General features: G+C 50.3%; 52 protein-coding genes, 1 tRNA gene and 1 pseudogene. 23 read left to right on the top strand and 31 right to left on the bottom strand.

Annotated features, from left to right (window positions below; translation table 11 throughout):
- The 3 genes from prfB to ABTW62_RS06385 all read right to left on the bottom strand — a co-directional run.
- Positions 1-1,122, bottom strand: a protein-coding gene (gene prfB, locus ABTW62_RS06395; RefSeq protein WP_430903762.1) for a peptide chain release factor 2 whose coding sequence is annotated in 2 segments (ribosomal slippage) — positions 1-1,040 and positions 1,042-1,122 — 1,121 coding nt annotated over the 2 segments. Because the reading frame shifts where the segments join, the coding sequence is not laid out codon by codon here. This gene is flagged as partial in the annotation.
- A gap of 160 nt (positions 1,123-1,282) precedes the next feature.
- Positions 1,283-2,170: a YihY/virulence factor BrkB family protein gene (locus ABTW62_RS06390; protein ID WP_430903761.1), complete on the bottom strand. Its 888-nt coding sequence runs from the start codon at positions 2,168-2,170 to the stop codon at positions 1,283-1,285.
- A gap of 133 nt (positions 2,171-2,303) precedes the next feature.
- Positions 2,304-2,756 (bottom strand): GNAT family N-acetyltransferase, encoded by a 453-nt coding sequence (locus tag ABTW62_RS06385; protein ID WP_430903760.1) that lies wholly within the window; start codon positions 2,754-2,756, stop codon positions 2,304-2,306.
- Positions 2,757-3,094: 338 nt separating this feature from the next.
- Here ABTW62_RS06385 and ABTW62_RS06380 point away from each other — a divergent pair, with 338 nt between their 5' ends.
- Entirely contained in the window at positions 3,095-4,723 is a 1,629-nt protein-coding gene (locus ABTW62_RS06380; RefSeq protein WP_430903759.1) for an alpha/beta hydrolase, read from the top strand.
- Positions 4,724-4,868: 145 nt separating this feature from the next.
- On the opposite strand, the gene ABTW62_RS06375 is transcribed toward ABTW62_RS06380, so the two are convergent.
- Both ABTW62_RS06375 and ABTW62_RS06370 read right to left on the bottom strand, forming a co-directional pair.
- Entirely contained in the window at positions 4,869-6,110 is a 1,242-nt protein-coding gene (locus ABTW62_RS06375) for an ammonia-forming cytochrome c nitrite reductase subunit c552 (protein WP_430903758.1), read from the bottom strand.
- A gap of 57 nt (positions 6,111-6,167) precedes the next feature.
- The gene (locus ABTW62_RS06370) at positions 6,168-7,547 is read right to left on the bottom strand and encodes a ferredoxin reductase family protein (protein ID WP_430903757.1); all 1,380 of its coding nucleotides are present in this window, start codon (positions 7,545-7,547) and stop codon (positions 6,168-6,170) included.
- A 1-nt stretch (position 7,548) separates the two neighbouring features.
- Between ABTW62_RS06370 and ABTW62_RS06365 the strand changes: the two genes are divergently transcribed.
- Together ABTW62_RS06365 and ABTW62_RS06360 are read left to right on the top strand one after the other, a co-directional pair.
- A complete protein-coding gene (locus ABTW62_RS06365; RefSeq protein ID WP_430903756.1) occupies positions 7,549-7,740 on the top strand; it encodes a hypothetical protein in 192 nt (63 codons plus the stop codon).
- A 216-nt stretch (positions 7,741-7,956) separates the two neighbouring features.
- Entirely contained in the window at positions 7,957-9,783 is a 1,827-nt protein-coding gene (locus ABTW62_RS06360) for a tetratricopeptide repeat protein (protein ID WP_430903755.1), read from the top strand.
- A gap of 337 nt (positions 9,784-10,120) precedes the next feature.
- On the opposite strand, the pseudogene ABTW62_RS06355 reads toward ABTW62_RS06360, so the two are convergent.
- Positions 10,121-10,602, bottom strand: a pseudogene (locus tag ABTW62_RS06355) (ISAs1 family transposase); the annotation flags it as partial.
- A 229-nt stretch (positions 10,603-10,831) separates the two neighbouring features.
- On the opposite strand from ABTW62_RS06355, the gene ABTW62_RS06350 reads away from it, so the two are divergent.
- Both ABTW62_RS06350 and ABTW62_RS06345 read left to right on the top strand, forming a co-directional pair.
- Positions 10,832-12,703 carry a hypothetical protein gene (locus tag ABTW62_RS06350; protein ID WP_430903754.1) on the top strand — a complete coding sequence of 624 codons (1,872 nt, stop codon included), beginning with the start codon at positions 10,832-10,834 and terminating at the stop codon, positions 12,701-12,703.
- A 190-nt stretch (positions 12,704-12,893) separates the two neighbouring features.
- The gene (locus tag ABTW62_RS06345; protein WP_430903753.1) at positions 12,894-14,570 is read left to right on the top strand and encodes a DNA repair helicase XPB; all 1,677 of its coding nucleotides are present in this window, start codon (positions 12,894-12,896) and stop codon (positions 14,568-14,570) included.
- A gap of 471 nt (positions 14,571-15,041) precedes the next feature.
- Here ABTW62_RS06345 and ABTW62_RS06340 read toward each other — a convergent pair.
- The 7 genes from ABTW62_RS06340 to secA all read right to left on the bottom strand — a co-directional run bounded on the left by ABTW62_RS06340 (position 15,042) and on the right by secA (position 21,815).
- A tRNA-Thr gene (locus ABTW62_RS06340) sits at positions 15,042-15,117 on the bottom strand.
- A 64-nt stretch (positions 15,118-15,181) separates the two neighbouring features.
- Complete coding sequence (locus ABTW62_RS06335; protein WP_430903752.1) at positions 15,182-15,628, bottom strand: ClpXP protease specificity-enhancing factor; 447 nt, start codon at positions 15,626-15,628, stop codon at positions 15,182-15,184.
- A complete protein-coding gene (locus ABTW62_RS06330) occupies positions 15,625-16,224 on the bottom strand; it encodes a glutathione S-transferase N-terminal domain-containing protein (protein ID WP_430903751.1) in 600 nt (199 codons plus the stop codon). The genes ABTW62_RS06335 and ABTW62_RS06330 overlap by 4 nt, the downstream gene beginning before the upstream one ends.
- Before the next feature lie 55 nt (positions 16,225-16,279).
- Positions 16,280-17,011, bottom strand: a complete 732-nt coding sequence (locus ABTW62_RS06325) for a cytochrome c1 (protein WP_430903750.1) — start codon at positions 17,009-17,011, stop codon at positions 16,280-16,282.
- Positions 17,008-18,255, bottom strand: coding sequence for a cytochrome b (locus ABTW62_RS06320; RefSeq protein WP_430903749.1), 1,248 nt, complete (start codon positions 18,253-18,255; stop codon positions 17,008-17,010). The genes ABTW62_RS06325 and ABTW62_RS06320 overlap by 4 nt, the downstream gene beginning before the upstream one ends.
- 1 nt (position 18,256) lies before the next feature.
- Positions 18,257-18,862 (bottom strand): ubiquinol-cytochrome c reductase iron-sulfur subunit, encoded by a 606-nt coding sequence (gene petA, locus ABTW62_RS06315; protein WP_430903748.1) that lies wholly within the window; start codon positions 18,860-18,862, stop codon positions 18,257-18,259.
- Positions 18,863-19,082: 220 nt separating this feature from the next.
- Positions 19,083-21,815, bottom strand: a complete 2,733-nt coding sequence (gene secA / locus ABTW62_RS06310) for a preprotein translocase subunit SecA (protein WP_430903747.1) — start codon at positions 21,813-21,815, stop codon at positions 19,083-19,085.
- 43 nt (positions 21,816-21,858) lie between these two features.
- On the opposite strand from secA, the gene ABTW62_RS06305 reads away from it, so the two are divergent.
- Positions 21,859-21,993, top strand: a complete 135-nt coding sequence (locus ABTW62_RS06305; RefSeq protein WP_430903746.1) for a hypothetical protein — start codon at positions 21,859-21,861, stop codon at positions 21,991-21,993.
- On the opposite strand, the gene ABTW62_RS06300 is transcribed toward ABTW62_RS06305, so the two are convergent.
- Positions 21,967-22,884: a M23 family metallopeptidase gene (locus ABTW62_RS06300; protein ID WP_430903745.1), complete on the bottom strand. Its 918-nt coding sequence runs from the start codon at positions 22,882-22,884 to the stop codon at positions 21,967-21,969. The genes ABTW62_RS06305 and ABTW62_RS06300 overlap by 27 nt on opposite strands.
- A gap of 25 nt (positions 22,885-22,909) precedes the next feature.
- Here ABTW62_RS06300 and ABTW62_RS06295 point away from each other — a divergent pair, with 25 nt between their 5' ends.
- Positions 22,910-23,362 (top strand): DciA family protein, encoded by a 453-nt coding sequence (locus ABTW62_RS06295; protein ID WP_430903744.1) that lies wholly within the window; start codon positions 22,910-22,912, stop codon positions 23,360-23,362.
- A gap of 26 nt (positions 23,363-23,388) precedes the next feature.
- Here the strand turns inward: ABTW62_RS06295 and ABTW62_RS06290 are convergent, their stop codons facing one another.
- From ABTW62_RS06290 to ABTW62_RS06250, 9 genes are all read right to left on the bottom strand, one after another.
- Positions 23,389-24,036 (bottom strand): DUF2959 domain-containing protein, encoded by a 648-nt coding sequence (locus tag ABTW62_RS06290; protein ID WP_430903743.1) that lies wholly within the window; start codon positions 24,034-24,036, stop codon positions 23,389-23,391.
- A gap of 56 nt (positions 24,037-24,092) precedes the next feature.
- Positions 24,093-25,061, bottom strand: a complete 969-nt coding sequence (locus tag ABTW62_RS06285) for a hypothetical protein (RefSeq protein WP_430903742.1) — start codon at positions 25,059-25,061, stop codon at positions 24,093-24,095.
- 16 nt (positions 25,062-25,077) lie between these two features.
- Positions 25,078-26,028, bottom strand: a complete 951-nt coding sequence (locus ABTW62_RS06280) for a diacylglycerol/lipid kinase family protein (protein WP_430903741.1) — start codon at positions 26,026-26,028, stop codon at positions 25,078-25,080.
- 16 nt (positions 26,029-26,044) lie between these two features.
- Positions 26,045-27,268 (bottom strand): CDP-alcohol phosphatidyltransferase family protein, encoded by a 1,224-nt coding sequence (locus ABTW62_RS06275; RefSeq protein WP_430903740.1) that lies wholly within the window; start codon positions 27,266-27,268, stop codon positions 26,045-26,047.
- Positions 27,269-27,336: 68 nt separating this feature from the next.
- Complete coding sequence (gene lptG, locus ABTW62_RS06270; protein WP_430903739.1) at positions 27,337-28,404, bottom strand: LPS export ABC transporter permease LptG; 1,068 nt, start codon at positions 28,402-28,404, stop codon at positions 27,337-27,339.
- Positions 28,401-29,477, bottom strand: a complete 1,077-nt coding sequence (gene lptF, locus ABTW62_RS06265; protein WP_430903738.1) for an LPS export ABC transporter permease LptF — start codon at positions 29,475-29,477, stop codon at positions 28,401-28,403. Before lptF ends, lptG begins: the two co-directional genes overlap by 4 nt.
- 17 nt (positions 29,478-29,494) lie before the next feature.
- Complete coding sequence (locus ABTW62_RS06260) at positions 29,495-30,313, bottom strand: nucleotidyltransferase family protein (protein WP_430903737.1); 819 nt, start codon at positions 30,311-30,313, stop codon at positions 29,495-29,497.
- Between the two features lie 51 nt (positions 30,314-30,364).
- Entirely contained in the window at positions 30,365-31,522 is a 1,158-nt protein-coding gene (locus tag ABTW62_RS06255; protein WP_430903736.1) for an N-acetyltransferase, read from the bottom strand.
- 131 nt (positions 31,523-31,653) lie between these two features.
- Entirely contained in the window at positions 31,654-32,151 is a 498-nt protein-coding gene (locus ABTW62_RS06250; protein WP_430903735.1) for a hypothetical protein, read from the bottom strand.
- Between the two features lie 335 nt (positions 32,152-32,486).
- Between ABTW62_RS06250 and ABTW62_RS06245 the strand changes: the two genes are divergently transcribed.
- Positions 32,487-33,185: an SDR family oxidoreductase gene (locus tag ABTW62_RS06245; protein WP_430903734.1), complete on the top strand. Its 699-nt coding sequence runs from the start codon at positions 32,487-32,489 to the stop codon at positions 33,183-33,185.
- Here ABTW62_RS06245 and queG read toward each other — a convergent pair.
- Positions 33,172-34,269, bottom strand: a complete 1,098-nt coding sequence (queG, locus tag ABTW62_RS06240; protein WP_430903733.1) for a tRNA epoxyqueuosine(34) reductase QueG — start codon at positions 34,267-34,269, stop codon at positions 33,172-33,174. The genes ABTW62_RS06245 and queG overlap by 14 nt on opposite strands.
- Here queG and tsaE point away from each other — a divergent pair.
- Complete coding sequence (gene tsaE, locus ABTW62_RS06235; protein ID WP_430903732.1) at positions 34,264-34,770, top strand: tRNA (adenosine(37)-N6)-threonylcarbamoyltransferase complex ATPase subunit type 1 TsaE; 507 nt, start codon at positions 34,264-34,266, stop codon at positions 34,768-34,770. The genes queG and tsaE overlap by 6 nt on opposite strands.
- The gene (locus ABTW62_RS06230) at positions 34,734-36,071 is read left to right on the top strand and encodes an N-acetylmuramoyl-L-alanine amidase (RefSeq protein ID WP_430903731.1); all 1,338 of its coding nucleotides are present in this window, start codon (positions 34,734-34,736) and stop codon (positions 36,069-36,071) included. Before tsaE ends, ABTW62_RS06230 begins: the two co-directional genes overlap by 37 nt.
- Before the next feature lie 38 nt (positions 36,072-36,109).
- Here the strand turns inward: ABTW62_RS06230 and ABTW62_RS06225 are convergent, their stop codons facing one another.
- The 5 genes from ABTW62_RS06225 to aroQ form a co-directional block, all read right to left on the bottom strand.
- Entirely contained in the window at positions 36,110-36,838 is a 729-nt protein-coding gene (locus ABTW62_RS06225; RefSeq protein ID WP_430903730.1) for a DUF3426 domain-containing protein, read from the bottom strand.
- Positions 36,835-37,773, bottom strand: coding sequence for a 50S ribosomal protein L11 methyltransferase (gene prmA / locus ABTW62_RS06220; RefSeq protein ID WP_430903729.1), 939 nt, complete (start codon positions 37,771-37,773; stop codon positions 36,835-36,837). Before prmA ends, ABTW62_RS06225 begins: the two co-directional genes overlap by 4 nt.
- Before the next feature lie 53 nt (positions 37,774-37,826).
- Positions 37,827-39,182, bottom strand: coding sequence for an acetyl-CoA carboxylase biotin carboxylase subunit (gene accC, locus ABTW62_RS06215; RefSeq protein ID WP_430903728.1), 1,356 nt, complete (start codon positions 39,180-39,182; stop codon positions 37,827-37,829).
- 66 nt (positions 39,183-39,248) lie between these two features.
- Positions 39,249-39,707, bottom strand: a complete 459-nt coding sequence (gene accB, locus ABTW62_RS06210; protein WP_430903727.1) for an acetyl-CoA carboxylase biotin carboxyl carrier protein — start codon at positions 39,705-39,707, stop codon at positions 39,249-39,251.
- A gap of 371 nt (positions 39,708-40,078) precedes the next feature.
- Positions 40,079-40,516, bottom strand: coding sequence for a type II 3-dehydroquinate dehydratase (gene aroQ, locus ABTW62_RS06205; protein WP_430903726.1), 438 nt, complete (start codon positions 40,514-40,516; stop codon positions 40,079-40,081).
- Positions 40,517-40,688: 172 nt separating this feature from the next.
- On the opposite strand from aroQ, the gene thiO reads away from it, so the two are divergent.
- Positions 40,689-41,783 carry a glycine oxidase ThiO gene (gene thiO / locus ABTW62_RS06200; RefSeq protein ID WP_430903725.1) on the top strand — a complete coding sequence of 365 codons (1,095 nt, stop codon included), beginning with the start codon at positions 40,689-40,691 and terminating at the stop codon, positions 41,781-41,783.
- Positions 41,784-41,989: 206 nt separating this feature from the next.
- Here thiO and ispH read toward each other — a convergent pair whose 3' ends face one another.
- Positions 41,990-42,964 (bottom strand): 4-hydroxy-3-methylbut-2-enyl diphosphate reductase, encoded by a 975-nt coding sequence (ispH, locus tag ABTW62_RS06195; protein ID WP_430903723.1) that lies wholly within the window; start codon positions 42,962-42,964, stop codon positions 41,990-41,992.
- Positions 42,965-43,142: 178 nt separating this feature from the next.
- Entirely contained in the window at positions 43,143-44,264 is a 1,122-nt protein-coding gene (locus ABTW62_RS06190; protein WP_430903722.1) for a 3-deoxy-7-phosphoheptulonate synthase, read from the bottom strand.
- Positions 44,265-44,534: 270 nt separating this feature from the next.
- Here ABTW62_RS06190 and ABTW62_RS06185 point away from each other — a divergent pair, with 270 nt between their 5' ends.
- The 12 genes from ABTW62_RS06185 to tatC all read left to right on the top strand — a co-directional run bounded on the left by ABTW62_RS06185 (position 44,535) and on the right by tatC (position 51,995).
- Positions 44,535-44,933 (top strand): hypothetical protein, encoded by a 399-nt coding sequence (locus tag ABTW62_RS06185; RefSeq protein WP_430903721.1) that lies wholly within the window; start codon positions 44,535-44,537, stop codon positions 44,931-44,933.
- Positions 44,934-44,974: 41 nt separating this feature from the next.
- Positions 44,975-46,051 carry a histidinol-phosphate transaminase gene (hisC, locus tag ABTW62_RS06180; RefSeq protein WP_430903720.1) on the top strand — a complete coding sequence of 359 codons (1,077 nt, stop codon included), beginning with the start codon at positions 44,975-44,977 and terminating at the stop codon, positions 46,049-46,051.
- A gap of 37 nt (positions 46,052-46,088) precedes the next feature.
- Complete coding sequence (gene hisB / locus ABTW62_RS06175; protein WP_430903719.1) at positions 46,089-46,676, top strand: imidazoleglycerol-phosphate dehydratase HisB; 588 nt, start codon at positions 46,089-46,091, stop codon at positions 46,674-46,676.
- 26 nt (positions 46,677-46,702) lie between these two features.
- Entirely contained in the window at positions 46,703-47,341 is a 639-nt protein-coding gene (gene hisH, locus ABTW62_RS06170) for an imidazole glycerol phosphate synthase subunit HisH (protein ID WP_430903718.1), read from the top strand.
- 88 nt (positions 47,342-47,429) lie between these two features.
- Positions 47,430-48,188 carry a 1-(5-phosphoribosyl)-5-[(5-phosphoribosylamino)methylideneamino]imidazole-4-carboxamide isomerase gene (hisA, locus tag ABTW62_RS06165; protein WP_430903717.1) on the top strand — a complete coding sequence of 253 codons (759 nt, stop codon included), beginning with the start codon at positions 47,430-47,432 and terminating at the stop codon, positions 48,186-48,188.
- Positions 48,189-48,433: 245 nt separating this feature from the next.
- The gene (gene hisF, locus ABTW62_RS06160) at positions 48,434-49,216 is read left to right on the top strand and encodes an imidazole glycerol phosphate synthase subunit HisF (RefSeq protein WP_430903716.1); all 783 of its coding nucleotides are present in this window, start codon (positions 48,434-48,436) and stop codon (positions 49,214-49,216) included.
- A gap of 45 nt (positions 49,217-49,261) precedes the next feature.
- The gene (hisI, locus tag ABTW62_RS06155) at positions 49,262-49,651 is read left to right on the top strand and encodes a phosphoribosyl-AMP cyclohydrolase (RefSeq protein WP_430903715.1); all 390 of its coding nucleotides are present in this window, start codon (positions 49,262-49,264) and stop codon (positions 49,649-49,651) included.
- A complete protein-coding gene (locus ABTW62_RS06150) occupies positions 49,648-49,974 on the top strand; it encodes a phosphoribosyl-ATP diphosphatase (protein WP_430903714.1) in 327 nt (108 codons plus the stop codon). Before hisI ends, ABTW62_RS06150 begins: the two co-directional genes overlap by 4 nt.
- Positions 49,975-49,994: 20 nt before the next feature.
- Positions 49,995-50,345, top strand: a complete 351-nt coding sequence (locus ABTW62_RS06145; RefSeq protein ID WP_430903713.1) for a histidine triad nucleotide-binding protein — start codon at positions 49,995-49,997, stop codon at positions 50,343-50,345.
- A gap of 21 nt (positions 50,346-50,366) precedes the next feature.
- On the top strand, positions 50,367-50,606 hold the full coding sequence (gene tatA / locus ABTW62_RS06140) for a Sec-independent protein translocase subunit TatA (RefSeq protein WP_430903763.1): 240 nt from the start codon (positions 50,367-50,369) through the stop codon (positions 50,604-50,606).
- 126 nt (positions 50,607-50,732) lie between these two features.
- On the top strand, positions 50,733-51,152 hold the full coding sequence (gene tatB, locus ABTW62_RS06135) for a Sec-independent protein translocase protein TatB (RefSeq protein WP_430903712.1): 420 nt from the start codon (positions 50,733-50,735) through the stop codon (positions 51,150-51,152).
- 66 nt (positions 51,153-51,218) lie between these two features.
- Positions 51,219-51,995, top strand: a complete 777-nt coding sequence (gene tatC / locus ABTW62_RS06130; RefSeq protein ID WP_430903711.1) for a twin-arginine translocase subunit TatC — start codon at positions 51,219-51,221, stop codon at positions 51,993-51,995.
- Positions 51,996-52,006 lie beyond the last annotated feature (11 nt).

The following is a 52,006-nucleotide window of genomic DNA, read 5'->3' as shown; positions in this document are numbered from 1 at the left end:
CTAGCCTGTTGCGGACTCTGGACACCCTGCTTCAGGCTGGCTTCAATGAAAGTATCAAGATCCCCGTCCAATACCGATTGGGTATTGCCAATTTCGATATTGGTCCGCAAATCCTTGATCCGTGACTGATCCAGCACATAGGAACGAATCTGATGCCCCCATCCAATATCCGTTTTGGAATCTTCCATGGCCTGCTTGGATTCATTCCGTTTCCGCAATTCCGCTTCATAGAGGCGTGATTTCAGCATCGCCATGGCATCGGCGCGATTACGGTGCTGAGAACGGCCACTCTGACATTGCACGACAATTCCCGATGGCAAATGGGTAATCCGGACGGCCGAGTCAGTTTTATTGATATGCTGCCCGCCTGCTCCAGAAGCACGAAAGGTATCCACCCGCAAATCAGCAGGATTGACGTCGATTTCGATACTATCATCCACTTCCGGATAGACGAACACGCTGGCAAAGGAAGTATGGCGGCGATTACCGGAATCGAATGGGGATTTGCGCACCAGCCGATGCACCCCACTTTCGGTGCGCAGGTAGCCGTAGGCATATTCACCACTGACCTTCAGGGTTGCGCTTTTGAGACCGGCAATATCGCCGGGAGATTCCTCGAGCACTTCCACCGCCAGGCCACGCCGCTCGCAATAGCGCAAATACATGCGTTCCAGCATCGAGGCCCAGTCTTGTGCTTCAGTCCCGCCAGAGCCGGACTGAATATTGACAAAGCAATTATTGGGATCCATCGGGTCTGAAAACATGCGGCGGAACTCCATGTCCACCACCGTCTTCTCAAGCTGCGCGACATCTTGTGCGATGCTCTGCAGCGTGTCTTCGTCATGCTCTTCCTCAGCGATCAGCAGCAGCTCGTGGGCATCCTGCAGCTGACTATCGATTGACTGCAGCGTATGCACGACATTCTCAAGTGACTTTTTCTCACGCCCCAGCTCCTGGGCGCGGTCATGATCGCTCCAGATGGATGGATCCTCAGCCAGCCGGTTGAGTTCTACCAAACGAGTTTGCTTGGCATCGAAGTCAAAGATACCCCCGTAAGGTTTGACTTCTTTGCTTTAGATCCTCCAGTTTCGAGGCTAACGCGTTGATTTGTTCAGCTTCCATGGCGATTAGGTTCCAAAACGTTTAATTATACCAGCAGAGAGCAAGTGAACCCAGCCGGGCTGGAAACTTGGCAATGACCAGATTTGAATGAATTTGAATGGGAAATTTTCTCAGGAGATGAAACTTGCGCAACGAAACGGATGGCCAGGCTAAATAGTCACTATTCCTGTTGCGCCCGCCGGCGCTGACGCTTCTTGAGGGTATAGTTGAGTTCCCCCCCCAACAAAAGCGCTAATCCGCTGACATATAGCCACATCATCAAAATAATCATACCCGTAATGGACCCATAGACAGGGTTGTAATCGACAAAATTTTCTACATAATATTTCATACCCAGGGAGAGAATGACCCAGAGGCATACCGCTAGGATGGAGCCAGGCTTGATCCACTGCCACTCATGATCGGTGTTGGGTGCAAAATAATAGATCAGGTTGAGTGCCACCAGCATGATCAGTACGATCATCGGCCATTGCAGCAAAGACCAGTAGAACGCTACGCCTACTTCTTCCTTTCCCACGAAATCTCCGGTCCACCGTATCACCTGCTCACCGGCAAGTATCAGGATTAACGAAGTGATCACAAAGATAGTGGCGCCAAGCGTAAGCAACACCGCTATGCCGCCGACTTTCCAGAGGGGCCGTGTTTCCTTCACCCCATACACTACATTCAGGCTATTAATGATCGCCATCATGCCCCAGGATGCTGCCCAGAGCGAGCCCAGCAGACTCAGATAGAAAACTCTGTCCCCACCGCCCTGGATCACCTGATCCACATAGCGTTCGACAAGAATCAAAGATTCTTCCGGCAACACTTTCTCCGCGTAGAACATGAGAGTGGGCAATAACACCTGCTCGGGCAGCATCCCGACAAGGGCCTTCACCCCCAGCAGCGCGGGAAACAAAGCCAACATAAAATAAAACCCAAGCTGCGCCGAGCGCCCCAGCACTTCATCCTTATTGCAAGCCACCCAGGCTTCCCCGATCACCTCCCACATGTCCCTGAGTCGCTGCCACCAGAACTGCCGATTAAATATTTCTTGTAAAGGCATCACTTTTCCATCATACCGAGATTTTCTGCCAGATGAGAATAATCATGGCAAATCATGCGTTAACCAATACTGAAGTGAGCATGCGCATTAATCCCAACTGCTGTGCTTCACGACCCGCAGCATCGTTCACGGACTATAGTGCCAGCTCCATGACGATATTGCAGCGAGCATAAACAGGATGCACGCCCTCGCTCAGGGTGCGGAAGCCATGCTTGCGATAGAGCGCAAGCGCTGTGCCCAGCGCAGTATTGGAAAGCAAATAGAGCGACGTGGCCCCGCGTATCTTGGCCTTTTCAATCGCTGCCTGAAGCAGGATTTTACCGTACCCCTTGCCTCTTTCGTTTGGCGCCACGGTCATTCGAGCCAGCTGAAACCGTGCCGGGGATTCCTTGAAAAGCGCACATACACCAATAACCTTGCCGGACTCGACAAGACTCAGGATATGCCCCCCCTCTCGAACGATCCCGTAGGGATCTGCGGCCAACTTCCTGTCTCCCTCCTCGAGTACAAAACACTCCTTGATCCAAAGTTCATTCAAGCGAATGAAGTCACTGCAATGATTTTCGTTGTCTGTTTCGATGTGCATAGACCAGGTCACCGTCTATATTGAGTCAACCAATACATATCCAATTTAATGAGCAAAATCGTCCAGGTTCCATGATGCGCGCTATCGCTTCTCATCTCAATTCCGGTACATGATACCCCGGGGGGTCAAGATTTCATGCACCTTGAGAGAAATTCTGATTGTTGTGTAATATTCTGAACAATCGAAGCGATTTATGGCCACCCTGGTGGGTGAGGTGCTTAGATTATTGGGCTACTGCCGCCATCACAACACATTCAATGTCTGGTGAGGAAAAGTATGCAATGTTATGCTTTCAATCCATATCTTTCTACCTCCGGCCTCAATCAAGCGAAACGACAATGCGCATTGAAAATCATTTATCGACTGTTGGATTATTGTTTGGCACGCTGTTCTTTGCACTCTCGCTGTCACCCAGCCTGCTGCCTCGAGGTGACGCTGTTCAGGGGATAATTTCGGGCATCTCCCTGGCGGCGGGTTACGGGCTGGGCGTCATCAGCGTCTGGCTTTGGCGTTACCTGGAGTTACCCCGTCCCCGTGAACGGATACAGCACTTTATTTATCTGGGATCAGCGGCGCTCTGCGGCCTGCTGGTGGTCAGTTTTCTGTGGCAGGCCAGTCATTGGCAGAACAGGGTCCGGGTGCTGATGGGAATGGAAATGGTAGATGACATTCGGGCCCTGCTGGTGGGGAGCATCGCGCTGCTGATTTTTCTTGCTGCACTGCTGATCGGCAAACTTTTTCATCAGCTGCAGCTGATACTGTCGCGCAAGCTCAGACTCATTGTGCCCCGCCGGATCTCGCATGCAGCCGGCCTGCTGATGGCATTTGCCGTATTCTGGGCAGTGATTGATGGTGTGCTGATTTCATTTGCGCTTCATACGGCCGATATTTCCCATCAGCAAATCGATGCGCGCATCGATCCAGAACTGGAACCCCCCACTGCCCCGGTGAAAACGGGCAGTGCAGCCTCTCTGATCGCCTGGAAAGATATGGGCCGCCAGGGCCGCCGTTTTATTTCAGAGGGCCCATTGGCAAAGGATATCGAACGCTTGTCTGGCGCACCTGCACTGGACCCAATCCGTGTCTATGTGGGTTTGAATGCAGCAGAAACACCCCGGGAAAGAGCTGAACTGGCTCTGGAAGAGCTCAAACGGGTCGGTGGTTTCGAACGCTCGATGCTGGTGCTGATCGCCCCCACCGGAACAGGCTGGATAGATCCTGCCGGCATTGAAGCGCTGGAGTATCTGTATCGTGGTGATGTGGCCAGTGTTGCTGCACAATACTCCTATCTTCCCAGCGCGCTATCCTTAATGGCTAAAGGTGCCTATGGTGTAGAGACAACCAGAGCGCTCTTTCAGGCTGTCTATGGACACTGGACACAGTTGCCGCGGGAAAACCGGCCTGCCCTGTACATCTTCGGGCTCAGCCTGGGCGCACTGCATTCTGATCGCTCCTTCGATTTCTACGATATCATCAACGATCCTTTCAATGGTGCGCTCTGGAGTGGTCCTCCCTTTCGCACGGGCACCTGGCGCACGGCCACTGATCGGCGTCACCCCGAATCACCCGAATGGCTGCCTCATTTCCGGAATGGCTCAGTCATTCGCTTTGCCAATCAACAAGGGGGACTTGAGGTGGGTAATTCACCCTGGGGCGACTTCCGCATCGTTTTTTTGCAATACGCCAGCGATCCCATCACGTTCTTCTCGCCCGCAACCTTCTACAGGGAACCAGACTGGATGAAGCCACCCCGTGGGCCCGATGTCTCTGAGGATCTGCGCTGGTTTCCCGTCGTGACCATGCTGCAGCTTATTGCCGATATGATTGCCGGCACTGCGCCGGCCGGATATGGTCACGAATATGCCGTGGAACATTATCTTGATGCCTGGTTCGCACTGACCGAACCCGAAGGGTGGAATGAACATGAATTTGACAGGCTCAGAAAAAGCTTGGCAAACAAAAGATAACGAACAGCGCGGACAGCGCTGCCATAAGGCAGATAGGGTCACACTGGGCTGGGTCACTTCAACGTGCTTCGCCTTGCAAAAATGATAGCGAAAAATACCTACCGTTCAGAGCGCCATCGCACCGGAAGGCAAGCATTCATCGCGTTTACTGCGTAATAGGTTCGTCCAGAGCCTGATACAGCTGTTCAGCAGCCTCCCGGGCTATCGCTATCGCATCGATCAGTATGCGGATGGCTTCAGCAGAAGCATGAAAGCCTTTGGATGCATCGGCATCGATAAAGTCCCAGCGTAATTGTGCCTGGCGGTGTGCCAACAGTGCAGACTCCAATGGCGCACCTGTATACGCGCGCTTCTGCGCAAATAGAATGGCGTCCATCAAGGCCGTCAGCGCGCTTTCTGTTAGCGCGAGCAGGCCAAGTGTGTTGCTTTGCAGTCGCAGACTGCGTTCGGCCAAGCGTTCGGGACTGCCGTCATGACAGCTCAAGCAGGCTGCTTCAAGCTGCGTCAAGGGGCTGCGGATCCAGTGCTCGGTAACATGCATGCCACCGTCCTGAATCACTGGCATATGGCAATCGGCACAGGAGGTGTCGTTTGCAGCATGCACACCCTGGGTATGCAGTTCAAAATTTGGATGCTGAATCTTAATCAGGCCTGCACCGGTCTCAGCATGCTGCCAGTCACTGAAGTCAATCGCGTCGTAATAGTTGCTGATGGCCTCAATGGTCATTCCCTGAGCCCAGGGAAAAATCAATTCCTGTGTGCCATCCCGGAAATAATATTCGACGTGGCACTGTGCACAGACATAACTGCGCATGTCATGCCGGCTGGCAGCGCTCAGATCAATGCCTTGTTGTTCCAGCGCATTGCGCAGCGCCGGACGGCTGATTTGCAAGGCCATGGTATCGGCGGCGTGACAGTCGGTGCAAGTGCTGCCGTGATGCACCTGGCCACGGATCTCATTAAAGCTCATGGCATTGAGCGCATCCCAACCGTATGCGCGAACCAGCAAAGGCGCTTCTGCGGCATGACAATGAATACAGCCGGCAGGCTGGTTGCGCGCCAGGGTGCGCTGGCTGTTACGCTGGTCGATCTGGGCGTAATAGTGTGCGCGGGATGCATTGTATTCGAGCGCAAACGCATTGCCGGCCCAGGCGCGCTGACGAAACGGATTGGCAGCGAGTTTGTCCTCGGGAGCATCTGCGCCATGTTCGGCGCCGCGCATAAAGGCGGCAACATGGAGGGGATACAAGACCGACCAGCTGAGCGGGTCGATTTCATCTTGTAGCTGCTGCATGCGGGACTGCTGATGCCAGGCAAACAGTACAGCAATCAGGGACACCAGCATCAGTGTGCCCAGCGCGGTAAGTTTCGCCAGTGTTTCGCGCATGCTAACGATTCCTTGTACGAAGTCTTTGAACAGGACTGGGCTGATGCCGCATCAGGATCAGACCATATTGAACAGCTCGCTGTGAATTTGTGCTGCCGGCATTTGCAACTGCCGCAGGGATTTACGGGCGGCATCAAGCATAGCCTGTGGGCCGCACATGAAAACTTCGTAATCCCGGAAGTTTTCCGGCAGATATTTTTTCAGCATTTCCAGGTCCAGATAGCCCTGCTCACCCTGCCAGTCTGGTGGCGTATGTTCCAATATGGGCACGATGGTGAGTGGCAATTTTTCAGTAAGCGCAAAAATCTCCTCGCGCCGCGGGATACGATCCCACTCGCTGTGGGCCGTAAACAGGATATGTGGCCGAGTGTCACTTTTCTGTGCCAGTGCCTGCAACATGCCAAGTATGGGAGCAAGGCCAATGCCCCCGCTGATAAAAATGTAACCGGCCGCATCAGCATGGCGTTCACAGGCAAAGGCGCCATAAGGGCCATCCACAAATACGGTGCTGCCTACCGGAGTATCGCCTATGGTCTTGGTGAAATCACCCAGTGCTTTGATTGTAAACTGCAGCGAGCCGTTGTCTTGTGGTGCCGAAGCGATGGAAAATGGATGTTCCTGCATACTAAAAGGTGAGTGATTGATACTGAGCCAGCAGAACTGTCCAGCCTGAAACGCAATTCCCTGATGTCCCTGTGGTTGCAGGGTCAGTGTCCAGCAGTCCCCTCGCTCTTTTCTGATAGCAGTCAGTTGCCATGGGCAGCGGCTAACCAGCAGCGGCCGCAACAAGCGCACATGCAGCACAATCAATGCCAGCGAGACGGCAATGGTGATCCACAAACTTTTTATCGAAGGCAACGCGCTGTAATAAAGGATACCCCACATATGTATAAAGGCCAGTATCACCACTGCCAGGGCCAGCAGCAAATGCAAGACACGCCACTGGTCGTAGGCAATGTTTAACTGCCGCCGCCAGGCAGAACTGATAACAACCAGCAATAGCAGCAGCAGGGACAGCACGCCGCTCAGCAGCGGCCAGGACAAGGATTGCGGATCAAAGCGAGTCAGCATAGCCGGCTTGCTGATCAGCAATAGCAAGGGATGCGCAAGCACAACCAGCAGCATCGCATAGGCCAGATAGCGATGAAAATAATAGATGACATCGATGCCAAAAGGCGCTACCGGTTTGCGTAGTCGCGCGGTGATAAAAAATTGCAGCACCAGCATGACCAGACCGCAAAAGCCAAGACCCATCCCGCTATCCCACAGGAAACCACCTTTGGCGGGTACCGGTGCCAGAATCAGAACCAACAGCGGGGTTATGACCAGAGCAAAATACACGCTCAGCCAGAATACAGCGGTTAATTTAATGCGTGCGGCATTCGGACGCAAACCGGGCGAAGGCGGCGCATGAGAGAAATTAACGCCTGTTTTCATAATGAGCGAATGTACCGGGAAACAATTTGGCCGTCAACTTGGCAGGAAAGTCATGCGAGTTTGTGAAATTCGTCTTTTGGGTGCCTTTAAAAATTATAGTAATCACGGTTTTCTCCAGAATGGCGGCAATGATTTCCATATTGCAGATATGGCCACTATAATAAAAGCCATTGCAAAGGCAAACCTTGTCTGACGGCTAACCTGCAACAAAAGACATAAAACCAAGGATATATGCCAAAATCAAAAAGACAACGACCGTTAAAACAGCCATCGGCCAAGCTATTACGCGACGTAGCTGCTACCATGAAATTATGTGACAAAGGCGAGGCAGACGTTGCCCAGCAGCAACTGCTGGAATTGGTCACCAAGCACCCTCGTAGCAAGCCAGTGTTGTACGCTTTGGTCGATTGTGAGCTACACCGTACAGGATTGGCACAACTTTGCCTATTACAACGAGCAATTGCTACCACTGGAGCGCGGCGAGGAACGGGAATTCACCCTGAATAACCTGATGGCCGCCTTCATCCAATTATTCTACCCGAGGCTTGCCTGGTACTATGCCAGAGAGTTGGTGGCACAGTACCCAGATTCCGAATATGAAGAGCAAGCTCAATCTTTCATAAAGTCAACCGAACCTTTTTTAAAACAGGAAAATGATGAATTGATGGGCGACCTGGCGTTCGCCCAAGAGGAGAAATTTAAACTTAGGGTGCTGCACGACTGCATACGGTTCTTAACCGAGACGGGGCACCCGGCAGAAGCCATTAGCGCAGCTGAGCAACTGCTCGAGAAAATCCCCAACCTCGCACCCGTTCTCAACAACCTCAGCCTATCCCAATTCATGTTGGGAGACGTAGATCAAGCAATCAGCACGGCACGAAAAGTGATCGCGCAGGATGCAGATAACTTTCATGCCTTGGGCAACCTGGTGCGCTATCATTTTTTGACGGCGCAGTTCGATCAGGCACAAACCTATGCCCACCGCCTGCAACAAATCGACAGCGACAAGCCTGATTTCGAACTAAAGCAGGCAGAAGCATTCGCCTTTCTGGGCGATGACAAAAAAGTGTGGGCAGCATATCAGCAGGCAAAAACAAAGGGTCACGAAGCCAATCCCGTTCTGCTACACCTGGCAGCCGCAGCTTCATACCGGCTGGGTAATGAAAAAAAAGCGTGGCAATTGTGGCAACAAGCCGCGAAACTACACCCGGGATTTAGCATGGCACAAGAAAGCCTGGCTGAAAAACCGCTACCTGCCGGTAAACGCAATGTGCCCTGGTACTGGCCGTTCGAATACTGGCTTCCTCAAAATTTTTGGCAGCTATTGGAATTGGGCCAGCAGTACTCGGGGAAAAGTGTTCAACGTCTGAGTACGAAGGAAATTGAACGAGCCATGAAATTAATGCTGGCGGAACGGCCATATTTAGCCAAACTGTTTCCCCATATATTAGAACGTGGTGATCGATATGCACGTCAATTTATTCTCAACTTCATCCAGGTTGCCGCTACCCCTGAACTGCTGCAACTGCTGTATGATTTTGCCCAGAGTCCGCATGGCAGCGATAGCCTGCGCCTGGAAGCCGCCCAGTTCATCAACCAAAAGTATCCAGCCATGCTACCAGAAGATAGAACCATACCCATGTGGATCGGTGGCAAGCAAAAAGAACTGTTCATGATGGGGTTTCAAATTACCGATGAGCCTGAACGGATCAAAGGGATTTCTGAAGCCATGATGGATAAACACCTCGCTGCATACGATTTACTGATAGATGAAAAACTGGAAGCGGCCGAACGGCTGTTTAAGGAGATTATTACCGAAGCACCTGATTTCTACAGCGCCTATAATCAGTTGGCAGTAGCTTATGAAAAACAAGGACGTAACCAAGAGGCGCGGGCGTTAATAGAAGAGACCCATAAACGGTTTCCCGATTATCTCTTTGCCCGTGCTGGCCTGGCCCGGATAAAAGCACGAGACAAAGAGCTTGAAGCTGCACGAAACCTGTTGAAGCCGCTGCTAAAAAGGCCCAAATTGCATATTAGTGAATTTCGGGCCTTGGCCCGCGCCGAAATTGATATTGCCCTGGCCGATAACCAGACCGAAACAGCCCGTACCTGGCTGGAAATATGGCAGCAAGTCGAAGATGACAATCCAGAGCTTATAGAGTGGAAAATGCGCATTAATGTACCTGATAAGCTGCTGACAGGTTTGAAAAAGCTCCTGACGGACGACAGTTAAAAAGTGCCATACCGAATCAGACATATTCACATTTTTTAATGACCATTCCCGTCTACTCACCAATTCCTATAAACCCGAGGTCAGTTCTGGTTTGCTGGCCGGCAATAGTCGGAAGGCACCGACACTAAGAATCGAACGCGGGGCCTTCTGATTCCAAAGCATATCTGCGAATTATAGTTATATGTAAATCATAGACTTACAGCGCTAGACACAGCCAAATCCAATGTCGCATAGCCTAGATCAACGGCATTTCAATCACAGTCTGGCACAAATTTGACACAATCAATTTTTGGCTATTTTCTCAGCAATGCTAACTTCAAGCCAAAAATCGGATCTTAAGCCTTTTTATTGCGGTCTTTTCGTTCGATTTCGCGACCGTCGCTATCTGGCCCAGTAACCAGCCCAGCTCTGGCGGCAAAGGCGCTTACCAGATGCAGTGCCGTGGCATTGACCTTGCCCGAGCGCCGACTGGTCTTGCCGTCGATTGCTACTACTTCCTGCGGCTCCAGCGCGGGTAATACCCAACTGACCCAGCGCCGGAAGGCCGACTCGAGCTGATCCGGATTGATCAGTCCAAACAATCGTCCGAAGGTATCGTGAGACGGAATGCCGTGCTCGAGCTCGGATTAACGCCGGAACCACGCAAGTTTTTCATTCGCCCCACGCCTCAATCTCGACAAAATTGTCCGCGCCGGCCAATACGCCATTGACCGCCACCACGAGTATCTCGACCAGATCATGCCGCGTTTTGCCCGCTTGCCGCAGATCGGCAATCGACACAAACACATCCGCCAGACGCAGCCCGCTTTCTGTTTCCATGGAACACACCAAAAAGACAGAAAACTACACAAAACAAGGAGCTATGAACAGTCCTTTTAAAACTCATTGATCGTAAAAAATAATTTATGAGAATTCACGACAATGGCATTCATGCGATTGCCCTGTATCACAGTGTTTGACTAACGAGCCAGCTTTTAGTACATTCGATGCCTATGAAAAGGTGCTTTATTTTTCCTATACCCGCACACTGCCTTAATCATCCCGGCCTATGGCAACCTCCAACCTACTCTCCCTCAAAACCGCCGCAGAGGGTTTAAACATCCGCACGGTGGATGACCTCAAAAAGATACTCCAGCTACTGCCGATTCAAACGAGACCAACCCGTAAAGCTGAGCTCGTTGATACTATCGCCGGCTACCTGTTGGGGGCAGGCCTGAAGACCCTATGGCAAGAGCTGGATCAGCTGCAGCAGGCGGCTGTCGCTGAAGCGGTTTACCTGACCGGGGGGCGCCATCAGGAGGAGCAGTTCCGAGCCAAATATGGGGCCTCGCCCAAATGGCACGATCGCAGTTCCAGTTATAGCTACAATCGGCCCGCCGCCAAGCTTGACCTGTTTTTCCACCCGGTCGGCACCTATACGGCCCCAAATCTATTACCCGAGGATCTGCGGCTCAAGCTCAAGGCCTTTGTCCCTGAGCCCAAGACACTCACCTTGCCCAGCTCTGAACAACCGCCCCAGACTTTTCGGGTTGAGCACCGTTACTTCGATTACCAAAAGCGTCAGTCTATCGAGACAGAGCATGATGTGCCAGTGAAGTGCTGCCACACTGAGCAAGTAGCCCAGCAAGATCTGCTGGCTGTGCTGCGGCTGATTCACCTGGGTAAAATCAGCGTCAGCGACAAAACCCTGATGCCCAATAAGGCCACGCTGACCACCATTGCCCCTCTCCTGCAAGGCGGCGATTACTATAGTGAAGCTGATGAACCGGACAACCACCACCTAGAGCCCATTGGCGCCATCAAACCCTTTGCCTGGGTGATGCTGGTGCAGGTGGGAGGACTGGCCAGCCTAGATGGGAAAAAACTACAGCTGACCAAGGCGGGCCAAAAAGCGATGGGGGCTCCTCCGGCGACAGCCATCCAATCGATCTGGAAGAAGTGGCTCAAAACCACCTTTTTAGATGAGTTGCGTCGGGTGGAGTCGATCAAAGGTCAAACTGGAAAGGCCAAGCGCAGCTTGACGGCGGTCAGCGGCCGCCGGGCTTTAATTGTGGAGGCGTTGGGAGAGTGCCCGGCGGGAGAATGGGTGGCCTATGACGATCTCAAGCGCTACATGATTGCCAGTAACCAGACCTTCGATGTGAGTCGTAATCCCGAGTATCTATACATTAGCGAGCCGGGCTATGGCCACCTATATGAGGCGGGGGGCTCCTGGAGCATTCTGCAAGATGCCTATATGAAGTGCTTTTTGTTTGAATATGCCGCTACCCTGGGGCTATTGGATGTGGCTTACTTCACGCCCTATGATACCCCCCGAGGCGACTTCGATCACTTCTGGGGTGCCGATGACCTCTCGTTTTTGAGTCGCTACGATGGCTTGCTGGCCTTTCGGCTCAACCCCCTGGGAGCTTTTTGCTTGGGTCTGGCCGACACCTACACCGCCGCCCCGATCACCACTGAAAGCACGCTGCGGGTGTTGCCCAATCTCGATATTGTGATGACCGGAGCCCCGCTCAACCCGGCAGAAAAGTTGATGATGGAAACCTTCGCTCGGCAAACCGCTGATGCGGTCTGGAAGCTAGACCGCGAAGTGGCCCTCAAGGCGGCTGAGGCGGGGCATGCGCTGCAGGAGTTTTTCGATTTTTTAAGCCTGGCCAGTGCTGAGGCTCTGCCCAACACCGTTGAGCAGTTTTTTGCCGACTGCCGCAGCCGTTCGCAGAGTCTACAAGACCTGGGCATAGCAAAACTGATTGCCTGCGCCGACGCCACCCTGGCGGCGCAGATTGCCCACGACTCGCGCACTAAGAAGTATTGTCAGTTAGCGGGAGAGCGACATTTGGTGGTGTTATTAGACCAGGAGACTCGGTTCCGCAACGGGTTGCGCAAACTGGGGTACAGTTTTCCGATGGGTAATGGGTAGAGATGGGGCGGCGCATAGTACTTCAACCACACCGCCTCACCTACCGGATCCAGCAACTTTTTCGGTCTTTGCCGTATAGGGGGCTCAGTTGCTATCAGTACACCCTATGGCGAAAATCACATCGTAGTCTATGTACACTGAAATATGTGGAAAGTTTCTTGCGATCCGTTTAACCCCCCCTCGGAACCTTATGAGCTACTTTCCCGACAATGCCCTGATCATCCAGAGTGATCGCACCATTTTACTCGACGTCCATGCCTCTAAAGCCGAAGTGGCCCAGGTGGCCATTGCTCCCTTTGCAGAGCTGGTCAAAAGTCCCGAACACATCCACACCTACCGCCTCAGTCCTCTCAGCATTTGGAATGCCCGTGCCGCCGGAATGCCCGTTGCCGATATGGTGGCGGCACTTCAGGATCATGCCAAATACCCCATGCCCGAGTCAGTGGCCCAGGAACTGGAAGTCCTCGGACAACGGTATGGCCTGACCACTCTAAAAGCGGGAACTGGTGGAGATTTGCTGTTACAGGTGGCCGATAAACCCCTGGCAGAACTGCTGCAGCGCCATGAGCAGGTGGGGCCACTGCTGGGAGAACGATTGTCGCCCACCGCCTTTGCGATAGCCTTGGGCGATCGCGGCATTCTCAAACAGGCACTGCTAACGGCGGGCTATCCGGCAGAAGATCTGGCCGGTTATCTGGCTGGGGATGAGTTGCCCCTAGACCTCTTATCGACCACCCGTAGCGGCGAACTCTTTCACCTGCGACCCTACCAGAAAACAGCGGCCGATCTGTTCTACCAAGCTGGGCAGTCCAGGGGCGGTAGTGGGGTGATCGTTCTCCCCTGTGGTGCGGGTAAAACCATGGTGGGCATGGCGGCGATGGCGGTGATCCAGCAGAAAACCTTAATCCTCACCAGCAATCTCACCTCCGTTCACCAGTGGCAAAGGGAACTGTTGGATAAAACCACCCTAACCGCCGACCAAGTCGCCGAGTATAGCGGTCAACAAAAAGCCACTGGGCCAGTTACCCTGGCCACCTACCAAATCCTCACCTATCGAGCCAGCCAGGACGACGACTTTCTTCACCTGGGGTTGTTTGATCAGCAATCCTGGGGGTTGATTATCTACGACGAAGTTCATCTCCTGCCCGCGCCTGTCTTTCGCATCACCTCCCAACTCCAGGCCCGTCGTCGCCTGGGCCTTACGGCTACCCTGATTCGCGAAGATGGACGCGCGGGAGATGTCTTCACCCTCATCGGCCCCAAACGCTACGACGTGCCCTGGCGGGAATTGGAGGCGCAGGGTTTTATTGCCGCAGCGGACTGCACTGAAATTCGCATTCCCCAAACTGAGGAACGGCAGATGGACTATGCCACTGCGGGACGACGCTATCAGTTTCGCATCGCGGCCGAAAATCCCCTCAAACTGGAGGTGGTTCAGGACTTGTTGGAGCAAGAAGCTGGCCACCGAATCCTGATTATTGGTGAATACCTGGATCAACTCAAGGCTATTGCCCAGCGAGTGCAATTCCCCATCATTACCGGCCAGACCAGTCAGCAAAAGCGCGATCGCCTCTACGCCAGTTTTCGCAGTGGCGAGATTTCCGGCCTCATCCTCTCGCGAGTCGGCAACTTTGCTCTTGACCTACCCGATGCCGATGTCTTAATTCAGGTCTCCGGTAAGTATGGTTCTCGCCAGGAAGAGGCCCAGCGGTTAGGGCGGGTGCTGCGACCCAAGTCGGATGGCCGCAGTGCTCAGTTTTATACGTTGGTTTCACTGCGCACCTGCGAGGAGGAATTTGCTCAGCATCGCCAGTTGTTTTTAACGGAACAGGGCTACCGCTATTGCATTCAGTTTTGGGAGATTTAGCAACTTTTCACTCAGGAGGATGGTCGAAGTCAGCCGCTTGTGTGAGTTGCCCCAGTCCTGGCACCCACCGCTATTCCAGCACTGGTGAAAAGCACGCAACGCGGCAGCAATAGCTTCTGCCAATTCTTCATCTGACTGCGCCCTATATAGAGCTTGCTCAGAAAGTATAACTATTTGTTTTTAATTGTTAATATCGTAAAAATCAATATTCAAGTGCAAGGTTTCTGAACAAATAATGCAGAAACCCTTATACTTGATTTGAACGCAAGCTCACCCATGCTCAATAAATTGTATTAAACCGCATTTTGTTACTTTATAAAACGATTAGTTGTTAATTGTAAATATCAAATGATTATGAGAAATACTTTTCGAATAAGCTCTACATATTACAAATATTTTTTGCGAGTGCCCCATCAGTGTCCCACAAAACAAAAAAGGCCTAAGCGCGCTTGCTTAAGCCTCTGTTTTTAATGGTGCCGACACCAAGAATCGAACTCGGGACCTTCTGATTACAAATCAGCTGCTCTACCATCTGAGCTATGCCGGCATAAAATGGCAAATCTTAAAATATTATCTAAACAGCTTTGACTGCAAGAAACGCAAAATCAGCGCTATTTTACAACTTTAAGGAAGGATTTATCTTGTTTTTCTTTAGCAGAACCAGCAGGGTCATCTGAGGAAGCCGTCTGATCAGTGATTACCTGATCTTCGTGAGCCACAACATGGTTTTGTTCCGAATGGATTTCCGGCGTAAACGTCAAACCCTGTCCAAGTTCTTTGGCAAATATCGCCTTGATCGCTTCGATTTCGATTTCAATCTTTCTGGGTACGCCGTTGAAGCGTGTGGCAAATTTGATAATTTCGTTGTCTATCAATAAATCGCTCACCGCTGCCGGGCTGACATTGAGTATGATCTCTCCGTCTCTGCTTAATTCCAAGGGAATGTTCAGGCACCCATCAGTCACCGCAGATACATAAGGTGTCAGATCATTATCGACACACCACGCATAAACTGCCCTGACTAAATAAGGTTTGATAGAGGGAGCACTCACATTCATTTCCGCATCAATTTCTCAGAGGGCGTTAATGCATCGATAAATAAGGGTCTGCTAAACAAGCGCTCGGCATATTTAAGCAATGTCGCGGCTTGTTTAGGCAGTTTAACCCCATAATGATCTAGCCTCCATAGCAGCGGAGCAATTGCCACATCCAGCATGGAGTACTCCTCACCCAACATATATTTCTGCTTGTCGAAAATAGAGGCGATCATCGTCAATCCAGTGGCAATGTCCGCACGAGCTCGATCAGCACTTTTCTGATCATTCTGTTCGAGCGTCTCTATATGACAAAACAGCTCTTTCTCGAAGCGATGCAACAGCAATCTGGCGCGGGCGCGCATGACTGGCTCCGCGGGCATAAGTTGCGGATGCGGGAAACGGTCATCAATATACTCATTGATTATGTTTGCCTCGTACAACACGAGATCCCGTTCAACCAGAATGGGGACTTTTCCATAAGGGCTGATCACAGCAAGATCTTCAGGAATATTGTTGGGATCAACATCTATTACCTGGAAATCCATATCCTTTTCGTGTAATACGATCCGGCAACGATGACTGAATGGACAGGTCGCTGTTGAATACAACGTCATCATAGATTTGTAAATATAGAGATTAAATAATCGTTTAGTACATTAACCCATATGGAAATCAGTGGATATCCCTCCAGTACTCTTTATAAAGCAAATAGGTCAAACCTAACATGCCGATTAGAAACAGGATCACCATGGTGCCAAGTTCCTTGCGATGGGCTGCATGGGGCTCACCGAGATAAACCATATAATTAACCAGATCGACAACAAAGTTGTCATATTCTGCTTTTGTCATCAGACCCGGCACAGCAATTTCCAGATTGCTCATCGCCGAACCAGAACTTCCTGATTTTTGATCAGCCTTCAGTACTTGCTGTCCTTGCAGCTGATGCAGAACATGCGGCATGGCCACTTTATCGAAGGTTAAATTGTTCCAACCACTATAAGTGGTGCTATCTCGATAAAAAGTTCTCAGGTAAGTGTATAACCAGTCAGCTCCCCTGGCACGCGCAATGACAGACAAATCCGGAGGCACGACTCCAAACCATTCTTCTGCCTCTTTTTTCTTCATGGCGCTTTCCATCAGTCCGCCAGTCTTTTGTCCGGTGTGGATCAATTGACCGCGAATATCATCCTCGCTCATCCCAATATCGCGATGACGATTGTAGCGCATGAAACTCGCGCCATGGCAGGTAAGACAATATTCCACAAAACTCTTGGCGCCACGCTGCAACGAAGCATGGTCGCTGGTATCAATGGGAGCCTTGTCCAATACCAGATCCGAGCCGCCAGAATGCGTGGCAAATGGGACTAACAGTGCAATAAATAATAAAATTTTCATCGTTCTCATTTCGTCACATTCTTTGGTTCTGGTTTAGTTTTATCTATTTTGCTATACCACGGCATGAGGAGGAAAAAGGCAAAATAAATGACGGTAAAAATTTGTGCCAACAATGTGTACAAAGGAGTCGGCGCCTTGGTACCCAGCCACCCTAGAACAAAAAAGCTGATCACGAACATTGTCAAAGCCGTTTTGAAATAAGGTCCTTTATAGCGGATTGATTTGACGGGGCTTCGATCCAACCATGGCAGGAAACAGAAGATAACAACCGCTGCCGCCATCAAGATCACGCCCCACAATTTAGCGTCAATCCAGAGGAAATTCACGGTGACTGCGCGCAACATGGAGTAATAAGGCGTGAAATACCAGACCGGCGCGATGTGATCAGGCGTTTGCAGTGTATTGGCAGGAATGAAATTATTATCCTCCAGGAAATAGCCACCCATCTCTGGCGCGAAGAAAATTATCCCGCAGAACACAATTAAAAACCCGACGACGCCAAAAATATCCTTGACTGTATAGTATGGATGAAACGGGATACCATCGACAGGGATACCGGTTTTGGGGTCTTTGTTGGCCTTGATTTCTATACCGTCCGGATTATTGGAACCCACCTCGTGCAGTGCAATGATATGCACGAAGACCAGCACAACGATCAATACAGGCAGTGTCACCACATGGTATGCGAAGAATCGGTTGAGCGCCGCATCCGACAACATAAAGTCGCCCAGGATCCAGTTCGACAGTGTTTCACCGATAAATGGAATCGCACCGAACATGCTCACAATCACCTGCGCACCCCAGTAGGACATCTGGCCCCAAGGCAGGATATAACCGGTAAAGGCCAAGCTCATGAGCACGAAGAAAATAGCCATACCGATCAACCAAAGCAGCTCGCGTGGTTTACGATAGGAACCATACATCATGCCACGGAACATATGCAGATAAACCACCACGAAGAACATGGAAGCACCAGTTGAATGCATGTATCTGATCAACCATCCAAAGTCTACATCGCGCATGATGTATTCAACTGATGCAAAAGCCATCCCAGCATCTGGCTTATAGTTCATGGTCAGAAAAATACCCGTCAACAACTGATTGACGAGTACTAACAACGCCAATGAGCCGAAGTAGTACCAGAAGTTGAAGTTTTTAGGTGCGTAATATTCCGATAAATGCGCTTTCCAGGTTGCCGTCAAAGGAAAACGTTCATCGATCCATCCCAATATTGAATTTTGCTGTTTGCTCATTTTATGCGGACTCTTTGCTTTCAGAACCGATCAAAAGCCGGCTATCACTTAAATAAGTATGAGGAGGCACCACTAGATTGGTAGGTGCTGGCACGGCCTTGTATACGCGTCCGGCAAGATCGAATTTCGACCCATGGCAAGGACAGAAGAAACCGCCCAACCAATCAGCGCCCAAATCAGCGGGTGCTATATCTTTTCTGTATACCGGAGAACAACCAAGATGTGTACATATCCCTTCAACCACCAGCACCTCGGGCTTGATCGAGCGCGCAGGATTTTGTGCGTAGTCTGGCTGCTGCTCGCGTTTGGAATCGGGATCGGCCAACTGGGCGTTTAATTTTTCCAGGTTCTGCAGCATTTCAGGAGTACGCTTGAGCACCCATACCACTCGACCACGCCATTCAACGGTCAACAACATGCCCGGTTCCAGCTTGCCGATATCAACTTCAACGGGTGCTCCGGCAGCTTTTGCACGTTCACTCGGCATCATGCTGCGCACGAATGGAGTTGCGATACCCACGCCAGCCACTGCCCCGGCAACCGAAGTGGTCACCAGTAAAAAGCGACGCCGCCCGCTCATTTTTCTATTATCACTGCTGTCTGTCATTTTCTAACAATTCCATATCATTAATATCCCACCAACCAGCAACAAAATTTTGCAAGCCAAAAATTTAATACCTAAAACGAGCCACCAGCCTATAAATGGCCCTTCTTGAAAAAGGGGCTATTCTATCATAAGCCTACGTTACGAGGTAACATTGATCATTCATCGATTATGCAAATATCTGTATGCAGCTCCCGCAAATGCATCGCTCTCTTTTTTAACTTCAATTTAGACGGCCATGGCATTGCTTGTATTTCTTGCCCGAACCGCATGGACAAGGATCATTTCTACCGACCTTGTCACTTTTACGCACGAATGGTTGGGGTTTGTTTTCAGCTTTCTCTAGCGACGCCTGCTGTTCACTGACTGTTTCATCCGCATAAGCAGCATGCTCATACTGTAGATTCTGCGGAGAAGGCGCTTCGGCCGCCGATTCGATTTGTTCTTCGCTTCGGATCTGAACTGTCATGAGAATCCTGGTCACTTCAACCTTGATTGCCTCCAGCATACCGGTGAACAACTCAAAAGCCTCGCGCTTGTATTCCTGTTTTGGATTCTTGTGCGCATAACCCCGCAAATGAATGCCTTGCCTCAAATGATCCAGTGCCGCCAAATGCTCGCGCCAATGGGTATCGAGGTTATGCAGCATGACCATTCGTTCGTATTGATGCATCAGCTGGGCACCGACCTGCTCGACTTTATCCAGGTAATAGGTATTCACGGTCGTGATGATGCGTTCACGCAGGTTTTCTTCATGCAGCTCGGGGTCTTTCTCCAGCCATTCATGAATGGGCAATTGCATGTGAAATTCACTGGCCAGCGCCTTTTCCAATCCCGCAATATCCCACTGCTCCTCTATGCTTTGCGGTGGCATATACAGACTGATCAATTGATCGATGACACTTTCCCGGATGGCGCCAATGGTTTCAGAAATATCATGCTCTGCTTCCAACAACTCGTTACGCTGTTGATAGATAACTTTACGCTGATCATTCGCCACATCGTCGAACTCCAGCAACTGTTTACGGATATCGAAGTTTCTGGCCTCGACCTTTCTTTGCGCGTTCTCTATGGCTCGCGTCACCCATGGATGCTCAATTGCTTCCCCCTCGGGCATATTCAGGCGCGTCATGATGCTGGCCACACGGTCCGAGGAAAAAATGCGCAAGAGCGAGTCTTCAAGAGACAGATAAAACCGGCTGGAACCAGGATCCCCCTGCCGTCCGGAACGTCCGCGTAATTGATTATCGATCCGGCGCGATTCGTGCCGTTCCGTCCCGATAATGTGCAACCCTCCGAATTTGATTACCTCATCATGCCGTACCTGCCAAGCCTTCTGGATATCTGCAATCCGCTTAGTCTTGGTCGCTTCATCGAGTGAATCATCCGCGCGGATACGATGGATTTCCGGTTCAGGATTGCCGCCTAGCACAATATCGGTCCCCCGCCCCGCCATGTTGGTGGCGATAGTAATCATTTTAGGCTGCCCGGCCTGGGTGATGATATCGGCCTCACGCTCATGCTGCTTGGCATTGAGTACTTGATGAGACAGGTTTTCTTTTTTTAATAACGCTGAAAGATATTCGTTATTCTCGATGGAAGTAGTGCCAACCAGAACGGGTTGTCCGCGTTCATAGCAATCTTTGATATCCGCCAATATCGCCTGATATTTTTCTGGCGCTGTCCGGAAAACCTGGTCCATACGATCCTCGCGCACCATTGGCCGGTGTGTCGGGATCACTACGGTTTCCAGGCCATAAATTTGCTGAAACTCGAAAGCTTCCGTATCAGCCGTACCGGTCATGCCCCCGAGTTTTTCGTACATGCGGAAATAATTCTGGAAAGTAATGGAAGCCAAGGTCTGATTCTCTTTCTGGATCGGGACATTTTCCTTGGCCTCGACTGCCTGATGCAAACCCTCCGACCAGCGACGCCCCGGCATCAACCGTCCCGTGAACTCATCCACGATGATCACTTCACCGTTTTGCACAACATAATGCTGGTCACGGTTATACAATGCGTTTGCGCGTAATGCGGCATTGAGATGATGAATTAGATTGATATTGACCGGATCGTACAAACTGGTTCCCGGCGCTAGCAGACCCGCCTCACCCAGCAATTTCTCAGCATGCTCGAATCCCGATTCGCTTATCAGAACTTGTTGCGATTTCTCATCCACGCTGTAGTCACCGGGGCTTTTCTCATCTTCCTGCCGCACCAGCTTGGGGATTAATTTGTTGATTTGCACATAGATTTCGGTATCGCCTTCGGCCACCCCGGAGATAATCAGCGGTGTCCGCGCTTCGTCGATCAAAATCGAATCTACCTCATCCACAATTGCAAAATTCAGCGGGCGCTGCACCCGTTCGCCTGCATGCCCGACCATGTTGTCGCGCAGATAATCGAAACCGTATTCGTTATTTGTGCCGTAGGTAATGTCTGCCGCATAGGCGGCATGCTTGGTATCATGCGGCATTTGTGAAGCAACCACGCCCACCGTCAGGCTGAGAAAGCGGTAAATCTGCCCCATCCATTCCGCATCGCGTTTAGCCAGATAATCGTTGACCGTTACAATATGCACCCCCTTCCCTGACAGCGCATTCAAATAGGTTGGCAGGGTCGCCATCAGTGTTTTGCCCTCACCGGTGCGCATTTCAGCGATCTTTCCTTCATGCAGCACCATACCGCCTATCAACTGCACATCAAAGTGACGCATCCCCAATACACGCTTACCTGCCTCACGCACCACTGCAAATGCTTCGGGCAATAACCGATCCAGCTCTTCTCCATTGGCAATACGCTGCTTGAATTCGTCGGTCTTACCGCTCAACTCGGCATCGGTTAACGGAGCGATGACAGATTCCAATTCATTGATGGCACGAACGGTTTGGAAATATTGTTTGATTAGCCGATCATTGCGACTGCCAAAAATTTTTTTCAGTAAGTTATTCAACATAGGAAATTAATTATTCAGTTCCATTCAATGATAAAGAGCAGGGATGTCTATAGATCCGGCAGCCAAATCTATCCGGTTTCATGATCAAGTCAAGGGATTATTGACAGTTGACGATGCCGCTCGGTTTAAAGAAGCCGGCAAAGATGGCAAGCTAACCAGGCATTTGAAGGAAGCGTGAAGGATTAAGCGGTACACCATTGTGTCTGATCTCGAAATGCAGATGAGGACCCGTGGATCGGCCTGTACTTCCAATTTCGGCAATTTTTTGCCCCTTAAGCACGAGCTGGCCAACGCTCACGTCACGCTTGGAAGCATGCGCATAGCGACTCACCAAGCCGTTGCCATGATCAATCTCGACCATGTTACCATAATCAGTATGATAAGCAGAATAGACGACTACGCCGCCGGCAGCAGCCTTGATCGGGGCACCAGGTTTGGCTGGGAAATCGACTCCTTCATGGAAGGTTTTTTTCCCGGTAAAAGGATCGATACGCGTGCCAAACGCTGATGACGTCCAATGGGCATCCAGCGGCATCGCGGTTGGCAGCATTTCCTGTTCAATTCGCTCATTGAGCAGCATGCTATCCAGTATTGTTAGCTTGTCTGAATGATCGTCCAGCAACTTGGCCAGCCCAAAAAACTGCTGGCTGAGTTCCTTAAATGAGACATCCTCTTGCCCGGATTCTAGCGATAGGCCGCCCTGTCCTGGCATATGATCAAAGGAGAGCTCATGAGAATCGATGCCGTACAAATCCACCAACCGCTTACCTAAAGCATTCAAACGCAACAGCTGCACTTGCATGTGCCCCAGTCTGGTCGCCATGTAATCCAGATTTCTGTTTACATAACTTTGCACACGCTGATTTTTCTCGAATTCTGGGTGCTGCAGAACGGCACGAAGCAGAGGATGATCGACTTTATCCGCCAGATTACCGACAAAACGATTGAGCCCAACCGCCAAAAGCACTACCATCATCAGGATTAAAATAGCACCCAATATTAAATGTATACGCGTTAGGGTCAGAGTTTTTGCCTGCCCCAACCGATCAGAAATGAGAATGATATTCATCTGTTTCTCCTTGGATTAATAGGCCATGTCTGCTCATAACTTAAGCAATTATCTCACTCTTCTCAGCAAGACTCCTGATTATGAACATATATTCATCAAGGCAAAGCAACTAATTGAGATACAAAAAGCCTTATTGAAGGCCATCCCCGCCCAGTTGCAAGAGCACTGTGCCGTAGGACGATACGCGGATGGATTGCTGCTGATTTATGTGAATAGCGGCGCGGTTGCAGCCAGGCTTCGAAACGCCCTGCCGTCAATTCACCAGCAAATGAACAAAGATGGATTTGACATTCATCATATCAAAATTTCCCTACAGCCAAGCATTCATCCCGGGAGCACAAGAAACCCGTCAAGAAAGCCACGTCTCAGTCGGGCAGCGGCCGACCATCTCAATCAATTCACGGCAAATTTACCGCCCCAATCACCACTCAAATCTTCCCTGGAGCTGTTACTGGCACCGAGCAAAAGTACCACATAACCCGCCCTACCGATCACGCTGCCATTTCAATTTTTTTCCATATTTCTGATGAAGGTATTGGCCTCCTCAATCGATTTTTCCATCGAAGCGATCAGTGATGAAACATCCGACTGCAACACGCCCAGTTCATTTTTCAGGGAAGTGATCGCCTGCGCGTTGAGATTATGCTTGAGATACATGACTTGATCATTAAAAACGGTCAGAACTGGCTGTATCCTGGCTTCTGCATTTTTCATGGCGGAAATGAGTTGCTTATAATGCGTTCTGGTTGCATCGAGTTTGCTCTGACTGCTTTGTTTGAGCGTCGCGCTTGAATACTGCGCAATCTCCTGCTCCCATTCCTTGAACAACGCTGCAGAGACATCCTCTATGTCCACAATTCGGGTTCTGACCTCTCTGGCCTTGCTTGCACTGGCTTCATATTCACGATTCAATTTCTTGTAAAGGCTTTCGAGATCGCCCCCTTTGTAGTTCGTGACCACCGTGAATTGCTCAAGAGCAGATTTAAACTGTTCCTTGGTCGCTTCCTGCGTATCGCGCGCTTTCTCGACCCGATAAACCAATACATCGCGCTTGGGTATGCCGATTTTCTCAAGCCCGCTGTAATACATGCTAGAGCAGGCTGCCAGTAGAATCACCAGAAAAAGTATACCAATGTGTTTCAAATTATTCATGGTTGTCATCACTTGATTAATACCCTATTGAAGAAACCGCTTGATACCGGCTATGCTTACCGCACTACCCCACGTCGCAGCAGCTGCCATAAAACCTTATATCCCCACAGCACCGGATGACGTCTCAACATGGGTGTAATTTCCACCTTAACACCCGTATGACGCTCTATTTTCCAGGCGGCGTAATCCAGACAATCCCGGAATGTGAGGGTTGCTTTACTCAAACGCAGGATCGACAGGAGTCTTCCTTGCCAGCGTCTGAGGCGCCAATGAATACGGGCACGCCTTCTCTGATAAGCCGTCGATTGGATCCGATAATACCCATCGTCCTGCTGCACGATCAAAGACTGATCCAAGGCAGGCAAGGCAGCCACCGTCAGGCGCTGATAAACTGGCAGGTTGAGCGTGACCAGATGATGTGCCCGCGTCCCACTCTCTGCGCGCAACTCTGCAGCATAAGTCAGCATCAATCCGGAAACCCAGATTTTTTCAACATCGGCACGCCCTGGCTCAAGTCCTACCATTGTCGATTCGAGAAACTTAAGCACAGCCCTTGCTTCGGCCATGTAAATACGCTGGCGTATCTGCTCGTTGCGCACATCGAGCAACCTTGTCGGCTGGGCAAACCGCGCCCAAATATAAGGATGAAACCAAGACTGTGCACCCCGTTCAAAATCCGCAGTTGAAATGACAGCATATTTGGCACGGAGTGTAGCGGCCTGATTCGGTGCTTCCAGATAAAACACATTGGGTGGCAACCAGCGATTCAAGTAACGCAGGTAATTTTGCGGATAGGCATGACGGTAATCATCCACCAGCACATAAAAATCGGCAACGCCTTCACCCGGGTTGGTTGCATGCAGGCAGGATCCATACATGATAATCGCATCCAGCGCCTCGCCAAAATGCTGCCTGAGTGCAGCCACCAGAATTGTGAATTCTGGTGGCGTCGACTGAATACTCTGGGTGGCGATGACCCGTGTCAGTTGTTCTGGTACTTCCTGGGATTTGTGAGTATCTGGCATGACCGGCTCCAAACTCTTATAAAACGCGAAACAGGAGCGGACCGTCGGCAGAAATCCGCAAGGGGCCCTGCTGACTTGAGGCATGGAATAATTCGCCATCGACGATATATTCATCGTCCAGCCATATTTCCAGACTGTGCGTGTTATAGCTTTCGTAGCCGTCTGCTTTTTTTAAACCGTGGCCACGTCCTACTATGAGCAACCAGATACGGGTCCAGAAGTTCTTGCTGTTTTGTCTGACGAAAGTCGTATGCAGCGGCGCGGATTCACGGCCCCAGTATGGGCGAATGCCAAGCAACAAGCGCTCAAGTGCGCTCACCAATGCAAATGTATAAGTTTCCACCTGCATGGTCCCCTTCCCATTTGCCCTGGAAATTTGAACCGGTGCCCATTCGGCTTGTGGGCGCCCGAGAAAAGTGCCAATCACTGAGCGCAATACGATGATGATGGTAAAAATATTGCCAGTCATCCCCAGTTGCTTGACTTGGCTCTGCGAGAATCTGACACCACGCGCAATCAGGCCAAGACCGAATAGCATGCCATACACGTTTTTCACACCCGCCTGCTCGATCCGGAGCACTGGCCGGCTGACCAATGTCGGCTGGCTGGATTGGTGCAAGCTTTGCTTGACCTGGGTTAACACTTGTTCAGGTTTACCATGCATGCCCAAATCGAGCGCAATCATGTTGGTGGTGCCACCGGGCACGATTGTCAGCAGTGGCCACTTCTCAACTGACCGTTGGGCAAATAGGCAATTAATCACACCTTGCAGCGTTCCATCTCCGCCAATAATGATCAACCATTCGATATCCTCTGCCAGCAGCTGGCTGACAGCCTGATCAAATTCAGACAGATCTTTTGCTTCGATCTGCGTGATTCCGGTCATCTCTGCCAGCACACGCCGAATATCAGGGTCGCGTTTACGAAATTGGCCGCCCAGCGGATTATAAATCAAGCCTGCTCGCATGCTGGCTGGCTGATGGCTAGTTACTGATTGTGGGTTTGTCATATTGTTGGGCAAGCGGGATACGCGTGAAGACCTTGACTGCCAATTGCTGTCTGTCTCGAACAGGGTCGATATATTCCATCCATGAGTGCAGGATCCCATGCTGAGAACGGTGATAACAAGCAATACTCAAACGGAACAAGAGGAATGCGGTAGACAAAAGATGCCAGCCTACTACCAGCACAAATCCGGTTTCCGGTTGGCCAATCGCCCAACTGGCAGTCAACAAGATTAAATTTGGATTGCGCCTGGCCGTGATCAACCGGTGAAAGGAATCTAATTTACGCCAAATAAAAATATCGAAAGGTGCCAGCCACAATTGGAAGGCGCCCTCGCATAAGCGCCCACCAATATAGCCGAGGAACATCAGCCATACCAGCAACTCAAGATTGGGCAGAGGGGTAGCCGTCCCACCCAGCCCGATTCCCCATGCGAGATACCACAACGGCGGGTGAATGATATCCAGACCATGATCGAGCACATCGCCGATTTTGCTCGAAGTTAATGTCACGCGCGCAAGCTTGCCATCGACAGTATCCAGGAAGGTCATGCCCCAACCCATAATCAGACCGATGGCAAAATACCCATACCAGAATGCTACGCCGGCCCACAATGCCAGTAACAGGCTGAGCAATGTCACGTGATTGGGCTTCAGGCCCAGGCGCACGCAAAGCTGTGTCACCCAGAATGCTGGCGTTGGCCACAGCCATTTGGTCACTAAATCAGTAACCCCCTTATAGGAAGCAGCGAATAGTTCGGATTCCAGCGCTTTACGATTGGAACGGTCAATCGGCAATACATAAGGCGAATCTTTCTTTTTCAGGTTCTGCTGCACGCCGATTTGCAGGCTCTCTAGCGTGTAGCGTTTAAGATGGACAGGCAGGGAAAGGCTTTCATTCAATACTTCACGCATCGCTTGCGCATGCTTGCCTGTCGTCAAAATAGCGACAGGCGTATGCGCCGGGCTTAGCAAAACCATATTTTCATGCAATGTCAGCAAAGCCTCGATCACTCTGGCATCGAACAAATAGTCGGCCCGCAGCAATAATACATTCGCGTCATCAGGCAGCGCTGATAAATCGTCAAGCAGGCTGACTGTCTTGAACCCTGCTAGCATGCGCTGCAAACGCTTGCGTCCACTCAGACCCCAAAGGCTTATCTCACTGTCGCCGACAATATCGGCAAAAAGCGCTGTTTGCATATAATTATTTGAATATTCAATCAAAAAGTAGAAATATCACTTTCTTGCATAATGTTTCTGCTAAAAAATCAGGAAACTCGACGCAATAACCAGTATGCCGCGACAACAACCAGAGTCAGTCCCGGCGTAATGGAAACCATGATTGGGTTCAATTGTAGTAGCAATCCAACATTCGCGATAATCTGATCAAGCAGGTAAATCCCAATTCCCATCAGGGCAGCCACCACCAACTTGCTGCCGAGTCCTTCGCGCGCAGAACCAAATATGAAAGGGACCGCAATCAGAATCATTGCTGCAGTCATAATGGCGCCACCGATCTTGCGCCACAGGGCCATTCGATAGGCATCAGCTTTCTGGCCGGTTTCTTCCAAGAATGCTGCATGGCGTACCAATTCAGAGGGAGTGAGGCTTTCCGGGGGCTTGGTCAGCGTCGCAATATCCTCCGGACCGAGGAAGGATTGCCAACTCATGCGACTGGCATGCCTGGCGGTGATACTATTCGGGGCAAATGTGCGGACAATGACACCACGCAATATCCATACCCCCTCTTCTGTAATATCCGCATACTGTGCATAAGCATGGGCGGTCAGCAGTCCTTGCTGATTAAAATGCATAATTTCAATATCTACCGCTTGATTCTCATGGAGCATTTCACCGATGCGCAGAATGTTTTGCGCATCACGTGTCCAGATACCCAACCCCCTTCCCAACTCCGCACTTTGCTCCAAGGCGGCTGCGCGCAATGCTATCGCTTTTTGCTGAAACTGCGGTGCCACGAAATACTCCAGGCCGGCTATCAGAATAATGAGCGACAATCCAACACCTACCGGCGGCAAGCTTATCGCAAATGGTGAAAGGCCGGCGACACGCATGGCCACCAATTCGAGATTGACTGCCAAGGCACCCAGCGCACCGACTGTTCCCAGCAGCGCAATAAATGGCGCAATCTGAATGAATCTGCGGGGAATCAGCATCACCGTATACAGGAATGCATCCCTGATCGTATAACTCCCCTTACCTACGTCGTCGAGCTGATCCAAAAGATCAAAGAAACTGAATAGCGGCAACAATATGGCGCTAGCAACAACCATGCCCATGAAAACTTGCCAAGCAATATAGCGATGACAAACTTTCACCGGTTTTTCACTGAAAACTTAAGTTTAAAATTCGAAAGACGCACGATAACGATTACAAAAAGCAGTCCATAGAGCCACCAGACTCCTGGCATGGCGGCCACGACACCTTGCTCCAGCCAGGTCTTGGCCAATCCGCTCAGGTTATAGTAAACAGCAAACAACAACGCTGCAGCGATAAAAGTCCGATCGCTCTTGTCCTTCCGAGGCACAGAACGAGTAAAAGAAACAGCGATCAGCGCCAGTAAAACAGTTGCAACCGGCCGCGACAGCCGCCACTGCAATTCGGCGATTTCACGCGGCAGATCGGAATCCCAGAGTGCCCGAGTAGAAGCCGCTTTGCGCCGATAGTTCAAGACCTGATCACTTTCATCGAAATAAGTCATTTTTTCGAACTGCACCATGCTGTCCTTGGTAGCCGCATACTCGAGACGGTAGATTTGCCCATCAAATAATTCGATACGGGGATGTTGCTCCAAGGTCACCGGGCGCTGATAGCCTTCGTTGGCCACAATAATTTCTCTGTTCTCTGCGGTCCTGATATAGTGAAAAATGCCCTCCATGCGTTTTTCTGCATCGTCTTTATCGCGCACCAGAACGATTCGGCCGCTTTTCTCGCTTCCATAAAAACGTCCAGGCTGGAAGCGGTTGACATTCAGCTCTGCCTCGGCCTGTGCATCCATGACATAGCTCTCCGCATAGGCCCACGGACGGGCGTATATCGAAAGCATGCCGCTCAATATGGCAACGGGCAGCGCAACCAGGAATACTGTATAGGCAATTCGGTTATCGCTATACCCCACTGATCGCAGCACATTGATTTCCTGGTCCCGATTCATTCTGCTCAAGCCATGAATCACCGCCACATAAAAAGCAATGGGAACCAGCACCTCGAGCGCAATAATGGTTTTGAGACCCACCAGCTTGAACATTGCCGCTGTTCCCAGGATCTCGCTCACCGCTCCGGTTAGAAAGCGTGCAACGCTGAAGCTTACAAAGAGGCCGATAAGAATAACGGTCACCACCAGAAACGGAAGCAATAGCTCGCGCGCGATGTATCTTTCAATGATCCCCATAAGCAAAAAAATGCACTCTATGGCAGAGCGCGAGATGATGAAACGGGTTGAGTAAGCAGTGCTTCCACAAGTGCCAAGTCATTGGCCTTGTCCACATCAATGCCTGCCTCGGGGAAAGGCAAAATGACTGGCTGTAACCGGACATTTGTTTTGTTGGAAATACTCTCCAGAGCCCGGCTGAGTGTCAAATTTCCAAGCAAATAGGCCCATACCGCTTGCCAGCCCAGTATTTGCCCAACCAACCGCCAGGGACGTTTACGGAAGGCTTCTGCTTGTTGCCAGAAGGCGACCAGGTTGCGGCCATGTGGATTGAAGGTAAATAAATTGCACCCGCAGAAATTTCCATCGCTCAAACGGACTACGGTTCGCTTGTTGCCGGGAAACTTGCTTACTATGGTTTCGTGCCGTATCACGCCGACTGTCGCATCACACGCCAATTCGCTGGAAGCCTGCAAGAAATACTCGACAATTTCAGGCGTGAGCAGCGCATGATCGGCTGTCGTCAAAAGAATGCGCGCATTCGGATCTATTTGCGCAATGCCCTGGGCGGCACTGAGACTGGGTGAATTCAGGTTTTCGATCCAGCCCACTCGCCCATCCTCGATCCGCTCTGCTAACTCGCGGCATTCGGGCAACAATGCTGCGGGCGGACCACATAACAGAGTGGTTTGTATGCGCGCGCATCCTGCCAGAGCATCGAGCACACGCAAGATCATCGGTCTGCCGCAAATAGGGGCAAAAGCCTTGCAGGCCGTGCCTGCATGCTCGGCTACCGGATCGTACCCAGCCCGGTCTGCTGCCAGAACGACAGCGACATACTGTGCCTTATTGCTCATCACGGATCACAAACATTTTATTTTTTTGCTAGAAATCACCAATCCGCCTGTTTACGCCAATGTTTTCTCATATATACGGTAGCGTTTGTACGCTCTGCTGCCGATTTTTTCTAAAATAGCACGCATGGGCTGATTATCCTCGAGTATCCAGGACAGCTCGACACCCCGAATACCGCGTGCCAAACCTACCTGTCTGGGAGCATCAATAACCGAGAAAGCCAGCATCATGCCAAGTGGGGTGTTATGAAACCGCTTGCGCACGCCCATCAATGGCACGCGCGCGGTCGGAATCGAATGGGATTTTAATTGTTTGACAAGTTGCAGCCAGCCAAAAGGAAACAATTTGCCATTCAGGCCGGGCAGTATTTCATTCAAATTGGGCAATACCGCCATAAATGCTGCGGGCACGCCGTCCACCTCTGCAATCTGGATAAATTCATCTGGAACCAGCCAGCGCAACGCATTACCCAGTTCAGCAAATTCATCCTTGGTAAATGGCACGAACCCCCAGTTCTCAGACCAGGCATCATTAAAAATATCGCGCAAGAGTTCGATTTCATCGCCAAACCTGTCCCGATGCAGGGTTCTGACCTGAATTCGATCGCGGTATTTTTGTGCCATGGTCCGCATCAGACGAGGTGTTTCGAAATCGGCCTCAATCCAGTAGGCCAACAAATCTTTGCTCGGCCGATAACCATATTGTTCCAACAAGCGCATATACCACCTGGGGGAATGAGGCATCATGAAAACCGGTGGTGTCTCGAAGCCCTCCACCAATATGCCGCACTCTTGATTGATGGAAAAATTGAAAGGCCCACTCACACGTTTAGTCCCTCGTGCGGACAACCAGTTCTCGGCTGCTTGCATCAATCCAACAAAGACCTGTTCGTCATCGATGCATTCCAGCAGGCCAAAGTGTCCAGTATCTGGGCCGTGGTACTGGTGATGTAATCTATCGATTTGAGCACTGATCCGGCCAACAGGCTGGTCATTTTGATAGGCAATCCAGGCTTGCCATTGCGCATGCTTGAAATAGGGATTGAATCTGGAAAAATGCAGCCGTCTTTCTAAACGCAGGGGAGGCACCCAGTGAGGATCTGCCGCATATACATGCCACGGCACCTCGACAAAGGTACCGGTATCACGGAAAGATGAGACCGGGCGAATACAAATCGAATCCCCTGTTTGCTGAATTGGTCGAAATGTCATGCTTTGAGAAAGCAGTTCTGCTTGCGCAGGCCCGAAAAAATAGCGCAGGATGCGATCTCACAGCCCCGTTCTCTCCTCAACCAGGCATGCCCAGCAATCCGCATTATGCTGCTTGGCAGGCAAACACCTTATTATTTGAATTGTTTGGTATAGGCCAAAAGATCGGACACCAGCTGTTGAAATATCAGCTGCTGTTGCTGACGTTGCTGTTGCAACAACTGTTGCTGCGCCTCCTCTGTGATCGTGCCCTGGGGAGATTCTTGATGACTATCAGCTTCCTCAAGCCCGCCTGTACGGGATAATTCATAAAATTTATTCCACACGATATTGTAATCACGCAATTGATCTTGCGGGATGAAGCCTCGCAGGTTATCGAAGGCATCGCGCATGATGGGCAAACGAGGTTGCATAAAGGCGACGAAATCATCCGGCCAGCGTGTAGCAATCGGATACAAACCAGTCAATTCTTCCAGAAAAACCGAATCATAGTACTCAACGGCATCTGCCCGGCGTCTGCGATTGACGATTTCGACCACCAAAGCGACCACTATGACAAAACCGAGTAATGTCAGAGGCCAATCCGGCACTTCCCGAAAATAAAGTGTTATTTGCTCAATAATATTTTCCAAAATCTTTTCGTCCTTCCAGCAAAGCAGCAAAGTGAACAACGTGCAAATTGACCATTTGCACGTCCGCTAATCAAGCAGTTCGATATTGCCACAGGTCGGTATCCGTAGCAATGCCTACCCGCTCTTGATTGCAATCAGCCCGACACAGCGATCCAAGTGCATCATCGGCAACCCAGAAAACTTTCCGCTGCCAGAACTTGATAACAAATAAAATTATGTCATATTCTTGAACAAAAACTGACCGTCAGTCTGGCATGCCTCATGGTCTGCCTTATAAACACTGACAGGGTAACCAAGAACTTCAATCACTGCAGCTTTTACAAACGGAGCAATCAATGAATACTGTCTTGATAACAGGCGCCAATCGCGGTATCGGGCTTGAATTTGCCACGCAATATGCACAAGATGGTTGGCAGGTCATCGCATGCTGCCGCCAGCCTGAGCGTGCAACAGAACTCAAGCAACTGGCTGATCAATACAGAACAAGCTTTCTTGTTTTTCAACTTGACGTAAAAGCGCTGGACCAAATCGAACAGTTATCAAAAAAACTCAGCGAGACCGCCATTGATCTGCTGATAAACAATGCCGGCACCTATCCCCCTGCTTCGCACGGTGAATTGGGCCATATCGACTACAGTGACTGGCTGGAAGCATTCAAGGTCAATACACTCGCGCCATTAAAAATGGCCGAGGCTTTTGTTGAACAAATCAGCCGCAGTCGATTGAAAACCATCGCGATTCTGACCAGCAAAATGGGCAGTATTGCCGATAATCAGCGTGGGGGCAGCTATATTTACCGGTCAAGCAAAGCGGCGGTCAACATGATTGCCAAAAGCCTCGCAATTGATTTGCAGCCTCGCAGGATTGTATCGGTATTGTTACATCCTGGCTGGGTGCAGACTGATATGGGTGGGTCAGGCGCCTTGATCTCAGCTGAACAAAGCGTTACCGGCATGAGAAAGGTGTTGAGCCAAATCACCCAGGCCGATTCAGGCAAATTCTTCGCTTACGATGGACAAGCTATTCCTTGGTAAGTCTGTGCTGGTCAAGCGCCCATTCCACATGTTCGCGCACCAATGGAGAGGGATCATGCCGCCGCGCCTGCAGCGCCTCGATCACTGCGGGCGATGAGGGTGCATTGCCCAGGCCCACGGCCAGATTGCGCAACCATTGCTCATAGCCTATCCGCCTGATGGGACTGCCAGCAAGCCTGGCCTCAAATGTTTCCTTGTCCCAGGCGAATAATTCAATCATTGAAACATTATCCAGCCCGTGACGTACAGCAAAATCCGCTTCCTGAGTAAATTGAGAAAATTTATTCCACGGGCAGACCAGCTGACAATCATCACAACCGTATACGCGATTACCAATCAATGCGCGTAAGTCTTCCGGGATGCTGCCTTTCAGCTCGATAGTCAAATAGGAAATACAGCGCCGCGCATCCAAGCGGTAAGGTGCGACTATCGCCTGGGTGGGACAGATATCCAGGCAGCGCGTGCAGCTGCCGCAATAGCTCGCGACCGAATCATCCACTGTTAATGGCAAATCAGTATAGAGTTCGCCCAGAAAGAAAAACGACCCAGCATCACGGCTCAATAACAAAGTATGCTTACCGCGCCATCCGAGACCGGACCGGCTGGCCCACTCCACTTCCATGACCGGCGCGCTGTCGCTGAACGCACGATAGCCGAATTCCCCGACTTGTTCGGTTATTTTTTCCGCCAATTTTTGAAGTCGTGCGCGCAATACTTTATGATAATCACGACCCAGGGCATAACGAGAAATGAATGCACGGCTCCCGTCCTGCAGCACATCCCAACTATCTTTCACATTGGCTGGCTTGTTATTCATGCGCACGGAGATGATTCGCAACGCGCCAGGCACTAGTTCTGACGGCCGAGTACGTTTTGTCCCATGTTTTGCCATATAATCCATCTCACCGTGAAACTGGCTCTCCAGCCATTCGGATAACCCGGCTTCGACAGCTGCCATATCAGCGTGCGCATCGCTGATGCGTATCTCCTGGAATCCAAGCTGCCGGCCCCAGAGCTTTATTTGCTCCGATAACCAACGCCAGTCTTTGTCTTTATCTTTATCAACAGGGTTTATGTTTTGCATAACAATCATCATACCGGAAGTACTGCCAGCGCATCATGCACAGTGCACCTAGCCGATGAAGCAGCGACGCTGCTGTTGGGCGAACAACTGGCAACCATTCTACATCCTGGCCTTACCATCTTTCTGTACGGCGAACTGGGCGCAGGCAAAACCACGCTGGCACGAGGCATTCTGCGTGGATTCGGTCATCAGGGGAAAGTAAGAAGCCCGACCTATAATTTGGTTGAAATCTATAAATTTTCTAGGTTATACTTGTATCACTTTGATTTTTATAGACTGAATGATCCGGCAGAATGGGAGGAAGCGGGCTTCAGAGAATATTTCAATCAAGCTTCAATTTGCCTGATCGAATGGCCAGAAAAAGCTGCAGATGTTTTGCGTACGGCTGATCTAAAAATAACCCTCACATATTCCGGAACCGGAAGAATCGTTAAAATTGATGCAGAAACGGAGGCAGGAAAACAATGCTTAGCACACTGGCAAAGCCTGAGACTTCGCTGAACCGACTCGATCGCGCCCTTCTTCCCGTATGCCAGATTTTATTTCTGCTGCTCATTTCACTACTGTTGCTGGTTCTATCGAGCAAGGATCTTGCAGCCAACACGCAAATCAAGGCAGCCCGTTACTGGGCCGGTCCCGAACGCACCCGGCTCACACTCGAATCAAGTGCGCCGATCAAGTACACCCTCAGCATACTCGACTCTCCCAAAAGAGTAGTCATGGACATGGAGAATGTTTCGCTCCCCGAGGTGCTGGAAAGCTTGTCCTCCAAGCTCAAATCGCGTGATCCCCTGGTCAGCACCTTGCGCGTAGGCCGCTTCACCCCCAACATCGTCAGGCTCGTTATGGAGCTAAAAACCGATGTCGTGCCAAAAGCTTTTCTGCTGGCGCCCATGGACCGGTTCGCGCATCGTCTGGTGCTCGACATGCATCCATCCGAATCGGCTCATCATTCGCATGACCACCAGCCCGACCCGCTCATGGCGTTGCTACAAGGCCATGACCAAGCCACGGCAGCAACAGCAAAAGATAGCCAGGCGCCAAATCTTATCCTGACAGCCACTCGCCGCAAACCTGGCAGGCAAAAAACCATCATCGTTGCAATCGATGCTGGCCATGGCGGCAAGGATCCCGGTGCAATCGGTTCAAGAGGCACCATGGAAAAAGATGTGACGCTATCCATAGCCAAGAAACTCAAAACCAGACTGGACAAAGAGCCAAATATGCGTGCCATCCTCACCCGGGATGGAGACCACTTCTTGTCGCTCGCCGCCCGCCGCCACAAGGCAAGGCAAGCAAACGCAGATCTATTCGTATCCATTCATGCCGACGCTGCGCCCCGCAAAGAAGCACATGGCTCGTCTGTCTACGCACTCTCTGAGCATGGCGCAACCTCCACAACCGCCAGCTGGCTAGCAAAAAGAGAAAATGAGGCTGACCTGATCGGTGGGATCAAGCTAGACGACAAAGACCGGTATTTGAAACAGACGCTAATTGATTTATCGATGAACGCCACCATTAATGACAGCATCCGACTCGCCAGCAGCGTATTGAACGAGATCGGGGCGATCAATCACCTGCATAAAAAGAACGTCGAACAGGCTGGTTTCGCCGTGCTCAAATCTCCCGACATTCCATCTATCCTGGTTGAAACTGCCTTCATAAGCAATCAAACCGAAGAAGCCAGACTCGGCAGCGATGCTTATCAGAACAAATTGGCAGATGCAATTCATACAGGGCTTAAGCGCCACTTCGCCAACAAATCCTGGCAAACACGCACGGATCTCGCTGACAAAAGATAGGCGTTCTCAACCCGCTATTTCAGAATGAGATACTTTTTTTACGGATAAAACAATTCCAGCCGGTATCCCATAGCGTTAAGTGTTCCGGTATCGAGGAAGTGCTGAATGACAATTTCACTCTCTGCCGCAAACCCCATATCGCCAGTACCTGGATCAAGATAGTCCTTTGCCGTCAGCACACGACTCGCCAGTGGTTGCTCATCTTTATCGGTCAACGTCAGCAACAGCGCTGGAAATGCCTGGGGAAACGGGGCATGGTTACGGATAACTGCCTGCAGTATCACCACTTCCGGGCGATAGGAAGGATTCACACGTAAATCAGATGATTCCAGACTCAACAATGCTAGGTGGCGTGGAAAATCGATCTGGCATCTTATTAACGCACAATAATTTTCAAGCAGTGGACGCGTAGCGGGCAGGCTTATGGCAATCTCGGTACGAAATCCATGCATCAATTGTCCCAGCAGCAATAGCGATAAAAGCAGATTGGCCAGCGGCCAGGAACGGGAAACCTTACCTGTCTGTTTCCGTTCAAACAGCTCAAAAGCATCCTGACTCGCAACAGCCGGACCCGGCGGGTCCGAATTCATCTCGCTTGATCGTGCGTCAGGCGAAACCAGCGCTTCTGGCACCACTACAAGCGAATGGAAACCATTAAATTGCCGGGTGCACTGTCCGCAACATACTTCACCGTCGAGTGCCTGCAATTGTGCGACCGTCAAACGGTATACCGATTGACAGCCAGGACAGCGTGCGACCAGTGTCATGCCGGACAAACTGCCCGCTTCTTGCCTGTTAATAATACCCAGCCTTGCTCGCTTGCACTGATTTGCATACTGAACCAGGGCGCATAGGCTTGTAACACTTCATCGGCTTGCGCTTCCAATATACCCGACAGCGCAATGCGGCCACCAGGCTGCAAAGCATGCGTCAATATGGGCGCCAATACGATGAGGGGATTTGCCAGAATATTGGCGACAACAACGGTAATGGGAAACTGCCCGGCATCCGCCTCGCTATCGCCTGACAGCGAAAATTCGGTACTAAACAGGAGCCTGTCTGGATCACAATTATTCATTCGGGCATTAGCCAGACTGGCCGCTATGGCATTAGGATCGATATCTATACCAATAACCTCGCCCGCGCCCAGCTTGAGTGCCGCAATCGCCAGAATTCCCGAACCGCAACCATAATCCAGCACCTTCTCCCCTGCTTGCAAGTTGGCATCCAGCCAGGCCAGACATAGTCTGGTCGTGGGATGGCTGCCGGTGCCGAAAGCCAGGCCGGGATCCAAGCGCAAGTTGATTGCAGCCGGATCAGGCAACTCGTGCCACGAGGGTACGACCCATAATCGCTGCGAAACCTGAATGGGCTCAAATTGCGATTGGGTCAATCTCACCCAGTCTTGTTCCTTGACCGGAGTCAAATTGTATGGCGGCTGGACAGCTAACTCAGCCACTTCCACCACTGCCTGCATGATTGCACTGATATCGCAATTTTCTTCCAGCAAAGCAGTCATTTCCGCCTGCTCCCAGACTTTCATTGGAGGCGCACCAGGTTCGCCAAATAATGGCTGCTCTTGATCGGTTCCCTCACCCGCATCATGCACGTCGACCGACAGCGCACCCAGCGCCAACAATCGATCGCTTACGAGATCGACATGGACAGACTCGATCCTAAAAGTCAGTGACAACCAGGACATAACCGATCTATGCGTGGTGAATATATGCCAGTCATTCCGCCGCCCTGCATTAACTAATTTTTCTTGTTATACAATGCAAGTTTGTTTTCAAGATAATGAATGGAAACGGCATCACACAGAAAATTACTATCTGATAACAGATCAAGATGCAGGGGAATGTTGGTTTTGATCCCCTCGATGATCATTTCCGATAAAGCGATACGCATCCGTGCGATGGCGAGCTCCCGATCATCACCATAGGCAATGATCTTGCCGATCATGGAATCATAATACGGCGGCACCCGATAATTATGATAGATATGTGAGTCGACCCGTATCCCCGGCCCCCCTGGCGCGTGGTATTGCGTGATACGTCCTGCCGAGGGTGTCAATTTATAAGGTTCTTCGGCATTGATCCGGCATTCAATGGCGTGCCCCTTGAAAATGATATCTTTTTGCCGCAAAGATAATTTCTCTCCCGCGGCCACGCGGATTTGCGCCTGTACCAGATCTACCCCTGTCACAGCCTCTGTCACCGGATGTTCAACCTGTAAACGGGTATTCATCTCGATGAAATAAAACTCATTGTTTTCGTAGAGAAACTCAAACGTGCCGACCCCGCGATAATTGATGCGGCTGCAGGCTTCTGCACAACGTTCACCGATCTTGTCGCGTAACCGCGGTGGAATCCCCCGCGCCGGGGCCTCCTCAATAATTTTCTGGTGACGACGTTGCATAGAGCAGTCCCGCTCACCCAAATGCACCACATTGCCGTATTCGTCGGCCAGCACCTGAAACTCGATATGTCGAGGGTTCTCCAGATACTTTTCGGCATAGACCATTGGATTTCCAAATGCTGCCTGCGCTTCGTTGCGTGTGGTAATCACCGCGTTGGAAAGCGCCGCCTCAGTATGCACCACGCGCATGCCACGTCCGCCCCCACCGCCGGCGGCCTTGATAATCACTGGATAACCAATACCTTTCACAATCCGTTTCACTTCATCCAGAGACTCGGGCAAGGCACCGTCCGAGCCGGGCACACATGGCACGCCTGCCTGCCGCATAGCGTGTTTGGCACTGACTTTATCCCCCATCAGACGGATGGTCTCCGGACGTGGTCCAATAAAGAAAAAGCCACTTTTTTCCACCCTTTCAGCAAAATCTGCATTTTCGGACAGAAAACCATAACCAGGATGGATGGCTTCAGCATCGGTAACTTCAGCCGCACTAATGATGGCCGGAATATTCAGATAGCTCTGGGCGGAAGCTGCCGGACCAATGCAAACTGATTCGTCAGCCAGTTTGACATATTTGGCTTCTGCATCGGCCTCGGAGTAAACAGCTACGGTTTTGATGCCCATGGCACGGCATGCCCGCTGGATGCGCAACGCGATTTCACCGCGATTCGCGATCAGTAATTTTTCAAACATAGTCAAAGCGTTGGAAATCTGGCTTGAATGAATGGCTTAAAAGCCGGGAGGTAACGATGTGGTTGTTTATTCAATGACAAACAAGGGTTCGCCATATTCAACTGGCTGGCCATTTTCGGGCAGAATGGCTTTAATTTTGCCATCACGATCTGCCTCGATTTCGTTGAGCAGCTTCATGGCCTCGATAATACATAAAGTCTCTCCCGTTTTGACAAACTGCCCGATCTCGACAAATGGTTTGGCACCGGGTGCGGAAGCGCGATAGAAAGTACCAACCATGGGAGATTTGACAACATGCCCCTCAGGCAAGGCAGAACTGCCGGAAACATCAGCCTCATTATCAGATGCAGCTGCCGGGCGTTCCGTCACAGCAGAACTGTATTGCGGGACAACGGCAGAAGCTGACTGCATCAGTGTCACAGATTTACTGATACGAACTTTTTCTTCGCCCTCAGTAATTTCTAATTCGGTAATATTATATTCTTCTACTAGTTCGATTAATTTCTTGAGTTTTCTTAGATCCATCTTTTCCTCCCGGGAATATCCCGTCCACGCATAACCTCAATGACTATCGAGGCTTGTTGTTTTCCCATTCTGTTGTCCAGTCGCCAGACCTGCCCATATTCCAAACAATTAATTGATAGAATCGGTCCTAGGAGGCTTCCGAGAATAGACTGATCTACTGCGGACGAGCCTGATTGGCCGGATTTTTCGATCCTTTTCGTTAAATAGAACGACTATTCGCCTCAAATGATCGAAAAATCCAACTCAACCAGCCGCGCCCTCGCTACGATCGCTATTCTCGGACAGCCTCCTAGGGCTTTGGTCAATTATCGATAAAAAGTAGCGCTTGATACTATTTTTCAGACAATTAACGAGTCTGCCAGCCAAGCGGCTCACTTCCCGGCCAACGCATATTGCAAAGCAAGCGCATAACCCTCCGCTCCCAGACCGCTAATGACGCCCACAGCAATATCCGAGAAGTAAGATGCACGACGAAAGGCTTCACGCGCATAGATATTGGAAAGGTGGACTTCTATGAAAGGCAATTTCGTAGCGGCCAGCGCATCACGCAGCGCCACACTTGTGTGTGTTAAGCCAGCAGGATTAATGATGATAAATTCTGTTTCGTCACGCATCGCCTCTTGTACGCGATCTATCAGTTGATATTCGGCATTACTCTGGAAGGTGCTTATTTTCACATCAGCCGCCTGTGCTGTTCTGATCAAATTCCTGTTAATATCTTCCAGTGTTGTTTGCCCATATATGGCAGGTTCCCGCATTCCCAGAAGGTTCAAATTGGGGCCATGAATAATCAAGATATTTGCAATCATCGCGTCATCCGCTCGCTTTCAAAGATTATGTCTTGTTCTCGTAATATTGTACAGTTTTTTATGGATTTTCTCAGAAGTTAACGCAAGATGACCAACCCAGATCCATTGCATGGTTGACCCATCAGCGTTTTAAGCGCATGTATTCATGCACGAAATGTAATTAAGGATCAGCTTGAAAGATGATTTTATAATAATCGGCGCAGGAATAATTGGGCTTTCCATGGCCACCCGACTGCTTGAAGAAGGAGCTTCGGTCACACTCCTGGAACGCACCAGCGTTGGAAGTGAGGCATCATGGGCAGGCGGGGGTATTTTGTCGCCACTTTGTCCGTGGAACTATCCGGAGACCGTGACCCGTCTGGCCATGTACAGCATGGCACGCTACCCTGAATGGGTAACTGCACTGAGCGCCGCTACCGGCATCGACCCTGAATACCATACGTGCGGCCTACTGGTCTTGCCTCCATATGATCTGGCCGTAGCCACTGATTGGTGTTCAGCCTATTCTGTACCCTTCATACTGCAGCCGGCCCAGCAGGCATTATTGCTCACCCAGGTCGCCCAGGTTCGCAATCCTCGCCTGTTGCAGGCCCTGCACGAACGGGTAAAGCAACTCAACGGCACCATCCTCGAGCACTGCGAGGTCGAGCAACTTCGCGTAACCAATCGACGCATCACCGCACTCTGGACATCTCAAGGTCAACTATCTGCCTCGCACTATATTCTGACGGCCGGCGCCTGGAGCAGACAGGTGCTTGGAGAATTTGCACTGAATCTCAAAATCAAGCCTATTCGCGGACAAATGCTTTTATACAAGTTTCCCGCGCCACCCATTCTATCAATCGTATTACAGAATGATACGTATCTCATCCCCAGGCGGGACGGCCATGTACTCATCGGCAGCACGACCGAAGATGTCGGATTCAACAAGCAAACCACCCTTGCCGCGAAAGAAAAGCTGTCGGCATGGGCCAGAAACCTGCTCCCAGATCTGGACACCATGCCATTGCTCAAACACTGGTCAGGTCTCAGGCCAGCGACAGATAACAATGTGCCGAGCATCGGCGCACATCCACACCTGAGCAATCTCTTTATCAATAGCGGCCACTTCCGCTACGGCGTCACGATGGCGCCAGGCAGCAGTGAAATCCTACTCAACGAAATTCTGGGAAGAGCACAACCCTTCTCCACCTTGCCTTATCAGCAGGGATGGAATGCTCATGATGAAGCATTCCCAAGCGAGAATCAGGGTCAGCCTAACGGCTAGGAGGCTGTCCGAAAATAGCGATCGTAGCGAGGGCGAGGCTGGTTGGGTTGGATTTTTCGATCATTTGAGGCGAATAGTCGTGCTATTTAACGAAAAGGATCGAAAAATCCGGCCAATCAGGCTCGTCCGCAGTAGATCAGTCTATTCTCGGACAGCCTCCTAGACGTCCAATCTCAGCTATTCGTCAGGCTGTCGTTCACAACCACTTAACTGACATATTTATCCATATTCAAAGGCTCTGCCTTGGGTAGCGGGAATGTCACAGACTCGACCACCCCACTCAACTCTTGCACGATGACACCTTGATCGGTATGTCCTGCCGCTATTTGCTCGAGCCGCTCTAGCACCTGCCGTACCAGTATTTCCGGCGCGGATGCCCCGGCGGTGATGCCAATACAACGCTTGCCGGTAAGCCAGCTCTCCTGCAACTGTGAAGCACGGTCTACCATATGGGCTTCAACGTTGGCATTTCTTGCTACTTCACATAATCGATTCGAATTTGAGCTGTTCGGAGAACCCACGACGATGACCAAATCACAGTGATTGACCATCTTCTTGACAGCATCCTGACGATTCTGCGTGGCGTAGCAAATATCATCTTTTTTGGGCCCAATAATATTCGGAAAGCGTTGTTTTAAAGCATCGATAACGCGTGCGGCATCATCCACGGATAATGTTGTCTGCGTCACATAGGTCAGATTGTTTTCGTCCTTGACCTGCAGCTTGGCGACATCCTCTTCCGTCTCCACAAGATACATGGCGCCTTTGTTCTTGTCGATCTGGCCCATGGTTCCTTCCACTTCCGGATGGCCAAGATGGCCGATCATGATGATTTCCTTACCCTCTCTTCCCATTTTGGCCACTTCGACATGAACCTTGGTCACCAACGGGCAGGTGGCATCAAACACTTGCAGCTTGCGTGCGGCGGCCTCTTTCCTCACCGCGTGCGACACGCCATGCGCGCTGAAAATGAGCATACTTCCCTCTGGCACCGACTCCAGATTTTCAACGAATACTGCCCCTTTTTTCTCGAGATCCTCTACCACGAAGCGATTGTGCACCACCTCATGCCGCACATAAATTGGCGCACCATGCATGGCTAGCGCACGCTCAACTATTTCAATGGCACGGTCGACCCCCGCACAAAACCCTCTTGGATTTGCAAGCAACACCTTGATCATTGGTCTATTTCTCCATATATTTTATAGTCATTATAAATTAATCTCATGAGAATCAATAGTTTTCCTTCAGGAAGGGTGCCGAGCCTGCTTCAGCCAGGAGGTTAGCGCTGCTCACAACCATGAAAAACAGATAGATTATGTTTTTAGATCAGTTCAGCATGCCATGAAGAAAAAAACTTTATCGCGCGACTTGATATCGCGCTGCCAGCGCCACCCTTTTTTCATAGGCCTGGCGTGCAATATGAATATCTTCAAGGAAATGCGGCAACTCCCTGATCAGCATGGATTGAGGGCCATCTACCAGCGCCTTGCTGGGAGCAGGATGAAAATCCACGAGCACCATATTGGCACCTGCAATAATACCCTGGGCCGTTACATGCATGATATCTGACAGGCCATCAGCTGAATCCACCCTGGTTCCCACCGCATGCGAGGGATCAATGCATACCGGCATGCGTGTCAGACGCTTGACCACCGGCACATGCGCAAAATCAACCAGATTCCGATGAGGATCGCCCAGATTGGTTCTCATTCCACGTAAACCAAACACCACTTTTCTGTTGCCTTCGGATGCAAGGTACTCGGCAGCATTGAGGGACTCATCCAGCGTAATGCCAGAGCCGCGCTTGACCAATACTGGAAAATCCTGCTGGCGGCCGGCAATTTTCATGAGCTCGAAATTTTGAATATTGCGTGTACCGATCTGCAGCATGACACCGGTAGGACTGCCGGTATGAAATAGTGCCTCGCGAATTTGCTCGATATGGGATTCATGCGTGATTTCCATCGCGATTACCCTGATATCATATTTCCCTGCCAAGTCAAAAACATAGGGCAGGCACGCCTTGCCATGCCCCTGAAATGCATAGGGACTGGTCCTCGGTTTGTAGGCGCCCATGCGCGTACAAACCAACTTGTGGGCATGCAGCGTCTTCATCATGGTTTCCACGTTCTCGATCGTATCCACCGCACAGAGCCCGGCAAATATGTTTAACGCATCCTGCCCGAAACGCACACCGTTATAGTCAAAGAAAGCTGGCCGGTCATCATTTTGATGTCGGCCAAGCACCCGGTATTCCTCAGATATTCGCACGACACGATCCACACATGGCAAACCGAGCATGTCTTCAACCAGCAACGCCTTGGTATTGCCGATCAAATACACCTCGGTCAAGGTCTGCTCAGCCCCAACCTCTGTATGCACACGCGTGCTAATACTCGGCAGATTTGCCAAATATGCACAGAGCTGTTTGTACTCCGGGCTCTCTTCCGAAGTATTGGATTTCAATACGAGAATCATGAAATGTCTAACCAGGTCAGAATTACCAAAGCGGTCATTACAAATGAATGAATCGATTCTAACTGAAATTCACCCATAACGTCACTCACGAGTTGAGTCTGCTATTTACATAAGCTAATTCATGCACTTACACTCTCCATTAATCGATAATTTTATCTATCCAGATTGAGATTCGCCTGGCTCATACACCCCATGTCGCCATAAATTTTTCGCCTGAAGCACCAACAATTTCAGGCAGTTCGCATTAGGCAGCCATACAAAGTTTCATAAATGACTGTTAAGCTGTATACTTTTCGACTTTGCGCGACAATGGATGGCGCGCGACTCAATATAACTGTAGATTTTACAAAACGATATCCTGTGGGCGCACTCATCTTCTACACTGTTATCTATTTTATTGGCCACTATTCCGCGCATGGATTTAACTTATTGGCAAAACACGAACTGTTAAATCGTCGCTGGACGGGATTAACAGGCGTCGTACTGGTCGCGGCATTCCATGGCTACAAAATTATTAACAGCACACCGCCTTCCGGTCATGACGAAAGCGCGATGGATGCACTGGGTTTTTACGTTATCTTACCCGTCGGCATCATCACGGCTGCACTCCTTTACCTGAATTGGAGGGACAAGGAAGACAACCGCCAAGACGAAAACGGCCTCTCCTGAGCGCCTGTCACGCGCAAGATAATTTTTAGCTCCTCCCCGACATGCCCTCCTTACCTGAAAAGATCATTCGTCCAGAAGTGCTTGGACTTTCGGCTTACCATGTCCCGCCTGCCAAGGGCATGACCAAGCTCGACGCGATGGAAAACCCCTACCTGCTTCCGGATTCCCTGCGCGAGGAAATTACCCGAATCGTGGCAGATGCGCATATCAACCGCTATCCCGATCCATTTGCCATTGCGCTCAAGGATACTTTACGCACAGCGCTATCCATCCCGCCCGGGATGGATATCCTGTTAGGAAATGGATCGGATGAAATCATACAAATCATTTTGCTGGCCACAACCAAGCCCGGTGCGAAGTTGCTGACAGTAGAACCTGGTTTCGCCATGTTCAAAATGATTTCACTATTTGCAAACATGGAATATCTAGGCATTCCGTTAAAATCCGACTTTTCGCTGGATCTGGATGCAATCCTTGCTGCCATTCGACGCGAACAGCCCGCTGTCATCTTTCTGGCCTATCCTAACAATCCCAGCGGCAATCTATTTGATGCCGATGCATTGGAAGCGATCATCAAAGCCTCCCCTGGTTTGGTCGTGGTGGATGAGGCATACCATCCTTTCGCAGGTAAAAGTCTCCTGGAAAAATTAGCCGATCATCCCAATCTGTTAATCATGCGCACACTCTCCAAACTGGGATTAGCCGGGCTCAGGCTCGGTCTGCTCGCTGGCAGAAGAGAGTGGTTATCTCATCTGGAGAAACTGCGCCTACCCTATAATATTGGCGTCATTACCCAGCTTGTTGCGACCAAGGTCATGCAACATTACGATATACTCGAACAGCAAGCAGAAACGATCAAGCAGGCGCGAACACGGTTAAGCGCAAATCTTGCTGCAATGAATGGCATTGAAGTTTTTCCTTCCGATGCCAATTTCATTCTGTTCCGTATCGATAACGCCAGCCAGATATTTGAATCCCTCAAACAAAAGGGTATTCTGATAAAGAATCTTGACAACAGCCACCCCTTATTAAAGAATTGCTTGCGTGTAACGGTTGGCACACATGATGAAAATGCTCTTTTCTGCAAAACGCTACATGATTTAATCAATCATAATTAACTCTCATAAATTGCCTTATCTAGTCTCCCAAACTGTTATGCGCGAAGCCCAAGTTATTCGTAATACGCAAGAAACCCAGGTTCAGGTAAAAATTAATCTAGATGGTTGCGGCAAAGCAGAATTGCATAGCGGCGTACCCTTCCTTGATCATATGTTGGATCAAATTGCCCGTCATGGCATGCTCGACCTGTCAATCCATGCTACCGGTGATTTGCATATCGATGCGCATCACACGGTGGAAGATATTGGCATTACAATGGGCCAGGCCCTTGCTCGAGCCGTTGGCGACAAAAAAGGCGTTTTCCGCTATGGGCACGCCTATGTCCCGCTCGATGAAGCCCTGTCCAGAGTAGTCATTGATCTGTCGGGCCGGCCGGGTTTGCAATTGAATGCCAAATTCACACGCAGCCATATCGGGGCTTTTGATGTTGAACTGGTCCATGAATTTTTTCAAGGCCTGGTCAATCATGCCATGATGACCTTGCATATTGATAACCTGGCAGGAAAGAATGCACACCACCAGGCGGAAACTATTTTCAAGGCCTTCGGCCGCGCCCTGCGCATGGCTATTGCAATGGATTCTCGCTGCCCCGATATCATTCCATCCACCAAAGGATCGCTGTAGAAGAATCCAATAATTTTGCCTCAATCATGAATACAATTGCGATCGTTGATTATGGAATGGGCAACCTCCGGTCAGTGTCCAAAGCATTAGAATATGTGGCCCCCTCGGCAACCGTCACGGTCACCAGTGATCCAGCAATCATCAGACAGGCATCCCGCATCGTTGTGCCTGGCCAGGGCGCCATGCCGCATTGCATGCAAGCATTGGCCGATCATGGATTGCGGCAAGCGATTCTTGACGCGGCCGAAAACAAACCTTTTCTCGGTATCTGCCTGGGATTGCAAATGCTGTTTGAGGTAAGCGAAGAAGGTGATGCCCAAGGATTGGGCATGCTGCCCGGCCATGTACGGAAATTCAGATTTGATACCACAGCAGACACTGGCGTACAAAAGCTTAAAGTTCCCCATATGGGCTGGAATCAGGTGCATCAAGCCGCCGACCATCCGCTGTGGCACGAGATCGCCGATGATGCAAGGTTCTATTTCGTCCACAGCTACTTTGTCGTTGCAAGTGAGCAAGAGATCATAGCCGGCACTACTTGTTACCCGACGCCGTTTACCTGCGCCATTGCAAAAGACAATATTTTCGCAGTGCAATTTCATCCGGAAAAAAGCAATCTTGCCGGATTAACTTTATTACGTAATTTTACGCAATGGATGCCATAAAACGGCTATACAGTCGTTTCATATCCTCTATGCTTAGTTTTTTCTTTGCAATCATTTCAAGCTCAATCATCAATCCTGTTTAATTTATATGCTGATTATTCCTGCTATAGATCTGAAAGATGGACACTGTGTTCGCCTGAAACAAGGTGTCATGGAAGACGCCACAATTTTTTCTGAGTCACCTGACAAGGTTGCCCAGCATTGGCTGGATAACGGCGCCCGCCAGTTGCACTTGGTCGATCTGAATGGTGCGTTTGCAGGCAAGCCCAAGAACGGTGCAGCCATTCGCGCGATCGTCGAGGTTGTCGATGGCAAGATCCCAATTCAACTAGGTGGTGGAATACGTGATCTGGAAACGATCGAACATTATCTGGACAGCGGAATCAGTTATGTCATCATTGGGACAGCCGCTATCAAAATACCCGGGTTTCTGCACGATGCCTGCTATGCATTTCCCGGCCAGATCATGGTCGGACTCGATGCCAAGGATGGAAAAGTTGCTGTGGATGGCTGGTCCAAAGTAACAGGCCATGACGTCATCGATCTGGCCAAAAAATTTCAGGATTATGGCGTGGAAGCGATCATACACACCGACATCGGTCGCGATGGCATGCTAACGGGCCTCAATATTGAAGCAACAGTGGAGTTGGCAAAGGCTCTGACTGTACCCGTCATCGCGAGTGGCGGGGTAACCAATTTGGAAGACATCAGGAAACTGTGTGAAGTGGAATCTGAGGGCATCACAGGCGCCATTACCGGACGTGCCATTTACCAGGGTTCGCTTGATCTCAAAGAAGCACAGTCTCTGGCAGATCAATTAAGTACGCAAGCAAATATGCATGCCTAGGAGGCTGTCCGAGAATAGACTGATCTACTGCGGACGAGCCTGATTGGCCGGATTTTACGAGCCTTTTCGTTAAATAGAACGACTATTCGCCTCAAATGATCGTAAAATCCCGCTCAACCAGCCTCGCCCTCGCTACGATCGCTATTCTCGGACAGCCTCCTAGTGCTTGCATCGGTTGTTTTTAAAAAACCTTTCATCATCTCTATCTTCCTCCTTACTGCTGTTTTTTTAGGCGACTGTTTTTCATGGGATTAGCCAAACGTATCATTCCTTGCCTGGATGTCAATAATGGGCGTGTTGTCAAAGGTGTCAATTTCGTTTCACTCCGGGATGCGGGCGACCCCGTCGAGATTGCTCGCAGCTACAATGAACAAGGCGCAGACGAGCTTGTTTTCCTCGATATTACTGCCAGCTCGGATAATCGCGATCTGATTTTGCATATCGTTGAAGAAGTGGCCGCCCAAGTCTTCATTCCGTTAACAGTGGGAGGCGGCGTTCGCAAGGTCGAGGATGTCCGCAGATTATTGAATGCAGGCGCCGATAAAGTCAGCATCAATACATCTGCCGTAATGAACCCTGCATTGGTGGAAGAAGCTGCCTGCCGCTATGGCTCCCAATGCATCGTCATCGCCATCGATGCCAAGCAGATTGCCAGCGCATCGCCTACATCAGCACACTGGGAGGTATTTACTCATGGCGGACGCAAACCGACTGGCTTAGATGCGGTTGACTGGGCAAAAAAAATGCAACAACTGGGTGCGGGCGAAATTCTACTCACCAGCATGGATCGGGACGGAACCTGCTCGGGGTTTGATCTCGCACTGACCCGCGCCATCTCCGATGCCATAGATTTACCCGTCATAGCCAGTGGCGGTGTTGGCAATCTGGATCATTTGGTAGAGGGTATTCAACAAGGCCACGCCGACGCCGTACTGGCTGCAAGCATCTTTCATTACGGGCAGCACACCATCCAGCAAGCCAAACAATATCTGGCACAGCACGGAATTGAAGTACGTCTGTCATATTAATTTCAACTAAAACTGTTAAGATTCCATAAATGAGGAGGGGCATCCATGACAGATGACTGGCTCAGCAAGGTGAACTGGTCAGCAGATGGGTTAATTCCCGCGATTGCTCAAGAAGAAGGCACCGGTAAAGTGCTCATGGTCGCCTGGATGAACCATGAATCCCTAACAAAAACGGTCGAACAGGGTGAGGCGATCTACTGGTCCCGCTCCAGAAAAAAGCTCTGGCACAAAGGGGAAGAATCCGGGCACATACAAAAAATCAAGGCTATCTATCTCGATTGCGATGAAGATGTGCTTCTGCTGAGCGTGGAACAAACGGGAGGCATTGCTTGCCATACGGGAAGAGAAAGTTGTTTTTTCAAAAAACTGGTGGACGGTCAATGGGTCGTGACGACCCCCGTCATTAAGAATCCCGCGCAAATTTATAACAAATGACAACATCAACCATACTACGCCGACTAGCAGAGACCATTGAAACTCGCAAAAACGCGGACCCTGCGGACTCCTATGTAGCTAAACTGCTTGCGAGCGGTCAGGATAAAATCCTGAAAAAGATTGCCGAAGAAGCCGCCGAAACCATCATGGCTTCCAAAGATAACAATAAAAGTCAGATCATCTATGAAACAGCCGACTTATGGTTTCATTGTTTGGTGATGCTAACGCATCATGGACTGACACCTGAAGATGTATTGCTGGAACTTGAGCGCAGAGAAGGCGTCTCTGGTATTGAAGAGAAGCGATCTCGATCAACCCACTAGCTATTGATATATTGATAATCATGGAAGATTGTATATTCTGCAAAATCGTGCGAGGGGAAATCCCCGCCAGTAAAATACACGAAGATGAAGATACGCTCGCTTTTCTCGACATTCATCCGGTTGCACCAGTACATTTTCTGCTGATACCAAAACAACATATCGAATCTTTGAGTGAAACCGATAGTACTCACCAGCAGTTACTCGGAAAAATGATGTGGCTGGCGCCTCGCTTAGCGGCAGCGCAAGGGTGTCAAGATGGGTTTCGCGCTATTATCAATAATGGGCGTATCGGTGGACAGGAAGTCCCCCATCTTCACATTCACATCATCGGCGGGAAAAATCGCCTGCCTGCCATGATTCGTTACGATTAATCCTTTTCCAAGGAGTAAATGATGGGAACATTTAGCATTTGGCACTGGCTGGTTGTGTTGGCCATTGTGGTATTGGTATTCGGCACTAAGAAACTGCGCAATCTGGGCAGCGATCTTGGCAATGCGGTCAAAGGCTTCAAGGAAGGCATGAAAGGGGTAGACGACGAAACGCCCTCCCCCCCTCCCCCCTCCCAGCAAATCACAAGTCACAAGATAGATATTGATAACGAAATCAAGGACAAAGATCAGACTAAAATATAATACTGGCCCATTCGTCGTCAGCCATGCAAATTTTCAGCAATTGTCTATTGTCTATTTTGATAGAAAATGCATGGAATGACTCGCTCACCCGAAAACTGCTACTCCGGAAGCTACTTGCGCTAAAAAATGTTTGATATCAGCTTTGCTGAACTCATGATCATATCGATCGTGGCCCTGATCGTGATTGGGCCTGAGCGGCTACCCATGGTTGCACGTACGCTAGGACATCTGCTGGGGCGTGCCCGACGCTATATAGAAAATATCAAGCATGATTTGCGCGAAGAAATGGAGCTGGATCAGCTGAGAAAATTCAAGGATTCCGTACAGGACACTGTCAATACATTTGAAAGCTCGGTACACAAGGAAATGCGTCAAATACGCCAAGCCACAGATCTTCAGTCGCCAGCGGCAGATCAGGACTCTCCAGCTTCAGCAGACGGAAAGGACGCTCCCCCCCAAGCACCCGACCGGGCGCACTCTGCCCAACCCGAGCCTCGCCAATCCCAAACCGCACCCGCCCACAACAATCATCCAGATAAAAACTAGCTGCCAGCCACGCGTAGCATGACAATTTGAAATTCATCCACCCAAAACACAAGTGAGCTGAGACAGATGAATGATGACAATACTTTTATTTCGCATCTGGTCGAGTTACGTACCCGGCTGATCAGGGTCTTCTCGGTTTTATTGCTCGGCTTTCTGCCATGCGCTTTCTTTGCACGAGAGTTATATAGTATCCTGGCGCATCCATTGCTGGAGAAACTTCCGCAAGGCGGACAAATGATTGCAACCGCTGTCGCCACACCCTTCTTCATTCCAATGAAAGTGGCCATGATGGCTGCATTTCTTGTCACCCTGCCGCATACACTTTATCAAGTCTGGGCCTTTGTGGCACCCGGGCTCTATGCGCATGAAAAACGTTTGTTTCTGCCGTTAGTCATGGCAAGCAGCATACTATTTTTCATCGGTATGGCTTTTGCCTACTTCGCTGTCTTACCGCTTGTATTCGAATTCATCATCTACTTTGCGCCCGAAGGGGTGGCAGTGATGACAGATATCGGCGAATATCTAGGGTTTGTCTTAGCCATGTTTCTGGCTTTTGGCATTACATTCGAAGTACCTGTTTTTGTGGTCGTGCTGATCAGAACCGGAATCGTTTCGATTGCCAAAATGAAAGCCATTCGCCATTATGTTCTGGTGGGTGCGTTTGTGATTGGCGCTATCTTCACCCCGCCCGATGTCATCTCCCAGTTTCTGCTTGCAGTTCCCTTGTATTTACTTTATGAGTTAGGCATTCTGCTAGCAGCTTTTTCAGTCAGACAATCCGAACAGGCAGCCGCACCATCGGTTATTGACGACGCAAGAAGTGATTCTGAAGAAAAGAAATAGTGTATGGTTGC

The organism is Nitrosomonas sp. ANs5 (assembly GCF_050584665.1).
Classification (GTDB): Bacteria; Pseudomonadota; Gammaproteobacteria; order Burkholderiales; family Nitrosomonadaceae; genus Nitrosomonas.
The sequence above is the reverse complement of the archived record's forward strand: the minus strand, read 5'-3'. Positions and strand labels throughout refer to the sequence as shown.

Excerpts from the sequence above, each read along its gene's own strand:
- ABTW62_RS06390 (WP_430903761.1), bottom strand. The coding sequence starts at position 2,170 with ATGCCTTTACAAGAAATATTTAATCGGCAGTTCTGGTGGCAGCGACTC.
- ABTW62_RS06385 (WP_430903760.1), bottom strand. The coding sequence starts at position 2,756 with ATGCACATCGAAACAGACAACGAAAATCATTGCAGTGACTTCATTCGC.
- ABTW62_RS06380 (WP_430903759.1), top strand. The coding sequence starts at position 3,095 with ATGCGCATTGAAAATCATTTATCGACTGTTGGATTATTGTTTGGCACG.
- ABTW62_RS06375 (WP_430903758.1), bottom strand. The coding sequence starts at position 6,110 with ATGCGCGAAACACTGGCGAAACTTACCGCGCTGGGCACACTGATGCTG.
- ABTW62_RS06370 (WP_430903757.1), bottom strand. The coding sequence starts at position 7,547 with ATGAAAACAGGCGTTAATTTCTCTCATGCGCCGCCTTCGCCCGGTTTG.
- ABTW62_RS06365 (WP_430903756.1), top strand. The coding sequence starts at position 7,549 with ATGAGCGAATGTACCGGGAAACAATTTGGCCGTCAACTTGGCAGGAAA.
- ABTW62_RS06350 (WP_430903754.1), top strand. The coding sequence starts at position 10,832 with ATGGCAACCTCCAACCTACTCTCCCTCAAAACCGCCGCAGAGGGTTTA.
- ABTW62_RS06345 (WP_430903753.1), top strand. The coding sequence starts at position 12,894 with ATGAGCTACTTTCCCGACAATGCCCTGATCATCCAGAGTGATCGCACC.
- ABTW62_RS06335 (WP_430903752.1), bottom strand. The coding sequence starts at position 15,628 with ATGAATGTGAGTGCTCCCTCTATCAAACCTTATTTAGTCAGGGCAGTT.
- ABTW62_RS06330 (WP_430903751.1), bottom strand. The coding sequence starts at position 16,224 with ATGATGACGTTGTATTCAACAGCGACCTGTCCATTCAGTCATCGTTGC.
- ABTW62_RS06325 (WP_430903750.1), bottom strand. The coding sequence starts at position 17,011 with ATGAGAACGATGAAAATTTTATTATTTATTGCACTGTTAGTCCCATTT.
- ABTW62_RS06320 (WP_430903749.1), bottom strand. The coding sequence starts at position 18,255 with ATGAGCAAACAGCAAAATTCAATATTGGGATGGATCGATGAACGTTTT.
- petA (WP_430903748.1), bottom strand. The coding sequence starts at position 18,862 with ATGACAGACAGCAGTGATAATAGAAAAATGAGCGGGCGGCGTCGCTTT.
- secA (WP_430903747.1), bottom strand. The coding sequence starts at position 21,815 with ATGTTGAATAACTTACTGAAAAAAATTTTTGGCAGTCGCAATGATCGG.
- ABTW62_RS06305 (WP_430903746.1), top strand. The coding sequence starts at position 21,859 with ATGTCTATAGATCCGGCAGCCAAATCTATCCGGTTTCATGATCAAGTC.
- ABTW62_RS06300 (WP_430903745.1), bottom strand. The coding sequence starts at position 22,884 with ATGAATATCATTCTCATTTCTGATCGGTTGGGGCAGGCAAAAACTCTG.
- ABTW62_RS06295 (WP_430903744.1), top strand. The coding sequence starts at position 22,910 with ATGTCTGCTCATAACTTAAGCAATTATCTCACTCTTCTCAGCAAGACT.
- ABTW62_RS06290 (WP_430903743.1), bottom strand. The coding sequence starts at position 24,036 with ATGAATAATTTGAAACACATTGGTATACTTTTTCTGGTGATTCTACTG.
- ABTW62_RS06285 (WP_430903742.1), bottom strand. The coding sequence starts at position 25,061 with ATGCCAGATACTCACAAATCCCAGGAAGTACCAGAACAACTGACACGG.
- ABTW62_RS06280 (WP_430903741.1), bottom strand. The coding sequence starts at position 26,028 with ATGCGAGCAGGCTTGATTTATAATCCGCTGGGCGGCCAATTTCGTAAA.
- ABTW62_RS06275 (WP_430903740.1), bottom strand. The coding sequence starts at position 27,268 with ATGCAAACAGCGCTTTTTGCCGATATTGTCGGCGACAGTGAGATAAGC.
- lptF (WP_430903738.1), bottom strand. The coding sequence starts at position 29,477 with ATGGGGATCATTGAAAGATACATCGCGCGCGAGCTATTGCTTCCGTTT.
- ABTW62_RS06260 (WP_430903737.1), bottom strand. The coding sequence starts at position 30,313 with ATGAGCAATAAGGCACAGTATGTCGCTGTCGTTCTGGCAGCAGACCGG.
- ABTW62_RS06255 (WP_430903736.1), bottom strand. The coding sequence starts at position 31,522 with ATGACATTTCGACCAATTCAGCAAACAGGGGATTCGATTTGTATTCGC.
- ABTW62_RS06245 (WP_430903734.1), top strand. The coding sequence starts at position 32,487 with ATGAATACTGTCTTGATAACAGGCGCCAATCGCGGTATCGGGCTTGAA.
- queG (WP_430903733.1), bottom strand. The coding sequence starts at position 34,269 with ATGCAAAACATAAACCCTGTTGATAAAGATAAAGACAAAGACTGGCGT.
- ABTW62_RS06230 (WP_430903731.1), top strand. The coding sequence starts at position 34,734 with ATGCTTAGCACACTGGCAAAGCCTGAGACTTCGCTGAACCGACTCGAT.
- ABTW62_RS06225 (WP_430903730.1), bottom strand. The coding sequence starts at position 36,838 with ATGACACTGGTCGCACGCTGTCCTGGCTGTCAATCGGTATACCGTTTG.
- prmA (WP_430903729.1), bottom strand. The coding sequence starts at position 37,773 with ATGTCCTGGTTGTCACTGACTTTTAGGATCGAGTCTGTCCATGTCGAT.
- accC (WP_430903728.1), bottom strand. The coding sequence starts at position 39,182 with ATGTTTGAAAAATTACTGATCGCGAATCGCGGTGAAATCGCGTTGCGC.
- accB (WP_430903727.1), bottom strand. The coding sequence starts at position 39,707 with ATGGATCTAAGAAAACTCAAGAAATTAATCGAACTAGTAGAAGAATAT.
- aroQ (WP_430903726.1), bottom strand. The coding sequence starts at position 40,516 with ATGATTGCAAATATCTTGATTATTCATGGCCCCAATTTGAACCTTCTG.
- ispH (WP_430903723.1), bottom strand. The coding sequence starts at position 42,964 with ATGATCAAGGTGTTGCTTGCAAATCCAAGAGGGTTTTGTGCGGGGGTC.
- ABTW62_RS06190 (WP_430903722.1), bottom strand. The coding sequence starts at position 44,264 with ATGATTCTCGTATTGAAATCCAATACTTCGGAAGAGAGCCCGGAGTAC.
- ABTW62_RS06185 (WP_430903721.1), top strand. The coding sequence starts at position 44,535 with ATGACTGTTAAGCTGTATACTTTTCGACTTTGCGCGACAATGGATGGC.
- hisC (WP_430903720.1), top strand. The coding sequence starts at position 44,975 with ATGCCCTCCTTACCTGAAAAGATCATTCGTCCAGAAGTGCTTGGACTT.
- hisB (WP_430903719.1), top strand. The coding sequence starts at position 46,089 with ATGCGCGAAGCCCAAGTTATTCGTAATACGCAAGAAACCCAGGTTCAG.
- hisH (WP_430903718.1), top strand. The coding sequence starts at position 46,703 with ATGAATACAATTGCGATCGTTGATTATGGAATGGGCAACCTCCGGTCA.
- hisA (WP_430903717.1), top strand. The coding sequence starts at position 47,430 with ATGCTGATTATTCCTGCTATAGATCTGAAAGATGGACACTGTGTTCGC.
- hisF (WP_430903716.1), top strand. The coding sequence starts at position 48,434 with ATGGGATTAGCCAAACGTATCATTCCTTGCCTGGATGTCAATAATGGG.
- hisI (WP_430903715.1), top strand. The coding sequence starts at position 49,262 with ATGACAGATGACTGGCTCAGCAAGGTGAACTGGTCAGCAGATGGGTTA.
- ABTW62_RS06150 (WP_430903714.1), top strand. The coding sequence starts at position 49,648 with ATGACAACATCAACCATACTACGCCGACTAGCAGAGACCATTGAAACT.
- ABTW62_RS06145 (WP_430903713.1), top strand. The coding sequence starts at position 49,995 with ATGGAAGATTGTATATTCTGCAAAATCGTGCGAGGGGAAATCCCCGCC.
- tatA (WP_430903763.1), top strand. The coding sequence starts at position 50,367 with ATGGGAACATTTAGCATTTGGCACTGGCTGGTTGTGTTGGCCATTGTG.
- tatB (WP_430903712.1), top strand. The coding sequence starts at position 50,733 with ATGTTTGATATCAGCTTTGCTGAACTCATGATCATATCGATCGTGGCC.
- tatC (WP_430903711.1), top strand. The coding sequence starts at position 51,219 with ATGAATGATGACAATACTTTTATTTCGCATCTGGTCGAGTTACGTACC.